This is a genomic window from Burkholderia sp. Ac-20353 (assembly GCF_017104785.1).
Classification (GTDB): Bacteria; Pseudomonadota; Gammaproteobacteria; order Burkholderiales; family Burkholderiaceae; genus Burkholderia.
This window is the reverse complement of the sequence record NZ_JAAGPL010000050.1, coordinates 1-50,771: the sequence shown is the minus strand read 5'-3', so window position 1 is coordinate 50,771 and position 50,771 is coordinate 1. Positions and strand designations below refer to the sequence as shown.

General features: G+C 60.8%; 47 protein-coding genes and 1 pseudogene. 26 read left to right on the top strand and 22 right to left on the bottom strand.

Going from position 1 to position 50,771, the window contains the following annotated elements; translation table 11 throughout:
- Positions 1-216 precede the first annotated feature (216 nt).
- The 4 genes and pseudogenes from G3N94_RS42990 to G3N94_RS16820 form a co-directional block, all read left to right on the top strand.
- Positions 217-270: pseudogene (locus G3N94_RS42990) on the top strand (AsnC family protein); the annotation flags it as partial.
- Between the two features lie 87 nt (positions 271-357).
- Complete coding sequence (locus G3N94_RS16830; protein ID WP_277398550.1) at positions 358-603, top strand: Lrp/AsnC ligand binding domain-containing protein; 246 nt, start codon at positions 358-360, stop codon at positions 601-603.
- A 150-nt stretch (positions 604-753) separates the two neighbouring features.
- A complete protein-coding gene (locus G3N94_RS16825; RefSeq protein WP_205793678.1) occupies positions 754-1,476 on the top strand; it encodes a response regulator transcription factor in 723 nt (240 codons plus the stop codon).
- Complete coding sequence (locus G3N94_RS16820; protein WP_205793676.1) at positions 1,473-2,996, top strand: HAMP domain-containing sensor histidine kinase; 1,524 nt, start codon at positions 1,473-1,475, stop codon at positions 2,994-2,996. The genes G3N94_RS16825 and G3N94_RS16820 overlap by 4 nt, the downstream gene beginning before the upstream one ends.
- Positions 2,997-3,013: 17 nt before the next feature.
- On the opposite strand, the gene G3N94_RS16815 is transcribed toward G3N94_RS16820, so the two are convergent.
- From G3N94_RS16815 to G3N94_RS16790, 6 genes are all read right to left on the bottom strand, one after another.
- Positions 3,014-4,132 carry an AraC family transcriptional regulator gene (locus G3N94_RS16815; RefSeq protein ID WP_205793674.1) on the bottom strand — a complete coding sequence of 373 codons (1,119 nt, stop codon included), beginning with the start codon at positions 4,130-4,132 and terminating at the stop codon, positions 3,014-3,016.
- A 196-nt stretch (positions 4,133-4,328) separates the two neighbouring features.
- Positions 4,329-5,171, bottom strand: coding sequence for an SDR family NAD(P)-dependent oxidoreductase (locus G3N94_RS16810; protein WP_205793672.1), 843 nt, complete (start codon positions 5,169-5,171; stop codon positions 4,329-4,331).
- A gap of 16 nt (positions 5,172-5,187) precedes the next feature.
- Complete coding sequence (locus tag G3N94_RS16805) at positions 5,188-5,472, bottom strand: cytochrome C oxidase subunit IV family protein (protein WP_205793670.1); 285 nt, start codon at positions 5,470-5,472, stop codon at positions 5,188-5,190.
- Position 5,473: 1 nt separating this feature from the next.
- Positions 5,474-6,091, bottom strand: coding sequence for a cytochrome c oxidase subunit 3 (locus G3N94_RS16800; protein WP_205793668.1), 618 nt, complete (start codon positions 6,089-6,091; stop codon positions 5,474-5,476).
- Entirely contained in the window at positions 6,084-6,809 is a 726-nt protein-coding gene (locus G3N94_RS16795) for a hypothetical protein (protein ID WP_205793666.1), read from the bottom strand. Before G3N94_RS16795 ends, G3N94_RS16800 begins: the two co-directional genes overlap by 8 nt.
- Positions 6,810-7,010: 201 nt before the next feature.
- The gene (locus tag G3N94_RS16790; RefSeq protein ID WP_205793659.1) at positions 7,011-7,667 is read right to left on the bottom strand and encodes a TetR/AcrR family transcriptional regulator; all 657 of its coding nucleotides are present in this window, start codon (positions 7,665-7,667) and stop codon (positions 7,011-7,013) included.
- Positions 7,668-8,093: 426 nt separating this feature from the next.
- Here G3N94_RS16790 and G3N94_RS16785 point away from each other — a divergent pair, with 426 nt between their 5' ends.
- Together G3N94_RS16785 and G3N94_RS16780 are read left to right on the top strand one after the other, a co-directional pair.
- On the top strand, positions 8,094-8,369 hold the full coding sequence (locus G3N94_RS16785; protein WP_205793657.1) for a hypothetical protein: 276 nt from the start codon (positions 8,094-8,096) through the stop codon (positions 8,367-8,369).
- Between the two features lie 77 nt (positions 8,370-8,446).
- Positions 8,447-8,692 (top strand): hypothetical protein, encoded by a 246-nt coding sequence (locus G3N94_RS16780; protein WP_205793655.1) that lies wholly within the window; start codon positions 8,447-8,449, stop codon positions 8,690-8,692.
- Positions 8,693-8,823: 131 nt separating this feature from the next.
- Here G3N94_RS16780 and G3N94_RS16775 read toward each other — a convergent pair whose 3' ends face one another.
- The 12 genes from G3N94_RS16775 to G3N94_RS16720 form a co-directional block, all read right to left on the bottom strand.
- Complete coding sequence (locus G3N94_RS16775) at positions 8,824-9,723, bottom strand: CoA ester lyase (protein ID WP_277398548.1); 900 nt, start codon at positions 9,721-9,723, stop codon at positions 8,824-8,826.
- Positions 9,724-9,804: 81 nt separating this feature from the next.
- Positions 9,805-10,965: an acyl-CoA dehydrogenase family protein gene (locus G3N94_RS16770; protein WP_205793651.1), complete on the bottom strand. Its 1,161-nt coding sequence runs from the start codon at positions 10,963-10,965 to the stop codon at positions 9,805-9,807.
- Between the two features lie 23 nt (positions 10,966-10,988).
- Positions 10,989-12,191, bottom strand: coding sequence for an acyl-CoA dehydrogenase family protein (locus G3N94_RS16765; protein ID WP_205793649.1), 1,203 nt, complete (start codon positions 12,189-12,191; stop codon positions 10,989-10,991).
- Positions 12,192-12,227: 36 nt separating this feature from the next.
- Positions 12,228-13,322 (bottom strand): acyl-CoA dehydrogenase family protein, encoded by a 1,095-nt coding sequence (locus G3N94_RS16760; RefSeq protein ID WP_205793639.1) that lies wholly within the window; start codon positions 13,320-13,322, stop codon positions 12,228-12,230.
- Between the two features lie 51 nt (positions 13,323-13,373).
- Complete coding sequence (locus tag G3N94_RS16755) at positions 13,374-13,835, bottom strand: MaoC family dehydratase (protein ID WP_205793638.1); 462 nt, start codon at positions 13,833-13,835, stop codon at positions 13,374-13,376.
- 558 nt (positions 13,836-14,393) lie between these two features.
- Complete coding sequence (locus tag G3N94_RS16750) at positions 14,394-15,293, bottom strand: SDR family NAD(P)-dependent oxidoreductase (RefSeq protein WP_205793637.1); 900 nt, start codon at positions 15,291-15,293, stop codon at positions 14,394-14,396.
- 41 nt (positions 15,294-15,334) lie between these two features.
- Complete coding sequence (locus G3N94_RS16745) at positions 15,335-16,351, bottom strand: NADP-dependent oxidoreductase (protein ID WP_205793636.1); 1,017 nt, start codon at positions 16,349-16,351, stop codon at positions 15,335-15,337.
- 60 nt (positions 16,352-16,411) lie between these two features.
- Positions 16,412-17,614, bottom strand: a complete 1,203-nt coding sequence (locus tag G3N94_RS16740) for an acetyl-CoA acetyltransferase (RefSeq protein WP_205793635.1) — start codon at positions 17,612-17,614, stop codon at positions 16,412-16,414.
- A 13-nt stretch (positions 17,615-17,627) separates the two neighbouring features.
- On the bottom strand, positions 17,628-19,181 hold the full coding sequence (locus G3N94_RS16735; RefSeq protein WP_241021894.1) for a 3-oxoacyl-[acyl-carrier-protein] synthase III C-terminal domain-containing protein: 1,554 nt from the start codon (positions 19,179-19,181) through the stop codon (positions 17,628-17,630).
- Positions 19,182-19,453: 272 nt separating this feature from the next.
- The gene (locus G3N94_RS16730; protein ID WP_241021893.1) at positions 19,454-20,026 is read right to left on the bottom strand and encodes a MarR family transcriptional regulator; all 573 of its coding nucleotides are present in this window, start codon (positions 20,024-20,026) and stop codon (positions 19,454-19,456) included.
- A 155-nt stretch (positions 20,027-20,181) separates the two neighbouring features.
- Positions 20,182-21,780 carry a long-chain-fatty-acid--CoA ligase gene (locus G3N94_RS16725; protein WP_205793634.1) on the bottom strand — a complete coding sequence of 533 codons (1,599 nt, stop codon included), beginning with the start codon at positions 21,778-21,780 and terminating at the stop codon, positions 20,182-20,184.
- Between the two features lie 331 nt (positions 21,781-22,111).
- Positions 22,112-23,260, bottom strand: a complete 1,149-nt coding sequence (locus G3N94_RS16720) for a phosphotransferase (protein WP_205793633.1) — start codon at positions 23,258-23,260, stop codon at positions 22,112-22,114.
- 412 nt (positions 23,261-23,672) lie between these two features.
- Between G3N94_RS16720 and G3N94_RS16715 the strand changes: the two genes are divergently transcribed.
- The 8 genes from G3N94_RS16715 (at position 23,673) to G3N94_RS16680 (ending at position 33,576) form a co-directional block, all read left to right on the top strand.
- A complete protein-coding gene (locus tag G3N94_RS16715; RefSeq protein WP_205793632.1) occupies positions 23,673-25,382 on the top strand; it encodes a DUF1302 family protein in 1,710 nt (569 codons plus the stop codon).
- Between the two features lie 21 nt (positions 25,383-25,403).
- Positions 25,404-26,780 (top strand): DUF1329 domain-containing protein, encoded by a 1,377-nt coding sequence (locus tag G3N94_RS16710; RefSeq protein WP_205793631.1) that lies wholly within the window; start codon positions 25,404-25,406, stop codon positions 26,778-26,780.
- A 304-nt stretch (positions 26,781-27,084) separates the two neighbouring features.
- The gene (locus G3N94_RS16705) at positions 27,085-28,086 is read left to right on the top strand and encodes a YCF48-related protein (protein ID WP_241021892.1); all 1,002 of its coding nucleotides are present in this window, start codon (positions 27,085-27,087) and stop codon (positions 28,084-28,086) included.
- 29 nt (positions 28,087-28,115) lie between these two features.
- A complete protein-coding gene (locus G3N94_RS16700; protein WP_205793629.1) occupies positions 28,116-30,569 on the top strand; it encodes an MMPL family transporter in 2,454 nt (817 codons plus the stop codon).
- Positions 30,569-31,558, top strand: coding sequence for a thiamine pyrophosphate-dependent dehydrogenase E1 component subunit alpha (locus G3N94_RS16695; protein WP_205793681.1), 990 nt, complete (start codon positions 30,569-30,571; stop codon positions 31,556-31,558). Before G3N94_RS16700 ends, G3N94_RS16695 begins: the two co-directional genes overlap by 1 nt.
- A gap of 17 nt (positions 31,559-31,575) precedes the next feature.
- Positions 31,576-32,547 carry an alpha-ketoacid dehydrogenase subunit beta gene (locus tag G3N94_RS16690; RefSeq protein WP_241021891.1) on the top strand — a complete coding sequence of 324 codons (972 nt, stop codon included), beginning with the start codon at positions 31,576-31,578 and terminating at the stop codon, positions 32,545-32,547.
- A gap of 26 nt (positions 32,548-32,573) precedes the next feature.
- Positions 32,574-32,804 carry a lipoyl domain-containing protein gene (locus tag G3N94_RS16685; RefSeq protein WP_205793627.1) on the top strand — a complete coding sequence of 77 codons (231 nt, stop codon included), beginning with the start codon at positions 32,574-32,576 and terminating at the stop codon, positions 32,802-32,804.
- Positions 32,805-32,826: 22 nt separating this feature from the next.
- Positions 32,827-33,576, top strand: a complete 750-nt coding sequence (locus tag G3N94_RS16680) for a 2-oxo acid dehydrogenase subunit E2 (RefSeq protein ID WP_205793626.1) — start codon at positions 32,827-32,829, stop codon at positions 33,574-33,576.
- A gap of 104 nt (positions 33,577-33,680) precedes the next feature.
- On the opposite strand, the gene G3N94_RS16675 is transcribed toward G3N94_RS16680, so the two are convergent.
- The 3 genes from G3N94_RS16675 to G3N94_RS16665 are packed head-to-tail and all read right to left on the bottom strand — an operon-like array spanning position 33,681 to position 36,241.
- A complete protein-coding gene (locus G3N94_RS16675) occupies positions 33,681-34,472 on the bottom strand; it encodes an enoyl-CoA hydratase/isomerase family protein (RefSeq protein ID WP_205793625.1) in 792 nt (263 codons plus the stop codon).
- 32 nt (positions 34,473-34,504) lie between these two features.
- On the bottom strand, positions 34,505-35,302 hold the full coding sequence (locus G3N94_RS16670) for an enoyl-CoA hydratase-related protein (protein ID WP_205793624.1): 798 nt from the start codon (positions 35,300-35,302) through the stop codon (positions 34,505-34,507).
- Between the two features lie 24 nt (positions 35,303-35,326).
- Positions 35,327-36,241 (bottom strand): MaoC/PaaZ C-terminal domain-containing protein, encoded by a 915-nt coding sequence (locus G3N94_RS16665; RefSeq protein ID WP_346778703.1) that lies wholly within the window; start codon positions 36,239-36,241, stop codon positions 35,327-35,329.
- A gap of 273 nt (positions 36,242-36,514) precedes the next feature.
- On the opposite strand from G3N94_RS16665, the gene G3N94_RS16660 reads away from it, so the two are divergent.
- The 3 genes from G3N94_RS16660 (at position 36,515) to G3N94_RS16650 (ending at position 39,572) form a co-directional block, all read left to right on the top strand.
- Positions 36,515-37,924 (top strand): aromatic ring-hydroxylating dioxygenase subunit alpha, encoded by a 1,410-nt coding sequence (locus tag G3N94_RS16660; RefSeq protein WP_205793623.1) that lies wholly within the window; start codon positions 36,515-36,517, stop codon positions 37,922-37,924.
- A gap of 27 nt (positions 37,925-37,951) precedes the next feature.
- Positions 37,952-38,326: a Rieske 2Fe-2S domain-containing protein gene (locus G3N94_RS16655; protein WP_205793622.1), complete on the top strand. Its 375-nt coding sequence runs from the start codon at positions 37,952-37,954 to the stop codon at positions 38,324-38,326.
- Between the two features lie 88 nt (positions 38,327-38,414).
- The gene (locus tag G3N94_RS16650) at positions 38,415-39,572 is read left to right on the top strand and encodes a hypothetical protein (RefSeq protein WP_205793621.1); all 1,158 of its coding nucleotides are present in this window, start codon (positions 38,415-38,417) and stop codon (positions 39,570-39,572) included.
- A gap of 202 nt (positions 39,573-39,774) precedes the next feature.
- Here the strand turns inward: G3N94_RS16650 and G3N94_RS16645 are convergent, their stop codons facing one another.
- Positions 39,775-40,710 carry a 3-keto-5-aminohexanoate cleavage protein gene (locus G3N94_RS16645; protein WP_205793620.1) on the bottom strand — a complete coding sequence of 312 codons (936 nt, stop codon included), beginning with the start codon at positions 40,708-40,710 and terminating at the stop codon, positions 39,775-39,777.
- Positions 40,711-41,009: 299 nt separating this feature from the next.
- Here G3N94_RS16645 and G3N94_RS16640 point away from each other — a divergent pair, with 299 nt between their 5' ends.
- The 9 genes from G3N94_RS16640 to G3N94_RS16600 all read left to right on the top strand — a co-directional run bounded on the left by G3N94_RS16640 (position 41,010) and on the right by G3N94_RS16600 (position 50,645).
- The gene (locus G3N94_RS16640; protein ID WP_205793619.1) at positions 41,010-42,176 is read left to right on the top strand and encodes an acyl-CoA dehydrogenase family protein; all 1,167 of its coding nucleotides are present in this window, start codon (positions 41,010-41,012) and stop codon (positions 42,174-42,176) included.
- Between the two features lie 90 nt (positions 42,177-42,266).
- On the top strand, positions 42,267-43,850 hold the full coding sequence (locus tag G3N94_RS16635) for an NAD(P)/FAD-dependent oxidoreductase (RefSeq protein WP_205793618.1): 1,584 nt from the start codon (positions 42,267-42,269) through the stop codon (positions 43,848-43,850).
- Positions 43,851-43,878: 28 nt separating this feature from the next.
- A complete protein-coding gene (locus G3N94_RS16630) occupies positions 43,879-44,115 on the top strand; it encodes a hypothetical protein (RefSeq protein WP_205793617.1) in 237 nt (78 codons plus the stop codon).
- Positions 44,116-44,238: 123 nt separating this feature from the next.
- Positions 44,239-45,402 (top strand): enoyl-CoA hydratase/isomerase family protein, encoded by a 1,164-nt coding sequence (locus G3N94_RS16625; protein WP_205793616.1) that lies wholly within the window; start codon positions 44,239-44,241, stop codon positions 45,400-45,402.
- A gap of 23 nt (positions 45,403-45,425) precedes the next feature.
- Positions 45,426-46,208: an electron transfer flavoprotein subunit beta/FixA family protein gene (locus G3N94_RS16620; protein ID WP_205793615.1), complete on the top strand. Its 783-nt coding sequence runs from the start codon at positions 45,426-45,428 to the stop codon at positions 46,206-46,208.
- Positions 46,209-46,224: 16 nt separating this feature from the next.
- Positions 46,225-47,175: an electron transfer flavoprotein subunit alpha/FixB family protein gene (locus G3N94_RS16615; protein ID WP_205793614.1), complete on the top strand. Its 951-nt coding sequence runs from the start codon at positions 46,225-46,227 to the stop codon at positions 47,173-47,175.
- A gap of 44 nt (positions 47,176-47,219) precedes the next feature.
- A complete protein-coding gene (locus tag G3N94_RS16610) occupies positions 47,220-47,480 on the top strand; it encodes a hypothetical protein (protein WP_241021890.1) in 261 nt (86 codons plus the stop codon).
- 93 nt (positions 47,481-47,573) lie between these two features.
- Positions 47,574-48,515: an NAD-dependent epimerase/dehydratase family protein gene (locus G3N94_RS16605; protein ID WP_205793612.1), complete on the top strand. Its 942-nt coding sequence runs from the start codon at positions 47,574-47,576 to the stop codon at positions 48,513-48,515.
- Positions 48,516-49,010: 495 nt separating this feature from the next.
- Positions 49,011-50,645 carry an AMP-binding protein gene (locus G3N94_RS16600; protein ID WP_205793611.1) on the top strand — a complete coding sequence of 545 codons (1,635 nt, stop codon included), beginning with the start codon at positions 49,011-49,013 and terminating at the stop codon, positions 50,643-50,645.
- The last annotated feature ends 126 nt before the right edge of the window (positions 50,646-50,771 follow it).

Genomic DNA, 50,771 nt, shown 5'->3' with positions numbered 1-50,771 from the left:
CGCCGATACGAGTAATCTTGTCCATGACTTTCCCCTTCTCAGATGGGTTGCCAGCACCAACCATCGTGGCATATCCGCATGCCACGGGATCGGGAAAGTCCTTTCTAATTCGACGCGACTACGTAGAACATCACGTAGCGCAGTAGGAATTCTCCCCCTTCCCGGCCTTGGGCCGGCGAGCGTCAGCGAGAGGGGGAGAAGGATGTCAACAACGCCGAAATTGCAGAGAAGATCGGCTTGTCAGCGCCCGCTTGCTGGAAGCGGCTCAAGCGGCTGGAAAAGCAGGTCATTCAGGGCTATCACGCGACCCTGAATCAGCAGGAGCTGGGGCTCGGACTGTTTGCCTTCATCAACATCATGCTCGACAGTCACTCCGAGAAAGCCATGCACGCGTTCGAGGCGGGCGTGATGGCACTGCCGAACGTGGTGGCATGCCACAACGTATCCGGCAAGTACGACTACTTGCTTCAGGTGGTCGTTCGGGACATGGAGTCGTTCCATCAGCTCGCGATGCACCGAATCCGAACGCTCGGCAACATCAAGGAGATGTACACGGGGTTCTCCCTGAAGGAGATCAAGCGTTCGACGAGCCTGCCGCTTTGAAGCCCGCAGGCTCCAGGCACGCTCGCCAGCCAAAGATAAAATAATTGTGATCACTCCCCGCTGCAAAATTTTGCACAATGGGGGCAGGGCGGCATGCCGCCGCTTTCCACCCTGACCCCGATGCGCCGCATGCGGCGCCGCCAATCCGCCATGGACCACCCGAAACGCATCCTGATCGTCGAGGACGACGCCGACATTGCCGACGTGCTGAGCCTGCACCTGCGCGACGAGCGCTACGAGGTCGTGCACAGCGCGGACGGCGCCGAGGGCCTGCGGCTGCTCGAGCAGGGCAACTGGGACGCGCTGATCCTCGACCTGATGCTGCCGGGCGTCGACGGCCTCGAGATCTGCCGGCGCGCGCGCGGGATGCAGCGCTATACGCCGATCATCATCACCAGCGCGCGATCGAGCGAGGTGCACCGGATCCTCGGCCTCGAACTGGGCGCCGACGACTATCTGGCAAAGCCGTTCTCGGTGCTCGAACTAGTCGCGCGGGTCAAGGCGCTGCTGCGCCGCGTCGACGCGCTCGCGCGGGATTCGCGGATCGATGCCGGCACGCTCGACGTCGCGGGGCTGTCGATCGACCCGATCGCGCGCGAGGCGAGCGTCGACGGCGTGCGCATCGACCTGACGCCGCGCGAGTTCGACCTGCTGTATTTCTTCGCGCGGCATCCGGGGAAGGTGTTCTCGCGGATGGACCTGCTGAACGCCGTATGGGGTTACCAGCACGAAGGCTACGAGCACACCGTCAACACGCACATCAACCGGCTGCGCGCGAAGATCGAGGCCGATCCGGCCGAGCCCGTGCGCATCCTGACCGTATGGGGCCGCGGCTACAAGCTGGCCGCGCCGGGACAGCGGGACGCACCATGAAGCTGACGCTCACCCAGCGGCTGTCGCTCGTGTTCTCGGTGCTGCTGCTCGCGTGCTCGGGCGCGTCGGCGTGGCTGCAGATCCGTGCGAACGACATGCGCGAAATGGAAGTCGTGCAGGGCCTGTCGCGCGATCTCGCCGCGCACATCGCGAACATCACGCCGCTGATGGACGCGAACGGCCTGCGCCCGGACGCCGTGCGCACGCTGTTCGGGCAGCTGATGGGCGTGAACCCGAGCGTCGAGGTGTACCTGCTCGACAACGCGGGGCGGATCAAGGGCGACGATGCGCCGCCCGGGCACGTGAAGCGCGACCGCGTCGATCTCGCGCCGGTGCAGCGCTTCCTCGCGGGCGAGCCGCTGCCGATTCTCGGCGACGACCCGCGCAGCCCGAACGCGCGCAAGATCTTCAGCGTGGCGCCGCTGCGCCGCGCGGGACAGGCGCCGGTGGGCTACATCTACGTGGTGCTGCTCGGCGAGGCGCACGACAAGCTCGCGGCGCGGTTCGACGCCGGCAATGTGCTGCGCACGACGCTGTGGTCGATGGCGCTCGTCGCGCTGCTCGGCCTGCTCGCAGGCCTGACCGCGTTCAGCTTCATCACGCGGCCGCTGCGCCGGCTGACCGATGCGATGCGTCGCTTCGACGCCGACGGCGAACCCGACACGCAGCCGCCCGTGCCGCGCTCGCCGCCCGGCCGGCGCGGCGACGATATCGTCGTGCTCGAATCGGCGTTCGCGCAGATGGCCGACCGGATCGGCGAGCAATGGCGCGCGCTGAGCCGGCAGGACCAGCAGCGGCGCGAGCTGATCACGAACATCTCGCACGACCTGCGCACGCCGCTGACGTCGCTGCACGGCTATCTGGAGACGCTGACGCTGAAGGCCGGCACGCTCGACGACATCGAGCGCCGGCGCTACCTGTCGATCGCGCTCGCGCAGAGCGCGAAGGTCGGCCGGCTCGCGCAGGCGCTGTTCGAACTCGCGCGGCTCGAATCGGGCGGCGTGCAGCCCGCGCCGGAAGACTTCTCGCTCGTCGATCTCGTGCAGGACGTGTTCCAGAAGTTCGAACTGGCCGCGAAGGCGCGCGATGTCGCGCTGCGCGCGCGGATCCCGGCGCGCGTACCGAACGTGTCGGCGGATCTCGGGATGATCGAGCGCGTGCTGACCAACCTGCTCGACAACGCGCTGCGTCACACGCCCGAACATGGCGAGATCGAGATCGCGCTCGAATCGCGCGACGGCAAGGTCGTGGTGACGGTCTCGGATAGCGGCGCGGGGATTCCGCCGGAGCGGCGCGAAGGGCTGTTCCAGCGGCCTCAGCGGCCGATCAGCGCGGGCGGCGCGGGTGGCGCGGCGTTGAGCGGCGGGCTCGGGCTGTTGATCGTGCACCGGATGCTGCTGCTGCACGGCAGCGCGATCCGGCTAATCGACCGCGCGGGGCGCGGGGCCGTGTTCGAGTTTGCGTTGCCGGTTGCGAATGGCGCGGGCGACGCGGCGAACCGTTCGGGGGCGGCGCACTGAGACGTCGGCCGCGCCGCTCACGCGCCCCCATTGCGTCGCACGTCGCTTGGCGTCTTGCCGGTCCAGCGTTTGAACGCATGCCGGAAACCGACCGCATCGCTGAACCCGAGCGTCGCCGCGATGTCCTCGGTGCTGAGCGAGGTCGTGCTCAGGTAATCGATCGCCAGCGCCTTGCGCACGCTCGTCAGCAGTTCGCTGTACGACGTGCCTTCGGCCTCGAGCTTGCGGCGCAGCGTGCGCGCGGTGATGCACAGGGTCTGCGCGATCGCGTCGATGTCCGGAAACTGTCCTGGCGTGCGCGTGAGCTCCTGATAGACGCGGCGTGTGATGCCCGACTGCGTGCGCAGTTCGTCGAGCAGGTTCGCGCAATGCGACGACACCTGCGCAGCGGTCATCGGGTTCGCGAGCTGCGGCGCGCGCGACATCCACGCGGCCGGGTAGCTGAGCAGGTTGCGCGGCTGATCGAACGCCAGCGGGCATTCGAGCGCGTCGGACAGCAGCGCCGCATGCGGCGGCTCCGGCTGCGTGAACTGCGCACGCGCCGGCACGCACCACGCGCCCATCACGTCCTTGATGATCGTCACGTGCAGCGCGAACTGCATGTCGATCAGGAAGCGGTACAACGGCTCGTCGAGACAGGGCAGCGGCGCCGTGTCCCGGTCGGGGAACAGCCACGACACCATGTCGCCCTGCGCGACCCAGCGGATCTCGAGCATGCGGTTCGCGATCTGGTGATACTTGACGGCCGACTCGAATGCGTGGGCCATCGACTCCGAGCACAGCATCGCGTAGCCATACATCCCGTAGCTCGACGCATGCAGCCGGTGCCCGACCCGCACCCCGAGATCGGAGCCGCCGTAGGCGCGGATCGCATTGTGCGCGGCCGTCAGGAACTGCTGCGACGACGTCAGCGTGAACGGATCGGCGACGGCGGCCGTATCGAGGCCGGTCCCTTCAAGTATCGCGTCGCGGTCGAGTCCGAGTTCAGACGCGACCTCGAGCAGGACCGCGAGCTTGGACGGTGAGAAGCGTTTCTCGCGCAGCATGGCGGGCAGTGCGGCGGGCTGTATGGCGCTCGCCAACCGATCGTCGGCTGCGCGTGTCTGCTTCGGTTTCAACAGCGCATTGCGCGGCATGACTGTATCCTGAGTCCGATTCGATACCGATTCCGGGTACGCGATTCTGCCCCCGAATGCGCCGCGGTGCATCAGGGTTCACCCTGAGTGCCGCCACGTGTGCCGGACGGATGGCCCGGCGCACATGGTGTAGCAACCACTCGATTGGATAGGGATACAAGCTCTGAGCCGGAGCCTTGGCGGCCAGTCGCCGTATTTAGCAGCGATTCAACATTTTTCGAAACACGGCATCAAGCGCTTTGTCCGGAAGCAACCGGGCAAGTGCCTTCACGAGGACGGCGTCCCGGCCGACCGAGTACCGTGTGCGCGGCGCTGCAGTGAAAGCGGCGCGTTCGATGAGGGCGGCGGCCTGGTCGACACTCAGCCCTCCAGTAGACTCCCGTTCGATCAGGCGCGCGTAACGCTCGTAGATCGAGCCGTACAGCGAACGGAAGGAGGCGGGCAATTGCTCGGATCCGGCGCGGGAGCCGCTTACCGAGCCCGATACCATATTCGTACGTACGACGCCAGGCTCGATCAGAACGATGTCGATATCCTGCCCTTCGATTTCGCGCCGGACGGAATCCGTGATCGCTTCGATTGCGTGCTTGGACGCGCAATAAGCCGAAAGCATCGGGCCGGCGACTTTGCCCCACAGTGACGAAAAGAGAAGAATTCGGCCGCGGTGCCCGCGCAGGCGTGGAAGAGCGTGGCGGAGAATACGGGCTACGCCGACAGCATTCACGTTCAGGGTCTGCTCGAGCAGCTCGACGCCTTCGACTTCGAGCGCACCTGACGGGGCGATCGCCGCGCAATGCATGATGAGATCGAGTGGCTTGCCGGCGAGTTCGCGGTCAACCTGGATGAATGCCGCTTCGACGGAGGAACTGGACCCGACGTTCATCTCGACGACAATCAGCTTGTCGTGATGTTCGCCCAGCTCGCTTGCGTCGCGATGGTTCCGGACGGTTGCGATTACGCGATCTCCGCGCGCGAGCGCGCGGCGGGCCAACTCCTGTCCCATGCCACTTCCCGCGCCCGTAATCATGATTGTACGCATGTGCGTTTCCTTCAGATTATTTTTCAAATGGCTCTTGGCTGCCGGAGAGCCAGAGCACGGCGACTGCGATGCCAACGCCCACGATCCAGGCGCCGAGGCCGATTTTCAATGGCCACGGAGCGGTGCGCGCGTCCATGTACTGCATCATCACCGCTGCGGCCTTGGCAAAGGCCAGTCCCACGATAATGATCGACGGGGCTGTCGAAAACATCGCCCCCGCATGCCCGGTCTCCCAGGACGCCAAAGTGGCCAAAACGAGCACGGCCCACCAGATCACCAACCGTCGTTCCGTCTTGTCCACGCTAGCCTCCCAGCAAATAGAACAGCGCGAAGAGCACGATCCAGAGCAGGTCGACCAGATGCCAGAACAGGCCGCCACTCTCGATCAGAAGCAGGCGTTGCGTCGAAGCGGGCGGTTGCGCCGCCATGCGCATGAGCAACAGGATTCCGAGCCCCAACAGCACGTGCACGAGATGGATGCCGGTGAATGCGAAGTAGTACATAAAAAAATCGTTTGTCACCGGTGTGATGCCGAGATGGATCTTCGTGCCGTACTCGACAAGCTTGCAAACGACAAATCCCGCGCCAAATGCAATCGCGATGCTGAATTGACGACGCGCACTCTTCTGATGGCGTAGCCGGTGGACGCCCAACGCCACGAACAGACTGCTGGTCAGGAGCAGCAAGCTGCCAAGCAAGCCGACCCGTCGGTCGAGGAGCGTATGGGCCGCTGCGAACTCGCCGGGCGCGTCGGATCGAGCCGACACGAAGTGCAGAAAGAAGACGGCGAATACGCACAGATCGCCGAAAATCAGCAGCCAGACACCGGGTTCGCCCGGAATTCGCGCTGCCTCGGCGCCGGGTGATTCCGGGATGTCAAATTGCCCGTTGCGTTCCGGGCCGGCGCTCGCATTAACCATGCTGGCGCTCCTGTCGCGTGATCGCCTGAAGGCACAATGCACACATGACAGATACCCAGAGACCGAAGCTGACCAACGGGAACCAGAAAACGAACAGACCGTTCCACGCGAAGGGGCCGACCTTCGGAATAAAAGCAAATGCGCCAGCTTCGAAGATGACGGCTATCCAGATGGTCAGAAATCCAAACCAACGCGGAAAGGTCACGCCAGGTTTCCCCCCCATCTTCAACGACAGATAGGCGATCGGGACCATCTGGAAAATGAAGTACTGATCCGTCGTGACCAGAGTCAGGTTGGCGAGATCGTGGATGAGCGCAGTCGCATCTGCCGCCCGATCCGGATGAAACGCGGCCGCACCCCAAAGGATCGGCGGAAAAACGAGAAACATCGACATGAGGGCGCCGCCGACTAGCTGAAGGACGGACCAGAGCGGCCAGCCCGTTTCCCACTTTGACATCTGGACACACACCACCATCGAGATGGGTACCATGAACGCACCGGTCCATGCACAGATCGTGGCACCGATTCGAATGGAAACCGCGTGGGTCTGATAGAAGTTCGCGACTTGCGTGGGTGTCCATGTCGCCGTCGGTAGAGGCAATAGCCGGATCAAGACGCCCCACGCGAGCGCAAAGATCACCGCAAACGTGATGCCCCACCAAATCAGCAGTCGTTGCGCACGCGCGCTTGTTGGCAGCCGTACACCCAATTCAGCCATTGTCCCCTCCGTCTATTGGTAATTTAACGTTGCTTGCATATGATATGCAAGCATACGTATTAAAGCATACATCATCCGGGAGTGCGGCATCAAGCGTGCGTCGTCAGAACGAAACTCGAATCCCGCGAGGCATTGCGCAATGGCGCGGAGACAGAGTTCCCCACTCCAGCAGGATGGATGAGCCGGGTTCGGTGGCTGCGGCTATTGAGGCGCTTTGCCGAGCGCTTTCCATACGAGCTTCGTCACTTGCCGGAACGCGACCAGATCCGGGCAATTGTCTCCAGCCCGACGGATAAAGGCGACGAGGCCGTACAGCTGCGAAACCAGTTGCGCGCCACGTAGCGTGCATTCGACAACCGTCAATGTCGGACTGATCTTCGCCACGAGTTCGACGAACATCTCCTGAAGCTCGCCTGTCACTTTCGCCATGAGATCGCGCGCGAACGTTTCATGCTCTGCCAAGCTCCAGCATTCGAATGCGAAGGCGCTGACATTCGTTCCGGGGGCGGTGAGTACTTCGAACGTTTCATCGACGAGCGCGTCGAGACTGGCCTCGGGGGAACGACGCTTGTCCCTGGCGATCGCCACATACCGTTCGACGTAGCGCCGTGTCATTTCTTCCATGGTGGCGCGCAGCAGCTCTTCGCGCGTACTGAAGTAGTGTTGCAACGTCCTGAGTTGAATCCCGGCCTCGCTCGCGATGCGGCGCTGCGTAAAACCCGTGTTTCCTAGCGTCGCGAACACGTTGATTGCCACTTCGAGAATGGCCGGCACGCGGGTGGTTCGGTTGCCGCGGCGTGCCGGCGCTCTTTCCGTCGAGGCCAGGACTTCCCCAGTCCTGATGGTCATTTCTTTCATTGGTTGCAATTCTCCCGTTGCAGGGCGGTCGCGCGGCAAGTCGCGCTCGAAGGGGCTCAATGGCGCGAACAGGGCACAAGCCCGGACTCTGACCCCGCAGCTGACGCCTTCCGGCTCCGAGGTCCTGTCGAGCTTGGGAGCAGGCGCCTGACGAACAAACAATAGGTCAGCAGACGAATTAAATATAGTCGGCAAACACCCTAGATACCAGCTCTGGAAGGAAAAACGGCTTAAATCGCACAATTATACGGGTGCTTGGCAGTGTTTTCCCTATCGTCGCGGTGCTTGAAAATGTGTCACGTGACTACTAGTATTTCGTCAACGGACACATTGTTGAATCGGATTGACTGGCAGGTGAGCGATCTCAGGCGCACGACAGCCATAACCCCTTCGGCGCGAATGTGATCCGTGGCAGGGGAGCGTGAAATGGAACCGGACGAAGGATCTTTGCGTTGGCAGATCGACAAGTGGCTGACGCTTGTGTTTGCCGCATCTGCTCACGTAACGCGATACGGTCGTGCTACGTCGAACACATTGCAGCGATACGTCGTTGTCCAGTCGTCAGGAGGGGCAAGGCCTATGGAGATCATCTTCTTTCGCCACGCCGATGGTTCATGGCGCGTGTTCCCGCCAACATCACGAGGGCCGATGATGTGTCCTTTCCTTGAATCGAAGTCGACGGATTTCGCTTTGCGGGTGTGAGTCCCGAATGTCGTGACGGTTGATGTCGCAGTGCCGGAACGTGAAAAAGTCAATTAATCGAAGGGAAATGGAGAGACATGGACATCCTGAAAATTGCAGTCGACTCCGGGATGCAGGTCATCGCCGATGATGTCGCGGGCTGCGGAGAGACGCGTAGCGTGGTGGGATCGTTACAGGCTCTGCAGAAGTTCGCCGACGCGTTGAGCATGTCGGTTGCTCGAGAGTCCGGAAGTTCGAATGGTCGTTCAGGCATGCATGATCCGGTGATCGATTGTCCGGCCATATGGCGGCTCGTCGAGTCGGATCCACTCATGCTCGTCTGAGCGCGTCGTCCGGAATCCTGATGCCAGGGACGTCACCCGATAGCCGTGGTCCGATGCCGGTAAACGGGACATCGATGGGACATCGACGGGACATCGTGCCGATGTCCCGTTGCAGGTTCGATCAGCGTGGGTCAGGGACGGTCATGCAGGTCCGGCTCCATCGTTCGTCCTCTCAAACTATCGACGATCGACAGAATGTGCTGAGCTCGCTTCAGATGCGGCATGTCGAGCATCTTGCCATCGAGGCCGACCGTGCCGAGCCCGGGATTGCTGCTGAATACGTCGACCACACGCTGAGACCAGTCGATTTCCTCATCGCTCGGCGAGAATGCTTCGTTGATGATCTCGACCTGATTCGGATGGATGGCGATCTTGCCGGTGAATCCGGCTTGCCTGGCGGCGCGCGCATCCGCCTGCAGCCCGGCTTCGTCGGAATAGTCGGCGAACATCGTGTCGATCGGCTGTACATTTGCCGCGGCCGCGCCTGACAGGCACAACGCACGCGCCAGCTGGTACACGGTGTCGTATTCGCCGTTCGGACGCCGATTGGTACTCGCCCCGATCGCGGCCGCGATATCTTCAGCACCCCAGGTCATGCCAAAAAGACGCGGGCTGCAATCCGCGTATCGCCCGAGTGTGAACAACGACTGTGGCGTTTCGGTCGCGACGGGAATGATCCCGATGGTGCGTTCGCAGACCCCCTCGCGGACTTCGAGCGCATCGAGACAGTGGGAGAGATGCACGATATCCGACGGCGAATGGACCTTCGGAAGCACGATGCCGTTCGGTGCGCCGGCAACGACCATGAGATCCCGCATCGCGGCCGGGGTGCCGAGCGGGTTGATTCTTACCCAGACCTGTTGCTGATCGCGCTGCGAGGGCGTGCGCGACCTGAGATACTCGAGCACCATGTCGCGCGCAATATGCGTGCGGGAAGGCGCAACCGCATCTTCGAGGTCGAGAATGAGCGCGTCGGCCGGAGACGAAATTGCCTTCATCAGCTTCCGTTCGCTGTCTCCCGGCACGAACATGAGTGAGCGCAAAGGCAGGACTTTTTTGTCACCGTGTTTCGTATGAGCGTGTTTCATGGCCGTTTTTGCCTCGTGTGATGATCAGGGGCGATGCTTGCGGGCCGCGAAGAGACTGCGCCCGATAATGTGCTTCATCACCTCGATGGAGCCGCCGGCGATTCGGGTGACGCGCGCGTCGGCGTATGCGCGGGCAATCGGGTATTCCCACATGTAGCCCCAGCCGCCGAAGAATTGCAGGCAATCGTCGACGACGCGACCGTGCAGGTTCGAGAGCCACAATTTGGCCATCGCGGCATCATTGCTGTCGAGCTTCCCGGCCATGAACAGGTCGAGGCAGCGATCGACAAAAACGCGGCCGATCGTCGCTTCGGTCTTGATGTCCGCCAGCTTGAACTGCGTATTCTGGAAATCGCCGAGCGTCTGATCGAACATGTCCCGCTCGGCGACATAGTCGATAGTCCACTCGAGGACTGCCTCGATGACTGCCGCGGAGCGTACGGCCTGCGTCAACCGTTCCTGCGCGAGGTTCTTCATCAGCAGCTTGAAACCGCCATTTTCCGGACCAAGCAGATTGGCAGCCGGCACCCGGACGTCCTCGAAAAACAGCTCCGACGTGTCCTGAGCCTTCAGGCCGATCTTTTCGAGGCGGCGTCCGCGCTTGAAGCCTTCACGGGAAGATTCGACGATGAACAGTGAAATGCCGTTGCTCTTTGCGGTGGGATCGGTCTTGGTGGCCAGCACGATCACGTCGCAAAGCTGGCCGTTCGAGATGAAGACTTTCTGGCCGGATATCACATAGTCGTCGCCATCACGCACGGCCCGGGTCCGGATGTTCTTCAGGTCGCTGCCCGCATGAGGCTCGGTGAGACCCAGCGCGCCGATGACTTCGCCTTTCACCATCCTGGGCAGCCATTGGCGTTTTTGTTCTTCGGTGCCGAATGCGAGGATGTACGGCATGACCATCTCGTTGTGCACGGCAAAGCCGGGGCCGGTAATGCCCGCACGCGCGAGTTCCTCGACCAGGATGAAGTCGAAGAGATGATCGGCGCCGGCGCCACCATACTCCTCCGGAATCGAGCAGCCGAGCAAACCGGCGGCGCCGGCTTTCTCCCAGATGCTGCGCGGCACGATGCCATCATGCTCCCACTGCAAGTGAAAGGGCGTGATTTCGGTGTCGATGAATCGCCGCACGGAATCGCGAAACATCTCGTGTTCTTCGGAGAACAAGGTTCGTTCGATCATGTTGTATCCAGTGTCGCAAAGGGTCACGCTCGCAGCAGCGAAGCCGCGATGATGTTTCGTTGAATCTCGTTGGAACCGCCGAAGATGCTCCAGCAGCGTGCATAGAGGTAGCTGTAGTTGACCGATGCGGCCTGAATCCACGGCTGTGCTGCGCTGAGGCCTGCGCCGGCTTTTCTGTTCGACGCGTGGTAGCACGCGGCATAGGGGCCCAGCGCGTCGTGCCAGAATTCAGTCATCGCCTGCAGCAGCTCGGTTCCGCGAATCTTCAGGATCGACGCGCCGATGCCGTCGTCGCGTCCGGCCATCCATTCGTCGACGTAGTACTTTTCGAGTGTTATGAGCGCGATCAGGTCGGCTTCGAGTTTCCACAGCCGGTCGTACATGACCGCGCGTTCCCCGAGCGATAGCGTTGGCGCGAATTTGTCGACCGTTGCACTGATCTGCCGGATCATGCGCTGCTTGTTTCCGGTATCGGCGATGAACGTCCTCTCTCTCGACAGCAGAAATTTCGCGAGCTTCCAGCCGTCTCCTTCGTTGCCGACGACGTTTTCCACGGGAACGCGCACGTTGTCGAAAAACACCTGGTTCGTGTGATGCACGCCATCCAGCGTCACGATCGGCTCGACCGTAATCCCCGGCGTTTTCATGTCGATCAGCAGGAACGTGATGCCCTGTTGTTTTCGCTCGGTTCTCTCGGTGCGAACGAGGCAGTGCATCATGTCCGCCCAGTGCGCTTCGGTCGTCCACATCTTCGTGCCGTTGACGACGTAATCGTCGCCGTCGCGTACCGCCGAGGTTCTGAGCGATGCCAGGTCCGATCCCGCATTCGGTTCGGAATATCCCTGACACCACCAGGTACTGCTGTCGAGAATGCCGGGCAGGTACTGGCGTTTCTGAGCTTCAGTACCGTAGGTGTAGATGACCGGTCCGACCATGTTGACCCCGTACGGGATGATCGGCGGGGCGGCTTGAATCGCGCACTCTTGCAGGAACAGGTGTTCCTTGCGTACCGACCATGCCTGGCCGCCATGTTCCTTTGGCCATGTCGCGCCGAACCAGCCTCGGCGATGCAGCGCTTTCTGCCAGTCGACATAGTCGGCCTTGTCCAGATAAAGACCGTTCTCGACTTTATGTCGTGTGTCTGGCGACAGGTTGTCGTGTATGAACGCAGCCACTTCCTGACGAAACAGCGTTGCGTCAAAGCTATTTTCGATCTGCTTATCCAATGCAGCTCCTCCCGTCTGATCCGGTGAGTTGTCGGCTCACTCCGTCAGTTCGATCGCCCGCGGGGCCCAGTTTTGCAACGTGCTCGCCAGTACGGCGAGCCGCGCGTTGTAGTGACTCACGACGAGCTCGTCGGTCACGCCGATTGCTCCGTGCAACTGGATCGCCTCATGACCGATTGAACGGGCCGCCCGACTGATGACGTGTACGGTTGCCGCGCCGAGCGATGCAAGTTCGACGTCGTCCACGAGATCGAGCGCAGTGGCAAGCCTGCGCGAGATGGCGAGCGACTCCATGTACGCCATGTGCATGTCCACGAAGCGATGCTGCAGTGCCTGGAACTTCGCAAGCGGCGTACCGAATTGAATTCTTGTGCACAAGTACTCGCCCGTAACGGCGACTGACCGCTCCATGACACCCACCGCGTCGGCACAGTACGCATTGATGCTTTCGAACGATGCTCGCTGGAGTGCCTGTCCAGCCGGTACGCCAACGAGCAGGACGCAATCGCGCGGAACGACGACATCGTCAAGAATGACGTCGGCGGCTGGTCGACCGTCCATGAGTCGATAAGTGCTGAACGTGGCAGTCAGGTCCGAAGCGCGCAGCCGGCAGATGACGGGGGTTCCGTCATCGAATTCGGCGGCGATCAGCCAATGATCTGCTTCGGCCGCGTACGGTACCGCGCGTAGCCGCCCGGAAAGCCGCAAACCGGAATCCGTGTTTTCGCATTTCAGTTCGTCGATGTTTCTGCCACCCAGAAGAACCGTCACTGCGCTGCCGTCGATCAGGCTGGCAACGGATTCGTCCGCGTTCGCCGAGGTGCCTGGCGCGGCCAGGATGCCGCCCGCAATGACCGCCGCTTCGATGAGCGGCTCGAGAATCAAGCCGCCTGCGAGAACTCGAATTGCGTCGGCGACATCCGCCGACGACCCACCGAGTCCTCCCGACGCTTCGTCGAACGGAAGTGCGAGAACACCGAGATCCGCCAGTGTCGACCAGTGAAGCCGATAATCGACGACATCGTCTGCGAGCCGCGCACGGCGTGCCGACGGATCGCAGTAGTCCATCAGGAATCGGCGCAGAGTCTGCTCGATGAGGTTTTTCGATTCTGAATCGAGTGAGGTACGCATGACAGGGAGCCTGTAGGTCAGAGGGGCGGGTGGAGTCCCGGTCTCGCTTGGCTACGCGCTTGCGGCACCCAGGCAATACATCAATGCCGAGCGCTTGCAGGTTGCGACAGTCTCGTCACGCTGATTGATCGCCGTATGCTGAAAGACGACGATTCCGTTATCCGGACGCGACTTGCTCTGACGTTTCTCCAGTACCACGGTCTCTACCCGGATCGTGTCGCCTTCGAATACCGGCTTGGGAAAGCGAACCTCGTCCCATCCGAGATTTCCGACGGTCGTCCCGAGCGTCGTGTCGGCGACGGAAATGCCGACCATCAACCCCAGTGTGAACGCGCTGTTCATGAGTGTCCGGCCGAACTCCGTACCGCTCGCGTATTGCTTGTCGATGTGAATGGCCGCCGGATTGTGCGTCATTGCGCTGAAGAGCACATTGTCGGTCTCGGTTACGGTTCGGCGGATGTCGTGCCGGAACAGTTGACCGATCTCGAATTGCTCGAAATAGAGTCCTGCCATTTACGAAGTTCCTTTGTATCGTCTCGAAGCGGAATCAGCAGACGATATTTATAAGGTATACATATCGTCTGCATGCATACTATATCGTTGACGGGCGCTTGGCAAGTCGGCGAGACAGTCGATCGATGTGCTTTCGCAAGTGCGCGCCGCGACGTGGGCTGTTCGTATGCAAACGCCCCCGCGCGACAGTAGCTGACGTTCAAGCGCTGTCGGTACAAACCGTTATCGATAGGCGGATGCGCTCACGCGCTTCAGGTATGAAGGCGGCGATATGGGATGCCGGATCGATCTGGTTGCCTGCCGTCGCGATTGTGTAATTGGTATGCAGGAGGCTTTTCGTGGAGGATGCGACATCTCGAATGAGCGCTTCGATGTCGAAGAAGGAAACGGCACGCTTCCTCCGATGAGGGCGGGATGATGCGGGCGTCTCCCGCCCGGACTTTCGTGGGGCTTGGTCGAATCGTCGCTCGAACCGCATAAGCGGCGCCGACTGCAAGCCCGCATCAGGTCAGCGCAAATCTACCGCCTTATGCGCGTTCATTTTCAAGTCTCCGAAGCTCACGGCTCGAGCCACGTGTCGCGGTCGATGCCCGCATTCTTTCGGGAATACTTGATGATATCGGCAATGGCGTTATCGAGCTCTTCCGGGTTCTTCGTCGCAGGCGTGATCGGGCCATGCTGCCAGCTTTCCGCGACCGAATAGCCGTAACCCCATGCTTCGAAGATCCTGCCGCTGATCGCACGCGAAGCGGGGCTGGCAAGCCACGTGACGAAAGCGGAAATCCACTCGGGGTCGCGCCGCTCGAGCTGCTCAGGCGTCCATTGCTTGAGACCTTGTGTCATGCGCGTTTCCGCGCGGGGCGCGAGGCCATTGACGGTAACGCCATAGCGTGCAAGCTCGCGCGCCGCGACGATCGTCATGGTTGCCACACCGGCCTTGGCGGCTGCGTAGTTCGTTTGACCGACGTTCGCGTAGAGGGCGGAATGCGAGGTGGTATTGATGACGCGTGCGTCCACCGGTTTGCCGGCCTTCGATTGTTCGCGCCAGTAATTGGCGGCGTGGTGAATCGGTGCGAACGTTCCCTTCAGATTGACGCGGATGACCGCATCCCAATCCTCTTCCGTCGTATTGATGAGCATGCTGTCACGCAGAATGCCGGCGTTGTTGACAAGAATATCGAGCCTGCCGAACGCTTCGATCGTGTTCCGGACCATTTGCGACGCAGCGCTCCAGTCCGCGACGTCCGAGTGATCGACGATGGCTTCGCCGCCGATCGACTTGATCAGGTTGACGACCTCCTGCGCCGGGGTATCGTCGCTGCCGACACCATTCGCCGCGGAACCCAGATCATTCACGACGACCTTGGCGCCGTGTTTGGCGAGCATCAACGCGTGAGCGCGGCCCAGGCCCCGACCGGCGCCTGTCACGATGGCAACACGACCTTCACAGATTTTCATGAGTCTTCTCCGATATTGAGTGGCTACTTCATTGGCTTATGTCAAGAATGGTGCAAGCGGATCAATCGTTTTCCGCTGTTTTCGCCGCGATAGAGACTGTCGATGGAACCTGGCGCGTTCTCGATTCCGTCGACGATGTCTTCGCGGAAATGCAAGCGCTTTTCCCGCACCCAGCTCGCGAGTTGCGCAACGGCTTCCTCGTATCGATGTTCGTAGTCCCAGACAAGAAAGCCCTGCATGATTGCCGCCTTGTTGAGCAGGTGACGTTCGACTCGCGGGCCGCTTGGCCACGGATCCCAGCTCGGAATCGAGGCCGTGCCGCAAACGACGACACGTGCGCCCTTGTTGATCCGGCGCAGCACGGCATCGGTGATCGGCCCTGACGTGTTGTCGTAGTACACATCGATTCCACCAGGACTCGCATCGATCAGGGCCTGCTCGAACTGCGGGGATTTGTAGTCGACGGCAGCGTCATAGCCGAAATCCTCGATGCACATCCGGGCTTTTGCTTCGCCGCCTGCGATGCCGATCGTGCGGCAACCGAGGTGTTTCGCGATTTGTCCCACCGCGGATCCGACGGCGCCGGCGGCTGTCGAAACGGCAACCACGTCGCCGGCCCGCGGTCGGCCTACCTCGGTCAACGCAAAGTAGGCCGTCACGCCGTTGATGCCCAGAATGCCCAGCGAAAGCGATAGCGGAAGATCGGTCTCCCTGACCTTCCGTCGGATGCCGCGACCATCCGATACTGCGTACTCCTGCCAACCGAGCATCCCCATGACGAGATCGCCTTCCCGATAGTCCGGATGCCGTGATGCAATGATCTCTCCGGCCGAGAAAGCGCGCATCACCGCACCGACGGGAACGGGATCGGCGTAGTTGGCGGCGGCGTTGACCCACCCCCGCATCGCTGGCTCGACGGAGAGATAGTCGTTGCGGACCAGAAGATCGCCCGGTTGCAAATCCGGGATGGCCGACGTGACGACTTCAAAATGTTCTGCCTTCGGAATGCCGATGGGGCGTGACTTGAGCAAGACCTGACGATTGGTTTGAGGCAGCATGTCGGCGAATCGATGGTGAGTGGCGGCCTGCGGGCATCTTTCGGCAGGCCGGGATGGGTGTCAGCCACGCAATCCCAGAATGGAGATCGCCGCGATGCCCAGGTAAGGAACGCCGCCGAGGTTGTGGGTGAGGCCGACGCTCGGGCTGGACAATTGGCGTTCGCCTGCGCGACCCTGCAACTGGTTGTACACCTCGTATGCCATTCGAAGGCCCGATGCGCCAATCGGGTGGCCGAAGCACTTGAGGCCGCCATCGACCTGACACGGCACGCCGCCGCCGGCTCGATCGAAGAAGCCGTCCAGGACGTCGTGCACCGCGCGCCCGTCGCCGGACACGAAGAGATCCTCCATCGTGACGAGTTCGGTAATCGAAAAGCAGTCGTGCACTTCCATCAATCCGAGCTGCGTGCGCGGATCGGTAATGCCGGCTTCGGCGTACGCGCGTTTCGCGGCTTCACGCGTCGTACGCACGTAGCTGCCGTCCCACTGCGACGTTGCCGTCTCGACGCCCGAACCGATCGCGAGCTGAATGGCCTTGACGGTCACCATATCCTTGCGACCGAGGGAGCGGGCGATCTCGGGCGTGGTGACGATCGCGGCGGCTGCGCCGTCGCTGACGCCGCAGCAGTCGAACAGCCCGAGAGGATCGGCGATCATCGGCGCGTTCAGGATTTGATCGATCGTGACTTTTTTGCGGATGTGCGCTTTCGGGCTCAGTACGCCGTTCTCATGGCTCTTCCAGGAGACATGCGCGATCGCGCGCTTGAGATCTTCCTTCGAAATGCCGTGGCGCGTTCGATAACCGGCCGCGAGTTGCGCGAAGCCTGCCGGCGCGGAGCCGAGCGGCATCCACATGTCGTTGAACGTACCCTTGAAAGGCGGCGGCAGGCCGCCGTAGCCCGTGTCCTTGAGCTTCTCTGCGCCGACCGCAAGCGCGATGTCGGCGGCGCCGGACGCCACCGCATAGACGGCGCCACGCAGCGCTTCCGTGCCGGTTGCGCACATGTTCTCGACGCGGCTGAACGGGATCCCGTCAAGACGTAGCGCCATCGATGCGGGAATCGCCGAGTTGCCGATATTCACCGCGTCCATGCACGAGCCGAACCAGGCGGCGTCGATCTGCTTTCGTTCGATGCCAGCGTCGGTCAGCGCTTCGTCGAATGCTTCGGCCAGCAGCGCCGACGTGCCCGCATCCCAGCGCTCACCAAAACGTGAGCAGCCCATGCCGATGATTGCAACCTTGTCCTTGATGCCTGTTGCCATGATCTGTCCTCTGTTATGCCTGCACCGGCGTTGCTTTCCAGAAATAGCGCGGATAGCCTCGGGTCTTGTCCATTTCCTTCACGCGGAACACCATGCGGAGCGGTGTGCCGACATCGAGGCCTTGCTTGCCGACATCGACCACTTCCATCAGGAGTCGGGCTCCGTTCTCGAACTGCACGAAGCCGACATAGAGAGGCGGCGCGGGATGGTAGGACAGCCAGTCGGCGGTGTGAGTGAGTACGCGGGCCGGTTCGTCGACGAGCGAAACCGGATCGAGGTTGCGTTGCGGCGCGTTACAACCAGGGGTGACGCAGTAGGGCAATTGCGGGAACTGGACCGTGTTGCAACTACGGCACTTACCGGCGACGAAATGCGAGAGCTGATCGCTCGAGCGGTATTGTTCGGTCAGCGCGGTCTTGACGTTTTTTTCGGCGCGCATGCCCCATTCCGGAGCGATACCGCCTTCGTAGGAGAGCATCCGCAGATAGGCATCATGGTGCTGGGCATCGGCGAGCGCACCGCCTACCCCGCGGCGTGGACGGAATGCGCGAATGGCATCGTCGACGCGCAGCACGATTGCATCGCACCCCTGACCGAATCCGATCAGCAACACGATGTCGCCGGGGGCGGCCTTTTCAAGCACGTGAGCGAGCATAAGCAGGCCGTGAGCGGCGCCGGTAAACCCGCAACTCTCGTCGAGACCGGTTGCCTCGGCTTCGGCCGGAATCCCGAGTTTCTTCGCTACCGCACCGGCAATGCCCTTGTACGGCGATGGCATCACGAGGTGCCTGACGTCGCCCGGCGTGACCTTTGCTTGTGCCAACGCGGCCCTGGCCGTCTCCGGAACCAGCTTCATGTAGCCTTCGTCCCGAATCCAGCGTTCTTCCCAGACGTAATCGTATTCCGCGCCGTTTGCGCGGAAATGATCGACAAACAAGGTTGTCCTGGTCGCTGAACCCAGCAGCGTGGCGATGACATCTTCGCTGCCGAGGGTGAAGGCCGCTGCGCCGGCGCCGTAGTTGATTTCCTGCGTGCTGGCCGGCTTGCCCTTCGGACGTTCACTGGCAATCAGCAACGCATCACCGTCGGCCGCGCGAAGTGCGCTCAGCAAGGCCGAGGTGCCTGACCGCTGCGAGCTGCCGGCATCGAGCGTACGCAGATCGGGCGCAAGGTTCAATGCGCCGGCCACGATTGCACTGTTCTGCAGATCGGCGAAGGGCATCGTGCTCGAACTCAGGTAGAGCGCCGAAAGCTTCTGAGGGGGGCGTCCCGCCAATACGTCGCGTGCCGCTTCTACCGCCATCGTTACGCTGTCTTCGTCCCAGCTGCAGAATGCCCGCTGACCTTTGCCCAGTGACCGCAGTGACGGTGCCATCCAGTTATGTGCTGCGGCAATGGCCGCACGCTCCATCCGGAGTCTCGGAATGTAGCCGCCGAATCCGGTAATTCCATACGTCGAGGTGGATGTCATTGACGTTGCCTTGATGAAGTATGACAAGATAAGGTATGCATGGATACGATACATGACGTTGATAAAATTCGTCAAGGCGCGCGGCAGGGGTGACATGGGGCGTGCGACATCCCCGCGTAGGCGGAGGCGCTGTCGAATCGCTTGATTGGCGTGGGTGACCGGGGATACGTGATCGCGGAAACCGATCACGTACGGGTGGTCAGGTCGGAAGCGCCAGCGCTGTTGGCAAGCCGCTGGCGATCAGTGGATGTGGCTTGGAGGAGGGGGCCGGTGGAATCACACCGGGAAGAGCACAGGTTTTCGCGCCGGTACCGTGGCTCATGGGTGTGTGTGAGCCGACCGGGTACCTGCAGTCTATATCGCGAAAATCAATCGTCCGCGCCGTCGTGATCCTCGAGGCCGCCAGCCTCGCTATCGCGCTTGAGCGACGCCAGATTCCTTTTGACGTGCATCAGCATGTCGGCGAGGTTCTGTCTTTGCTCGTACTCGAGACCGGCAAGTATGCGTTCATTCATCTCATGATTCTTGAGACGCATTTGCTTCACGATATGGGCGCCCGCGGGAGTCAGATAGACACGCTTGACGCGCCTGTCCGTGTCGTCCGGGCGCCGCTCGATGGAGCCCGACGCTTCGAGTCGGTCGATCAGCCCGCCGAGCGCGGCCTTGCCGAGTTCGAGCACGTTCGCCAGATCGCTCTGGATCATGCCGTCGTGACGTGAAAGATACGCAAGCACCCACCATTGCGATCGGGTCACGCCGAGCGGTCGCATGAACTCGTCGAAAACGATGCGTCGCAAGCGCGATACATCGTGCATCAGAAAGCCGAGACGCTGGTCCCAGTTTTCCTCGTCGTGAGTTTTTGCCGACGCCTTTGTACTCGGGGTGCCCACGACGGACAAACTGGATGAGGCGGTTTTCTTCCGGGCCACAGTGCTCTTCATATGTTCTTCCGGTCTTGCGGTGTCGTCGGTGTCCGGCGCGCACGCCAAACACCGACACATCATGGACCGGTTACCGAGGTAACAGATATCGTAGTCTACTATACATTACAGGTCGATCCCGTTCCACGCGCGCCTGCGGTGTCGCACCGACACACTCATTTGTCGTTGCTGTTGTCGGCAAAGCCATCCGTGACGCACGCGCGTACTTTTACGCGCTGAATTTTTCCGGTGGCCGTGCGCGGCAGGTTCGACACGCTTTCGAGGATCTTGGGGAGCTTGTAAGACGCGATGTACTTGCTCGCGAAGGTCCGCAATTCAGCAAGACTGGCAGACTCGCCCACATGCCATTCGACCACGGCGGCCACGACTTCTCCCCAGGTCGGATCGGGAATGCCGACGACCGCAACATCGCTGACTGCCGGATGCAGGCGCAGCGCCTGTTCGACTTCCGCCGGGTAGACATTTTCGCCACCGGAAATGATCATATCCTTGATCCGGTCGGTCAGATACAAATAGCCTTCTTCGTCGACGTAGCCGCCGTCACCAGTTCGGTACCAGTCGTCGACAAGCACGGCTTCAGTGGCCTCGGGCCTGTTCCAGTACCCGCTTGTCAGCGTGGGCGACTGAATCCAGATTTCACCCGGAGTGTGGGGCGGCAGCGGGCTGCCGGTCGTATCGCGAATCTCGATGGTCATTCCGGGTAGCGCTTTGCCGACGGACCGAAGTTTTTCCGGCCGGTGAACGTCGTGGTCGCGCGGCGGCAGGAAGGTGACCGTCCCGCAATTTTCCGTCATCCCGAAGTATTGCGCGAAGCCGCAACCGAGCGTGTCGATGCATTGCGAAAGCAGCGCGACGTCCATCGTAGACGCGCCGTAGTAAATGGTTCTGATCGGCGGCGGAGGGGACGCATCCGTAGTGACTTGCTCGAGGACCATGCGCACGACGGTGGGGACCATGAAGGTCCGCGTAACGGCGTGCCGGCGCATCAGTCGCAACAGGGTGGCCGGAGATGCGTCTGCGGTCAGCACGCAAGTGACGGAGCGCATTAATCCGATCAACATCCACGACAATCCGCCCACGTGAAAATTCGGCATCGCGGAAAGGATGATGTCGTCATCGTTCCAGTCTGCCCAATCAGGCGAGTCCACTTCGACGTGGCGCGCGATGGAAAGCGCCTTGTGCGAGAGCATGACGCCCTTCGGGCTGCCGGTGGTGCCGCTCGTATACATCAGCAGTGCGCACGCGTCCGTGGTTCCCTCGCGCGACGCGTCTCTCGAGGTTGGATGACTCAGCAGTATCTGGCGCAACGAATCGCCATCTTCCGACGTCGTGATCAGGAGCCGGGGCGGGTTGGGAATCTCCGGCAGCGCCTGCGCGACTTTTTCCGCGAACTCGGCGTCGTAGATCAATAACTGGCTGCCGGAGTCCCGAAGAATGAATGCGATTTCTCCGGGCGCACAGCGCCAGTTGATCGGGACCAGAATCACGCCGCTGCGCAGACAGCCGAAGAAGACAGGGAAAAACAATTCGCTGTTCTTGCCCAGATAGGCGATGCGGCTTCCCGGCGCTATCTGGCGCTCATGCAGGAAATCGACAAACGTCTCGCTCTTGCGCTCGAGTTCGGCATACGTGACCGTATCGTTGTCGCCGATGATGGCCGGACGGTTCGGAAACTTGCGAGCTCCATGTAACGGATAGTCGGCTACCCAGAGCATATGCTCCAGATTCTGGGTCGGATGGGCTTCTTTGGTCATATCGGTCTGCAGGCGCGACGAAACTGGGAATCGGGCTCTGAAACGTCACCGCATGCATCGGTTCGGTGCCGATGCGCGGTGGCCGGGTCAGGTGGAGTTTTTATCCATATTGTATGCTGGCATACAAAGTATGCGGATATCGCCGAGATCGTGTCAAGGCCATCGCGCTTCTTCGGGCGCGCGACATTCCATGTTCTGCGATCGTGCGATCGTTCGATCGCCGGCCCCTCCACTCGTCGCATGGTGAGCGGCCTCGCGTCATCGCTTTCGATATCCACGCGGGCCGCAATTTGCCGCATTGGCGGAGCGATCCTGGTCGGGGGCCCGGAGATCACGCGTCGAGCGAGTCGACATCGTCCATTGCCGTGGAGATACGGCGGATGAATTCGAGCGTGAGGTCCTTGGGCTGCATGTCCGGCAGGTCGGATGGCGGCGTCAGTGTGACGGTCCACCACGTCAGCGCAGTGACGAGTTGCTGCCTGTAAGCATTCCACGCTTCATCGAACGATACGGCGGGGCCGCCGGCGGCGCGGAATTCCTCGATGTAGTACTGGATCAGGTCGCGCTCCCACGTGCGGCGATGCTCGACCGTCAGCGCGCACGAGATCGTATAGGCGAGATCACGCGACCAGTGGCCCCTTGTCGCGCATTGCCAGTCGCTCAGCCCCATTTCGCCATTGCCCGCGACATACCAGTTTTTAAGGTGCACGTCGCCATGCGACAGGCACGGGGACCCGTTCGCATGCAGTTCCATGCTTCGGAGGGTCGCGGGCCAGACATCGTCACCGCGGGCAAACAGACGGGATGGAACGACCTCCTCCGCTGCCAGAAAGCCTTGGGTCGAGCCGGCGCGTAAGCCGAAGGCTTCGGTGTTGCGGAAGAACTCGGGCCAGGTCGATAGTTTTTCCAGCTCAGCCCGGATGATCGGATGGGAATACGTGGTGCCGTGCAGCCTGGCAAGCAGCCGCATCTGGCTTCGGGCGCGTTCGTGCGTGACGACCGTCTTGTGATTGCAGAACTCCGACGCCGTGTTGCTCAGGTCGTCCAGCATGACCATCGAATTGAACGATTCGGGATCGTAACGCGCATAGAAGCTCTGGGGTGCCTCGATGTCGAGCTCGGGGCGTATCCGGTTATAGAAGTGCGCTTCCGTGAAAGCAGCGCCCGATACGCCGAGGACGATGCGGTTGGCGAGCTCATGACTCGCCTTGCAAAAGAGCATACGCGGAAGTTGTGCATCGTCTCCGGCTTCGTTGTAGCGGATTTCGATTCGGCGCCGATTGGATGATCCCGTATCGACGGGGCCCAGTGTGTGTCCGACGACCTGAGCGCCGGGCACATTGCGACAAAGAACGTCGGTGAGCCATCGAGCGGAGATCGACTCGAAGGACTGGGGCAGGTGGTCGGCGGTTACCGCTTCGCGCTGCCCGCGTTGGTCTCGTTCATAAGCGGCTTGAATTTCGGCAATCAGGTGGGTCATGACTTTCCTTTTTTGATCTCTGAAATATTCGACCCGGCGACTCACCGGGAACGACGCGAAACCTGGCGGCCCGATCGACCGGAATCCAACTTGCATATAAGATGGTTGCGTAACGTATTCTGCAATACGAATGCAGGTGCCAGTATCGGTGTCACCCCGGAGTTCGCCGGACGATGGTCATCGCAATCGCTCCGGCTGGTGTCTTCGACGGGGGCCGGACGCAACGCGAGATCCGGCGACCGCATACGTCGGCAAGCCGGTATCCCTAAGGCAAACCCTATTGACTGCATGATTACCGTATGCCAGCATACGTATCAATGGAGGTGTGTGTTGGGCAGTTAACTTAAAACAAAGGCTGGAGCGTTTGCTGTCACAGCGACGCGGAGCGACGGCCGGACTCAAGGAGACGTTGATGGCGAAGGCGAAGAGGGGGAGATTCCGCAAGACATGGCGTGCGATGCAGGTGCTCGGCGTGGGTTCGATCTGCGCGTTGCCGGGCGTCAGCAATGCATACCAGTTCGAGACCGGAATTCCGGATCTGTCTGTGGAATGGACCAACACGATACGTTACTCATTGGGCATCCGCGCGGAGGATTGCGATCCGGATATCTGCGGTAACGGGAAAGGGGCCGGGGACGTGTCGGCGCATCAGTCCGACGGGAAGTTTAGAAAGGCCGGCGACCTTGTTCAGAATCGTCTGGACCTCGTATCCGAGTTGAACGTCGTCTACAAGAACGATACGGGTATCCGCCTGAGCGGCTCGGGTTGGTATGACGCTGCGTACACGGGCTCGCCGAAGGGCGATTCGCTTTTTCTGTCGCAGGGGCTCAACGCGTTCCCCACGGGCAAGTACACCGACTACATCACGCGCTGGAACAGGGGACCTTCCGGGCAGCTGCTCGATGCGTTCGCGTTCACGAAATTCAATATCGGGGATGTCCCGGTCAATGTGAAGCTCGGGCAGCACGAAATCTATTGGGGCGAGTCGATTTTCTGCTTCGTCTGCGGCGTGGCCTACAACCAGGGGCCGGTCGATCTTCGGAAAGCGTTGACGGATCCGAGCGCCCAGGCCCAGGAACTGTTCCTGCCGCGCCCGCAGTTTTCCTTCTCGGCAGCCGTCACGCCCGAAGTTACGGTCGCCGGGCAGTACTTCTTCGATTGGTCCCCGTCCCGGTTGCCCGATGGTGGAACGTATTTCGGGCCGGCGGATTTCTTTTCGCTTGGCGGGGGAACTGTCGTTCCGTTTCTGGGTGTCCCGGCGAACTTCATCGGCGCACAGAAGCCGCACCACCAAACCGGCGACTTCGGGCTAGCCGTGAAATGGCGCCCCTCGTGGCTCGACGGCACGGCCGGATTTTATTTCCGCCAGTACACAACGACTTTCCCGCAGATGGTCATTGGGGGAATGTCCGGTGGCGCGCTGAATGTGGGTCTCGATTATCGGGCGCCGCGCGAAAGGATGTACGCGTTTAGTCTTTCGAAGCAGATTTCAGGGATTTCGTTCGGGATGGATCTGACCTATCGAACAAATGCCGAATTGAGCGTGGCACCATTTTCCAACGTCATCGCCCAAAACATCAGTAGTGCAGACTGGATTCCCCGAGGCGACGTGGTTACGGCTGTGGCGAACATGATCAGCTACGTTGGCAAGACACCGCTGTTCGACTCGGCAACGTTCACCGCGGAAGTCAACTATGCAGGGCTGAAGTCGATAACGCATGACCCGTTCAACCTCTATTACGGATTGTCGCAAAACTGTGGGGCCGATGGCGTTGCGACACATCACGGTTGCCCAACCCGCAATGCGGTGGGTATTGCGGCCCAATTCGAACCTATCTGGTACGAAGTGTGGTCCGGTGTCAATGTGAGCATGCCGTTGTTTGTGAGTGTCGGTTTAAAGGGGAACTCGCCCGTGATGTTCGGGAATAACGAGGGGCAGGGCAGCTACAGCGCCGGACTGACATTCGATGTGCAGAAGAAATACAAGATTTCTTTGAAATATATCGGAAATCTTGCCCTCCACAGTAACGACAGTGCGGGAGTCGCATCGTATAGCAATGCGACGCTGGGTAAGTATTGGGATAGAAACTGGGTGTCGTTGACATTCGAAACGGCGTTTTAAGTACGGTTAGGAGACTGGAAGATGATCAGCAAGATCAGGGTTTTGCCCGCGCTTTTGATGGTTGCGGTTGCCGGGTCCGCTTTCGCTGCAGTCAATGCGGAGGATGCGAAGCAGTTGGGCAGCTCGGCGCTGACGCTGTTCGGCGCGGAGAAGGGCGCGAGCAAGGATGGAACGATTCCGGCATACGATGGTAACGGCATCAAGCCTGCGAAAGATTGGGATCCGAATCAACCGGGCCGGCGCCCCGATCCATTCAATGAAAAGCCGTTGTTCTCGATTAATGCGCAGAACTGGAAAAACTATGCTGACAAGCTGACTGAAATTCAGAAGGAGATGTTCAAGAAATACCCGGATTACCGGATGGATGTCTATCCGACGCACCGGACGATGGTATATCCGAAGTACGTACTCGACAACACATTGAAGAATGCGACGTCGTGCAAGACGGTTGACGACGAGTTGCGGCTGGACGGCTGCTACGCTGGCGTACCGTTCCCGCTTCCGAAGACGGGTAAGGAAGTTATGTGGAACCACTTGCTCTTCTATGGCACTCCGTCCATCGAGCAGAACATCCGCACATGGCATGTACCGCCGTCCGGCAGTGCTTTCTTGTCCAGCGCATCGCGCGGGGTCGAAGCGTTCCCGATCTATGATCCCAAACGGACGACGCCGATCGAGAGCAAGGATATTTATTGGCGTGTTCGCCTGGATGACTATGCGCCCGCGCGTTCGAATGGTCAGAAGCTGATGCTGATCGACGCAATTGATCAAGTGGGGATTGGGCGGCGAGCATACCAGTACCTGCCAGGTCAACGTCGCGTCAAGCTTGCACCGGATCTGGCTTACGACACGCCGCAGCCGACCAACGGCGGCGTCGGAACCGTCGATGATGCCAAGTTGTTCCTGGGAGCGATGGATCGCTTCGACTTCAAGCTGGTCGGAAAGGCGGAAAAGTTCGTGGCCTATAACACGTTTGGCGCGACGGATTACAAGACCTGCCCGGAAGAAAAGCTGACGTCGACGAAACACTTCCCGAACCCGGACTGCATCCGTTGGGAACTGCATCGGGTATGGGTCGTCGATTCGACGGTCAAGCCGAAGTTCAGACACATCTACCATCGTCGAACGTTCTATTTCGATGAGGATAGCTATGGCGCCGGCGTGCAGGAGGCCTATGACGCATCAGGAAAGCTTTATCGCGGAGCATATAACACGTTCTATACGTACTGGGAAAAGGACGGCGGGAACGATGGCTCGGTGGTCAATATCGACCTCGTGACCGGGGACTACGTCATGCAGGGTACGGCAGCGGCGCCTGGAGCCGGATTCTGGCCGGGCAAATCGAAGCCCGACGTCTATTTCAGTCCGGAGGCCCTTGCCGGAGAGGGCATCAAGTAAGTCTGGCGAATGCCTGCCTCCGACTTGACGTTGGGGGCAGGGTATCCGTCGAACGATCGATTCGCTTGCGAAACGTTTCACCGTCACTCCGTGATCAGTGACATCGCATACGACGGGCAAAGTCCAATTGTCGTAGCGCATTAAAGTAAAGAGGTGGTCAGTGTCCGTCTCCAATGGTCGTTCCTATGCAGTCCGAAGCGGGAAATCCCGATTTGTCATTCGGTCATGTGCGATTTTTTTTGCGTCGTTGTCGTTTATTGCACATGGAGCGTTAGCCTTCGAAAACCCGGTGTCGACACCGGCGATGAAGAGCGCATTGGCCGCGCGTTCGCCGCTCCTCGCTGCGGCACATGCGGGTACGCGAATCGTGGCGGTCGGGTTGCGCGGAGACATCGTTTATTCGGATGACGACGGGAAGTCGTGGAAGCAGGCCAGCGTGCCTGTCAGCACCGATCTTGTCGCGTTGTCCTTTTCCAGTGACAAGCAGGGCTGGGCGGTCGGGCACGGTGGCGTCGTCGTGCATACGTCGGACGCTGGCGCCACCTGGGTCAAACAGATGGACGGCGCGCGCTTCTCCGCGCTGACGCTCGACTACTACCAGAAGATGGCCGACCGCGATCCGTCTCCTGAGGTCAGGCATGCGTACGAGCAGGCAAAGGCGCTTGGCACGGATGGCAGCACCCAGGCGTTGCTCGATGTCCATTTCGACAGCGACACGACCGGGTTTGTTGTGGGGACGTTCAATCGGATCTTCCGAACCGAAGACGGTGGAAAGACCTGGACACCGTGGATGGAGCGTACTGAAAATCCGCGCGAATTCCATTTCTATTCGATTCGAAGCGATGGCACACGCACGTTGCTGACGGGCGAGCAGGGAATGGTATGGCTGATCGATCCGGCGAAAGAACGGCTCGTGCCCATGCAGACGCCGTACAAGGGAACCCTGTTCGGTTCTGTTCTCGCAGGCTCGAATATTTTCGTGTTTGGCATGCGCGGCACGATCTTTCGCAGCAGCGATGGCGGAACAAGCTGGGACAGGGTTTCCGCACCAGGCGAGGCCGGGATAACCGGGGGCGTCGCATTGGACGCCAGCGGATCCAGGCTGCTTCTCGTCAACCAGGCCGGTTTTGCGCTCTACAGCCGCGACGGCGGCAAATCCTTTGAAGCGGTGAAGTTCAGTCACCCGATGCCGTACTTCGGCGTTGGCGCAGGACTCCAGGGAGAGCTCGTGCTGGTGGGGCCCGTTGGGGTACGGGTGGAATCGTTGTCGGTGCTCGGCGTCGCCGGCGGCAAACCCGCTCAATAATCGAATTTCGCAAGATAGGCTTGAATATCATGGCGACAAAGCACAGTACCGACTCGATGGCAGTCGTCAAAGATCCAAAAGATTTTGACGGGAAATCCGGAAATATTCTTGAGCGACTCATATTTAATAACAGAATATGGGTCGTGATCGGCTGCATCGTGGCGACTGCATTTTTTGCATTTCAATTGCGAGGACTGACTGTCAGCGCAAGTTACGAGAGCATGCTTCCTCGCGCTCACCCGTACATCAGGAATTTTCTTGAAAATCGCGGCGAATTGCGCGGATTGGGTGACACCATTCGTGTTGCCGTCGAGAATCCGCGCGGCGATATCTTCGATCCGGCGTATCTCGATACGCTGGCAAAAGTCAACGATGAAGTCTTTTTGCTGCCGGGCGTGAACCGTGCGTGGATGAAGTCGATTTTCACGCCGGTCGTACGATGGACCGAGGTGACGGAGGACGGGTTCGTAGGCGGGCCGGTCTTGCCGAATACATTTAATGGCTCGCAGCAATCCATTGAACAACTCAGAATCAATATTGCCCGTGCGGGTGTGGTGGGAAGCCTGGTCGCGAACGATTATCGTTCGAGCATGATCGTCGTACCGCTGCTGGCCAAAGATTCGGAAGGCAAGCCGATCGACTACCATGCGCTGTCGGTCAGTCTGGACAAGATCCGCGCGAAATACAGCGTACCAGGGCCGGATGGCAAGCCGCAGGTCCGCATTCATGTTGTCGGCTTCGCAAAGCTGGTCGGCGATCTGATCGACGGACTCGGCAAGGTCATGTACTTTTTCGTGGCCGCGGCGGCTGTCGTCACCTGCGTGATCTTTCTCTTTACGCATTGCATGCGGAGCACGATCCTTGTCGTCGCATGTTCGCTGATCGCAGTCATTTGGCAGCTCGGCATTGTCGTACTCCTTGGGCGAGGGCTGGATCCATTCTCCATTCTTGTGCCGTTCCTGGTATTCGCCATTGGCGTTTCGCATGGCGCACAGAAAATGAACGGGATCATGCTCGACATCGGCCGCGGAACGCACAAGTGGGTGGCCGCTCGCTATACGTACCGTCGTCTGTTCTTCGCCGGCATGACCGCGTTGCTCGCAGACGCGGTCGGCTTCGCAGTGCTGACGGTAATCGATATTCCGGTCATTCGAGGACTGGCGTTGACGGCCAGCCTCGGCGTGGGCGTGCTGATTTTCACGAACCTGATTTTGTTGCCGGTGCTGCTGTCGTACGTTGGCGTCAGCAACAGGGCGGCCAAACGTGCGCTCAGGGAGAATCAGCAGGAATCGAGCGGTGGCGGATTCGGCCATATCTGGAGTCTTCTCGATCGCTTTACCGAGCGAGGCTGGGCAGTTTCGGCCGTGCTTGTCGCAATCGTCCTCGCAGTCGTCGGATACATCGGCGGGCAAAAATTGCAGGTGGGCGATCTCGACGCGGGCGCACCGGAACTCCGGCCGAAATCGCAATACAACGTCGACAACGCATTCGTCACCGGACACTACGGTATCTCGAGCGACGAGTTCGCTGTCATCGTCAAGACGCCCAATGGTAAATGCGGCACATACGAAAACCTGGTGGAGGCCGATCGCCTCGCGTGGACGCTCGCCCAGCTGCCCGGCGTGCAGCAAACCTCGTCGCTCGGGGATACGGTCCGGTCGTACACGATGGGTTCGTTCGACGGTAATCCGAAATGGATGACGATCAGCGAGAGCCAGGGATTGATCGACCCTCAGATCAACAACGCGGTGTCGTGGAACTCCGAGTACCTGAATGGCGATTGCTCCGTGCTGCCGGTGATTGCTTATCTGTCGGATCACAAGGCCGCTACGCTCGACAGGGTAACGCAGGCCGTGAGCGCCTTTGCCGCCGCACACGATACGAGTGATCGCAAGTTCCTGCTTGCGGCGGGCAACTCAGGTGTTGACGCGGCAACGAACATCGTCGTCAAGCAGGCAAATCAGACGATGTTGCTCTATGTCTATGGTGCGGTCGTACTCCTGTGCGCGCTGACTTTCCGCAATTGGCGCGCGGTGGTGGTCGCCGTGCTGCCGTTGGTACTCACGTCCTTGCTCGCGGAAGCGATCATGGCCCAGCTCGGAATTGGCGTGAAGGTCGCGACTTTGCCCGTCGTTGCACTAGGTGTCGGCATTGGCGTCGACTACGCACTCTATCTGCTGAGTGTGCAACTTGCTCATCAGCGGCAGGGAGAAAGCCTGTCGGAGGCCTACAAGAAGGCCGTCGGCTTTACCGGAAAGGTGGTCGGTCTGGTCGGCGTTACGTTGGCGGCGGGGGTCGTCACGTGGGCGTGGTCTCCGATCAAGTTCCAGGCCGACATGGGAATCATGCTGACCTTCATGTTCCTCTGGAACATGGTGGGCGCTCTCGTCCTGATTCCGGCCTTGTCCTATTTCTTTCTCAGGAATGTCCGTTGCGTAAAACCATCTCCAGTCATTCAGCTGGATCAATTGAGAGGTCAATGATGAGTCGACAGCAAGTTGTACCTGACCGGAAAACGTTGGTCGACATGTACCGGAAGATGACGCTGATCAAGCAGAACGATGAGCGATTCCGGTCCGTGATCAAGTCAGGCAAGCTGGTGATGCCTTACTACTCGCCCCGTGGCCAGGAAGTGATTCCGTCGGCAATTTCGGTGCATCTGTCCCACGAGGATTACATCTGCACGATCTATCGAGGCGTGCACGACATGCTTGCCAAAGGGGTTCCCGCGAAGCTTTTGTGGGCCGAACTCGCGGGCAAGGCGACCGGCACATGCAAGGGAAAAGGCGGGCCGATGCACGTCACGCATCCGGAAAGCGGCGTGATGGTGACCACCGGCATCGTCGGCAGCAGCATGCCGATTGCGAACGGCCTGGCGCTTGCCGCGCAAATTCGCGGCGACAAGCGTGTGACGGTCGCCTATTTCGGCGACGGAGCAAGCAATATCGGTGCGTTTCACGAGGCACTCAATCTCGCGTCGGTCTGGAAGCTGCCGGTCATCTTCGTGTGCCAAAACAACGGATACGCGGAGCACACGAAATATGCAGCAGGGACTTCGGTCGCTCGCATCGCGGACAGGGCGAGCGGTTATTCGATGCCCGGCCTCCATGTCGACGGAAATGATCCGTTGGCCATGTGGAGTGCGGCATCCGAAGCCGTGAACCGTGCGCGAGCGGGAGACGGTCCGACTCTGATCGAGGCGATGACTTTCCGTTTCCACGGCCACGTGTTCGGCGACGCCGACGGTTATATGGACAACGGAGAAAAGGAAGCGGCGATGGAGCGCGACCCGGTGCCGAACTATCGGGCGTGGCTCATCGAGAACGGCTACGCGACCGATGATGAATTGTCGCTGATGGAGTCCGCTATCGATCAGGAAATCGACGAAGCACTGGAGTTTGCGATGTCCAGTCCGTATCCGGATGTCGCGGAACTGCGACGCGATGTCTATGCCCAGGAGATGTCAGCATGAGCGGTGGAAAAGACAACATGAATACGATTCAGGCCATCAACCTGGCGCTGGACGATGCGCTCGCCAACGATCCGAACGTCATCCTGTTCGGCGAGGATGTCGCGGACCGCGAGGAAGGCGGCGTGGTCGGTGTGACGAAGGGCTTGTCGACGAAGCATGGCGACACTCGGGTACGTTCGACGCCGATCTCGGAGCAAGCGATCATCGGCGCGGCGATCGGCGCGTCTCTTGCCGGCATGCGCCCCGTCGCCGAAATCATGCTGATGAATTTCACGACCGTCGCGATGGACATGATCGTGAACCATGCGGCGAAGCTTCGCTTCATGTCGGGCGGCCAGACGCACGTGCCGATCACGATTCGCACGATGACAGGGGCCGGGTTCAGCACGGGCGGTCAGCATTCTGATTTTCTGGAAGCCTGGTTTGCGCATACGGCCGGCATGAAGGTCGTCGCGCCGTCCAGTCCGGCCGATGCATACGGCCTGCTGCTTTCATGTATCGACGACGACGATCCCTGCATTTTTGTCGAGAACATGGTCAGCTACTGGACGCCTGGCGCCCCACCGGAACGCGGCATGCGAATTCCGCTCGGTAAGGCGAACATCGTGCGTCAGGGCAATGACGTGACCGTGATCGCGTACAGCCGTCAGGTGGGGGAGAGTGTGGCCGTTGCGGACAGGCTGGCGAAGGAAGGGATCAGTGTCGAAGTCGTGGACCTGCGCACCATTTCGCCGCTGGACGCGGAGACGATCCTCAAGTCCGTCGCGAAAACCAAACGCGCGGTCATCGTCCATGAAGCGGTCAGGAATTTCGGTGTCGGTGCGGAAGTGGCGGCGCGCATCCAGGAGGAACTGTTCGGGGAGCTCAAGGCCCCCGTACGTCGCGTCGCGTCGCACTTCTGTCCGGTGCCGTTCTCGAAGCCGCTGGAGACCGCTTTCGTGCCGAGTCAGGATCAGATTGAAGCTGCCGTGCGATCGACGCTCGGCTGATCATATTCTCATAAGCTGGAGTCAACGTGACCACACAAGTTCTGTTTCCCAAGATCGGTTTCTCGATGGAAGAGGGTACGCTCGCCGAATGGCTGGTCGATGACGGGGCGAGCGTCAGCGAGGGGCAGCCCCTGTACAGCCTCGAAAGCGACAAGTCCATTCAGGAGATCGCTTCGCCCGCATCGGGCAAGGTGCGGATTCTCTCGACGGTGGGCGAGGTCTACAAGGTCGGCGACGTATTGGCGGAAATCGCGTGAACGCTATCGCGAGGGACATACGATGAGTACCGGACTCGAACTGGATCTTCCTGCGTGGCCCAATGTCGATTTTGCGGCATTCGGGGACACCGAGACTGTGCCGCTGTCGCGCATTCAGAAACTGGGCGCGGGATATCTCGCGCGCAACTGGGTGGCGATTCCGCATGTCACGCATCACGATGACGTCGACATCACGGAGCTCGAGGCGTTGCGCAAGAAACTGTGCGACGAATCGGGCGTCAAGGTGACGCTGCTTGCCTTTCTCATCAAGGCCGTGGCTTCGGGGCTCAGGGCGTTTCCGAGCTTCAACGCATCGCTCGATGCGAGCCGTCAGAATCTCGTGCTCAAGAAGTATTTCCACGTCGGGTTCGCCGTGGATTCGCCGAAGGGCCTGGTCGTGGCGGTGATACGGGATTGCGACCGGAAGAGCGTCGTGCAACTGGCACAGGAGATCTCCAGCCTGTCCCTGGCGGCACGCGAGAAAGGGCTTCCGTTGACCGACATGAGTGGCGGCTGCATGACCGTCAGTTCGCTCGGGCACATCGGCGGAACAGGCTTCACGCCGATCCTGAATGCGCCGGAAGTTGCCATTCTGGGGGTGATGAAGGCGCAGTGGAAGCCGGTGCGCGAGTCCGGCGGTACGGGGTGGCGCCTGATGCTTCCGGTATCGCTAAGCTACGATCATCGGGTGCTCAATGGCGCGGACGTCGCGCGTTACGTCGTGCATCTCGGCGAAGTGCTCGGATCTGCCGGCGAGCTCGAGTTGCAATGAGCGTGCGGTCTGGTATGTTTCGACACGTACCAGACCGCAACGAGCCACTTCGGAACCCCCTTGACATTGCATGGGCGCGTAATCGCGCCGACATGCTGCTACGTTTAATCGAACGCCGGTTTTGTTCTCGCCAGCGTCGCCCTCACGCCCTCACAGAAGTCAGCAGTCGCCGCGCACTGTGCGATGGCCTTCGACTCCTCGGCAATCTGCTCGACCACGCCTGGGTACGCGGCGCGATTCAGGAGCCGCTTCGTATTGGCGGCTGCCACGGCCGGCCCTGCTGCGACGCGGCTCGTCAGACTGCGAATCGCTTCATCGAGGTCGGCATCCGGAATCACTTGACTGACGATGCCGAGATCGAGCGCCTCGCTGGCGCTGACGCGGTCGCCAAGTAGCGCGAGCCGTTTGGCTGCCTTGATGCCCATCGCGCCGACGAGCAGGCTGCTCAGTCCGCAATCCAGCGTGATGCCGAGGAAGATATGCGGCGCGAGAAAATAGCTGCTGTCCGCACAGACGACGAAATCCGCCGCAAGACAGATCGCGAGGCCCGCCCCGGCGACTGCGCCACGGGTCGCCGCAACGATCGGCTTGCTGCAGTCGAGCAGTACCTGGGGCAAGCGATTTCCGACGAGAAGGCGTCGTTCGAACATGTCGTAGCGCTCATCGGGTGTCAGCGATAAGGTCTCGCCGAAGCTCTTCACGTCTCCCCCGCCGGAGAAATGCTCGCCTTCGCCGCGAATCAGCACGCATTTGACGTTGGGGTCACGGTCGGCCTTCCGCACGAGCGTGATCAGCGCGGCAGTGACATCGGGACTCAGCGCATTCCGGGCCTCCGGACGATTCAGTGTAATGCAGGCGACACGATCCGAGACGGCGTATTTGATCTGTTCTGACATGTGCAAATGCATTGAAGATGGGGGGGAGTGGATTAACGCGTGACGTACCGCGGCTTGCGGCCTTCGAGAAATGCGGAGACGCCTTCTCTCAGTTCCGCGTTCTGGATGATCGACAACCCTTCGCATGCGAGAGAATTGTCGAGAACGGAAGCCACCATCTGGCGCAGTGGAATGTTGGTGCACATCTTCGTATAGCGGATCGCGGACTGCGCGCCGCGGGCCAGTTGCGACGCAAAGCGCCCGACGGTTGCGTCAAGATCGGCAGCCGATACCGCGTAGTTGATGAGACCGATACGTGCAGCTTCCGTCGCGTCGAGACTGTTGCCGGTGAGGAGGAATTCCTTTGCCTTCGCATAGCCGACGAGCTGAGGCCAGATCAGCGCGCCGCCGTCTCCGGCGACCAGACCGATCCGGACATGCGGATCGGCAATGCGTGCGGTGTCGACGGCAATGATGATGTCGGAAAGCAGTGCAATCGTCGCACCCAGCCCGATCGCATCGCCGTTGATGCGACAGATGATCGGCTTCGGACAATCGAGAATTCCCATGACGATCTTTCGACCTTCACGCAGCGACGTCAAGAATGGCGGGTGTTCGTCGAGCTGACTGTTGACCCATTGCAAGTCGCCGCCTGCGCAGAATGCGCGACCTTCTCCGGTCAGCACGATGACCGACACATCCGGGTCGTCGGCGAGTTCGTGGAAAATCGTCGACAGCTCGTGATGCAGGCCGGCATTGATCGCGTTCAGTGCGTCGGGACGATTGATGGAAACGGTGGCGATCCCGGCGTCGCGCTTGACTGCGAGGTTCGTGTAGTTCGAATAGGGCATCGATGGGCTCATTTTGCTGATGTCTCACTGTGCGATTTCGGCGCGACCGTTGTTCAGCACGACGACGTCGCGCTCGGCGACCCTCGCGCTGAAACTGACGATCGAACCATCGAGCCACATCTCGGTGACGATGGTCTCGCCCGGATAGACAGGGGAAGAAAAGCGGAGGCCCAGTGAGCGCAGGCGAAGTGGATCGTTGTCGCAAAAGGTTTGCAGCACGGCTCGCGTTGCGACGCCCAGCGTGCACAGGCCGTGCAGAATCGGGCGGTCGAAACCCGCCTTGCGTGCCAGTGCCGGATCCGCGTGAATCGGGTTGTAGTCGCCGGACAGCCGATAGAGAAGCGCTGCCTGCGGAAGGGTCGGCAGGCTGCAACGGGCGTCGGCCGGACGGTCCGGGATTGCATGGGGCGAGGGCGCTTCCGTGGTTGTGCCGCCGCATCCGCCATCGCCCCGCAGCACGTAGGTCGACGTGACCGTGCTGACGAGGTTCATCGACTCCTTTTCTCGAAGCTGTTTCTCCTGATAGAGCAATGCGCCCTTGCCGGGCCCCTTGTCGATCACCTTCGATACACGGAAGCTGCCGATGTAAGTCTTGCCGACTTCGAGCGGCTGATGCATTTCAAAGCTTTGTTCGCCATGCAGCAGCTTCACCCAGTCGATTTCGAGCGCGGGCTCCTTCACCCAGCCGCCGGGATGCGAGATGACGTTGACCATCGACGGAAAGGCCTTGAGGCCGTCCTCGTACGCAAACTGCAGTTGTCCCGGGTCGTCGGGCTGACTTCCCGCACCGATTCCGAGTGCATACAACATGCAGTCGCGCGCAGCGAGCGGATGTTCGAGTTCTGGAAATTGCTTCGCGAGTACCTTGTCGAGATTCATGGTTCCTGGCTGGGTAGGTAAGCAAATGATCAGGCTTTTCCCTAGGGTGGCAAGCCGCACACACACATCGTTCTTTGGAATACTATAGGCAAGCATACTAAATATGTCTACTGGTGTATCCCTGATGCGGCGCTGACCTCTATCGAGGACGCGTACGGCTCGGTCGAGCGCTACCTGGTGACACCCGGTGTCTTGCAATAGCGATATGCTTGCATATCGTATCCGTTGATATATATCATGGGCTTTCCGCAGGGGAGCGCGCAAGCTTCACCACGGGTGCCGCGACGATCAAGGCATTCCAATACCTACACATGATGCAAAGGAGATGGCAGGATGAGTCACAACAATGCCGGCGACCGCAAGCGCGGCCACTCGTCAAGCGTGAGTCCGTTGGTTTGCGATCTGCTCGAGAAAGACAGCCGTCCCCTTCCGGCAGCGCTGCGCGCGAGCGGAAATACCGAACCCGGCGCCCGCGCCATCCCGTTCGCTCACTACTGGGATCCTGAAATCGCGTCTCTCGAGACGGAGCGAATCTGGAAGAAAACGTGGCAGTTCGCGTGCCGGGAAGAGGACATCCCGGCAGTTGGCGATCGCATCAATTACGACGTCGGCAACCTTTCTTTCATGATTGTGCGAAGCGCGCCGAACGAAATCCGTGCGTTCCATAATGCATGTCTGCATCGCGGCACGCGTCTGTGTGGCGGCCGTGGTTCCGGCGAGCACGTTCGCTGTCCGTTCCATGGCTGGGAATGGAAGCTCGATGGCAGCCTGAAGCATATTCCGAGTCGATGGGATTTCCCGCAAATCTCGGACGACGAGTACCGTCTGCCGGAAGCCAAGGTCGGGACATGGGGCGGCTTCGTCTTCATCAACCCGGATCCGAATGCCGCGCCGCTGTCGGAAGCGCTGGGTGTGTTGCCCGCACATTTCGAGAGCTGGAAGCCCGAGGATCGCTTCACGTTCGTCCATGTGCGAAAGCTGGTTCGAGCCAACTGGAAGGTGACGCTGGAGGCTTTTCTCGAGGCTTACCACGTGATCGAAACGCACGCCGATGCACTGCCGTTTACCGGTGATGCATCGACGCAGTACGACATCTGGGATGACGGAAAGAGTCATGTCAGCCGGCTGATCACGCCGCTTGGCATTCCGAGCCCGCATCTCGGCGACGACGCGTCGGAGCAAATCGCGCTCGACGCGGTCACGCAGGTCTTTGCGATGGCAATGGGCCCCGATGCCGTCATGCCGACATTCGATGCATCGGACGGCCGGGGGCGAGCCGAACTCGCAGCGTGGCGCCGGCAGGCAATGGGCGCGGCATTGGGGCGCGACTTCACCGCTTTGTCCGATGCGGAACTGGTCGACACGATTCAGTACTTCATGTTCCCGAATTTCTGTCCCTGGTATGGGGAAGGGCTGCCGTTGACGTATCAATTCCTGCCGTACAAGGACAATCCGAACGAATCGGTCATGGTCATCCGCCTGCTGCTTCCGCTTCCCGGCAATGACGTGCCGCGTCCGCCGTCCGCACCGGTCGTGGAACTGGGTTTTGACGATACGTTCGATAGCGTGCCGCAGCTTGGTCTGATCAGCCACATCTTCGAGCAGGACATGTGCAATCTGCCGAACATCCAGACTGGCCTGAAGTCGGCGAGCGAAAAGCATGCGTTCGTGACGCCGGGGCAGTATCAGGAAAGCCGGATCAGTCATTTCCATGAGACGCTCGACCGCTACCTCGGCATTTGAAGGCAGTCGAATCCGGGAGGGGGAGCTGTGTGCGACGACGACTTTGTCGATGTGATGGCGGCAGCAGACTTGCCGGTCCGTGGACAACATGTGGCATGCGTGCGTGGCCGTAGCGTCCTGGTTTGTCGAACAGACACGGGGGTTTATGCATTCGCGAATCTTTGTCCGCATGCACGACAACCCCTCGAAGGTGGAATCGTCGATGCGCGTACGATTCATTGTCCGCGGCACGGTGCCCGTTTCGACGTCGAAAGCGGGCAGGCCGTGAATGCGGTGACTCGCCTGCCGCTGACGACTTATGCCGCTCGTGAGCGCCACGGACGCATTGAAGTCAAGGTGCCGCCGCTGAAACAGCAGGGCTATCTCCCGGATTTTTCAAAGCCTGGTCTGGTAGCAAAATAAATATGGATTCCTGATTTCTGCGAAGCAGGTATCAGATTGCAAGTCCGTTACTAAATCGTGGGCCCATTTCCTTCAAGGAGACAATCGCATGTTTCTCAATGAAAGATCGCGCTGCGCTGCCAATGTCGATCGCGAAAAGACGAAAGCCAAGCGGAGAAAGCTTGCCATCCGCTTGACGGGATGGCTGATGGCCACCGGTTTCCTGTGTGCCGGAACCACTTCGATGGCGCAGTTGTTCGGCTCGTCGCCACAGGTCACTGAGTATGCATTGCCGAATCTTGCGGCCGGACCCTGCGAACTCAAGTTCGACAGCCGCGGCATTCTGTGGATTGAAGACATCCTCGGAAATGCGATATCGCGATTTGATCCGGGCTCCGGCGGGTTCAGCACGTTCCCGCTGAGCCAGCCGGTATCCGTCCCGGGTGGGATGGAGATCGGCCCGGACGGGGCACTATGGTTTCCTCAGGTGGCCACGAATGTCATCACGCGACTTGATACGACGGACGGGTCGATGCAGAACTACCCGATCCCGGTCGGTCAGGTTCTGAAAACGCCGATCAGCGTCGGGACGGCCTTGGCGAGTGCGATCGCAACGGGTAAGGACGGTGCAATGTGGTTCAGCCTGTCTGGCGTCAACGCCGTCGGAAGAATCGATGTATCGACCAAGAATATCGAAATCATCCCGTTGCCTACACCGCTCTCGACAGCAAGCGTGTTGACCCAGATTATCCAGCCTGGGCCAGGAAACACGATGGTGATCTCTCTTGCCGCAGCCAACAAAATCGCGACGATCGACGTCTTTACCCGACAAATCAACCAATACGACGTGCCCACACCGGCGGCGTTGCCGCAGGGCGTCACCACCGACCACAACGGAATAATCTGGTTTACGGAAACCGCCGCTCAGAAATTCGGACGCCTGGACGTCAATACCGGAAATATCATCGAATATGACATGTTGTCCCTGCAGGGTCTGACGAAGAACCTGCTGACGTCGCTTGGCATGCCGTTGCCGTTCCCGGGCCCGATCCGGGAGGGCTCGGACGGGAACATCTATATTGCGGAAGGGGGATTCCAGGGAGGCAACAAGATTGCGCAATTCAATCCTGCCACCAACACGCTCAAGGAATTTGCCGTGCCTACACCGTTGGCGGGAATTTGCGACCTCAATAGCACCCGGGCAGGACAAATCTGGTTCGGGGAGGTAACCGGGAACAAGATCGGCAAGCTGATGTTCGGCAGTTAAAGCACAAAGCGCGATCGACGCGAGGCGCTGGTTGGGTGAGCACCTGCCGGCGCCTGTCAAGACAGGTCAAAGATGCGCGGACGTCGCGCGTGACTCGCAATCAGGAGAGGCCGATCTCGATGCGTCGCCCGCCACGCACCTCGATCGAGGCGCGCGGATCGGGATGACACCTCGATGGAGAACGTGGGCTCGCGGTGCAGACTCAGAATCCGACTTGATCCTGACCTTTGAGGCCGAGCATTTCACGCGCGTCATCTGGCGTCGCGATATCGAGGGAAAGCTCCTGCAGGATGCGGCGAATTTTCGCAACCTGCTCTGCGTTGGACTCTGCAAGGCGGCCACGGCCGATATACAGGCTATCTTCCAGGCCGACGCGTACGTGACCGCCAAAGAGCGCGCTCTGCGTCACAAATCGCATCTGATGACGGCCTGCGGCGAGTACCGACAGATAGTAGTCGTCGCCAAACAGGCGGTCGGCTACTGCCTTCATGTGCGCGAGATTCTCCAGATCGGCACCGGCACCGCCGAGGATGCCGAAAATGCACTGGATCAGGAACGGCGGCTTCAGCAGCCCGCGACGAACAAAGTGATCGAGCGTGTACAGGTGTCCGACGTCGTAGCACTCGAACTCGAATTTGACGCCGTGCCGATGCCCGAGCTCGACGATGATCGTTTCGATATCCTGAAACGTGTTCTTCAGGACGAAGTCCTTCGTGCTCTCCAGATAAGGACGCTCCCAGTCGTGCTTGAACTGGTCGATTTTTTCCGCGGCGCCGGAAATGTTGAAGTTGATCGACCCCATGTTGAGTGACGCGACTTCGGGGCGGGCGGCACGTGCCGCTTCGACGCGTTGGTCCATCGACATGCCAAGCCCTGCGCCGGTGCTGACGTTCAGAATCGCGTCGCATCGCCGCTTGATCGCAGGCAGGAATTGCATGAAGAGATCCGCACGCGGAGAGGGGCGCCCGGTCTCGGGATCGCGCGCGTGCAGATGAATGATGGAAGCGCCTGCGTCAGCCGCCCCGACGGCTGCTTCCGCGATTTCCGCAGGGGTAATCGGAAGCGCAGTCGACATGGTGGGGGTGTGGATCGAACCCGTGACTGCACACGTGATGATGACTTTGTCTGCCTTGCGCATGACGTCTCCAAATGGTGGGTGAAGGTCGTCCGTCAAGCGAGGGCTCCGGACGGTGCGGGCCGCTGTCAGCCTCGTTCGACGTTTTTGTGTAGCATATCATGTGCACGCATACTATATGCGCTATTGTTTAAACGTCAGGTGGTGCCGACGAAGGGGCTTCCGTGCTGACGACCACGGCATCCCGCGGCATTGCAGCAAGAGTATCCTCTTGCATATCGTATGCATACGTACTAATATCGCTTCCGTCGGGCTGGCGATTCGATCGGCTGGTCCTCCTTACCGACTTGAGCTGGGTCTCTATGAATTTCGAGCTGACTGAACTGCATCGGGAAATCGATGCCAACGTGCGCAAAGTGTGTGCCGAATTCGGCGACGACTACTGGAGCGATTGTGACGAGGCGGGTCGCTTCCCGCAGGAGTTCTATGCGGCGATGGCCGCCGCCGGCTGGCTTGGCATCACGATGCCTGAGGAGCTTGGTGGTTCGGGGCTTGGGGTGACGGAAGCTGCCGTGATGATGCACGCGGTGACGTCCAGCGGTGGCGGCTATTCCGCTGCGTCGGCGATTCACATCAATCTTTTCGGGCCGCATGCCGTGGTGGTGCATGGTACGCCCGAACAGAAGCAGCGTTGGCTCGTTCCGCTGATCAAGGGTGAACAGAAGGCTTGCTTCGGTGTGACGGAGCCCGACGCCGGGCTCGACACCACGAGCATCTCGACGTTCGCGACAGCGGCCCCCGGCGGCTATCGGGTCAGCGGCCGAAAGATGTGGACGTCGACAGGGCAGGTTGCCGACAAGATTCTGCTTCTGACACGGACGACGCCGAAAGCCGAATGCAAACGCCCGACCGATGGGATGACGCTGTTTTACACGGATCTCGACCGCAACAAGGTCGAGGTGCGGCGAATCAAGAAGATGGGGCGCAACGCCGTGGATTCCAATGCGGTCTTCATCGACGACCTGTTCGTGCCGGAAGAGGATCGTGTCGGTGAGCAAGGGCGCGGCTTTCATTACCTGCTGGATAGTCTCAACCCCGAGCGGATTCTGGTCGGGATCGAATCCGTCGGCCTGGCGCGCGATGCGATCCGGCGCGCATCCGCCTATGCGCGCGACCGCGTGGTGTTCGGCCAGCCCATCGGACGCAATCAAGGTATTCAACATCCGCTCGCGGAATGCTGGACCCAGACGGAAGCCGCCTACTGGATGTGCCTGCGCGCTGCCTGGATGTACGACCAGGGAATTCCGTGCGGCGCGGAAGCGAATGCGGCCAAATTCCTGTCCGCGCGCGCCGCATTCGATTCTGCAACGCGAGCGGTCTTGACGCACGGCGGCATGGGCTATGCGCGTGAGTTCCAGGTCGAGCGGCTGTTCAGGGAATCGATTCTTCCGCGCATCGCGCCAGTCACCGAGCAGATGATTCTGTCCTTCATCGCCGAGCGCGTACTCGATCTGCCGAAATCTTATTGAAGAGAATTTTGCCGCGACGCTTCTTTTCGATAAAGACCGTCGTACCCATCGCGTGAGAACGCGTGTTCATCAAATATTGGAGACAGTCAGGTGCGGGATTCATACGACATCGTTGTAGTTGGAGGCGGTAGCAACTCGCTGACCGCTGCCGCGTATTTGGCGAAAATCGGCAAGAGCGTCGTCGTCCTCGAGAAAAATGATCACTGTGGCGGCGGCGTCGTGTCGGTGGCGCCCGCGCCCGGATTCACCGGCGATCCGCACGCTACCGGCATGGTCATCTGCCTTGCCAACCCGGCACTGACGCACGACGAGCTCGGGCTGGAGAGCCGCTTCGGGCTGGAGTGGGCCTATACGGAGGCGACGTTCGCCACCGTATTCGACGATAACACCGGGCTGATTACGTGGAACGATCTCGACCGGACGTGCGAATCGATCGCGAAATTCTCGGAGCGTGACGCGCAAACCTACCGGAATTTCGTGCTGGAAAGTCAGGCACTGCTGCCGCTGTTTCTGAAAAGCTATTTCGCGCCGCCCCTCCCGGTCGGCGGATTTATCGGGATGCTCGAGCAGACGGCGAAGGGCCGGCGCATGGTCACCAACCTGCTGGACAGTGCTTATGACGTGCTCGAGCGGACGTTCGAGTCGCCCGAGCTGAAAATGCACATCATGAAGTGGTGTGCGGAGCTCATGATGGCTCCGGAGGTCAAGGGCACGGGGATCGTTCCCACGATGCTTCTGGGTATCGCGCATTCGAGGGGCGCGGGCGCCGTGGTCGGCGGCAGCGCAAACCTGACGAAGGCGATCATTCGATGTATCGAGCATTACGGCGGCGAAATTCGCACGAATTCGCAAGTCGTCAAGGTCAGGGTGAGCGGCGGGCGCGCTGTCGGCGTGGAACTTGCGGACGGGTCGTATATTGCCGCGAAGGACGCGGTCGTCGGCTCGATTCATCCGTGGGATCTGGGCAAGCTCGTCGAGGGCGTCGATCCCGAAGTTGCTGCCGCCGCGGAGCAGGTGACGCTCAGCTCGTTCGGCGCGATCAACCAGCAGATTGCGCTGAGCGAGGCGCCGAAATGGAAGGCGGGCGACGAATACTCGAAATCGATGCTTGTCGAATGCGTGCAGCGCGACTATCTGGCCCTGCGCAAGAGTTTCGACGCCTATCGCTATGGCGAGATGCCGGCGGGGCACCTCAGCCCGCTGATTGCCGTGCAGAGCCTGCATGATCCGTCTCGCGCGCCGGCCGGCAAGGCTGCCATGTATCTCTACCATTTCGCGCCGCTGGAGCTTGCGAATGGCGGTCTCGCGGCATGGGACGACGTCAAGGAACATTGGTGTGACGCGATCTACGACGAGATGTGCAAGTACACGACCAATCTCGACCGCAGCTCGATCATCGGCACGTATCGCGAAACGCCGCTCGATCACCACCGGCATTCGGCATCCATGAAGCACGGCGATATTTTCGGATGCGGAACGACGGTTTCGCAGTTCATGGGGCGGCGTCCCATTCCGGAGCTCGCGCAATATACGGTGCCGGGCCTCAAGGGCTTCTATCTTGCGGGGCCGTTCCTTCATCCGGGCGGCGCCGTGACGCTGGGCGGGCGAGCGACCGCAATGAAGATGCTGATGGATTGGAAAATGGATCTGAAGAAGGCTTTCGTGAGCCTGTGATCGCAACACTGGAAAGAAGGATACGGATATGAAGCTCTACACATCCGACAACGGAGACTTGATGGAGGTGGACGCGCTGAAGCCGAGCGGCGATCACCTGGTCATTACCGGAACCATCATGGGTGCGATGCCCATCGAAGCGCATCTGACACCCGCCGAACTGCGCAGCGCGTTGAAGCTGCTGAGTTTTCGCGTGGTGTTCCTGCTTCTGAAGATGTTGTTTACGACGGAAAGCGTGAAGAGTGAGCCGAGCGCGACGCTTTGAGTAGTCGATCACGGGTTTTCGCATTGGCAATCGAAATCGGCTGTTCGCTAACCGGCACGCGGCGTATCGCGCGGTAGCTTCACGTATCCGCGGAGGGTGCGGCGAACAGCGCTCAGGTTGGAGATGGATGAAGTGGATATCAGTCGCGCAGTGCCATTTCAGCTCGACTTCGACCCGCTGGATCGCTGCGACGCGGACCGGACAATCAAGTTCGAGCAGATTGACCGCGTGGCAGTCGTCACACTGAACCGGGCGGAGACGATGAACGCGTTGTCGCATGACATGGTGCGTCGGATGGTCGAGTGGGTAGCGCATTGCCACGTGGACCGCAATATCGTTGCGCTCGTGATGCGGGGCGGACACGACGGGAATTTTTGCGCGGGGAGCGATATGAATGATTTGTATCGCCTCGTCATGAAGAGCGATGCCGGATGGCGTCAGATGCTTGTCGATCTGTATCGGCTCCAGTTCGCGCTTCGCAGCCTGAAAAAACCTGTCGTAGCGTTGATGGATGGCGTGACGGCGGGCTCCGGGACGGGGCTCGCGCAATCCTCGTCATTGCGTGTCGTCACCGAGCGAACCAACGTATCGCTGCCTGAAACAAGATTGGGCTTCCTGTCGGGAATTGGTGCGATCAGGTCTTTGTCCGATATGCCGATCGAAGTGGCGCTCTACTTGGGCCTCACGGGGAAAACGCTGACCGGACCGGACACCATGCGCCTGGGGCTTGCGGATGCTTATGCGCCCAGTGCGTCGTTGAGTAACTTCGAGAGACGACTCAAGATGCTCGACCTGAGTGATGTTCGGCAGAGTATTCGGGACGTTTTTATCTCGCCGGCGGATCCGATACCCGATTCCGGGTTTGGCCAGTGTCTCCCGTTGATTCGGGCGCATTTCGGCCTTCATTTGACGGTGGAGGAGATCGTCGAATCGATGGACCGCGCGCTCGACAGTGACGTATCGGAGCAAGAGCGTGGCTGGCTTCGCGCTTCAATAGACGCGCTGCTTGCGCGTTCTCCGTTGATGCTCGACGTGACCCGGGAAATGCTGTTGCGGGCGCGATCGATGTCTCCGGAAGACTGCTTGCGAATGGAGTTCGATATCGCCGTCCGGGCCATCGAAGTTGGCGATTTTTGCGAAGGAGTCCGATCAATATTGATCGACAAGGACGATTCTCCTGTCTGGATGTTTCGTTCACTCCGGGATGTGAATCATGCGATCGTACGAAAATTCTTTTCGCCACGCAGTCGCGCGGGGATGCATCCGCTCGCGAACGTCTGTGTCTGATCACACAGGGAGCGGTAAGTGTGATGGTTGTCGATTTCCTGGAGCTATCTGAAGTGACGAAAATTCTTGTTGCTGTGAAAAGAGTGGTAGATGCGAATGTCAAGGTCGGTGTGAAGTCGGACAACACGGGTGTCGACATCGCAAACGTGAAGATGTCGATGAACCCGTTCGACGAAATCGCGGTGGAAGAAGCCGTGCGCCTGAAGGAAGTGGGCGTGGCGACCGAAGTGGTCGCGGTGTCGGTCGGCGTCGCGCAAGCGCAGGAAACGCTGCGTACGGCGCTGGCGATCGGCGCGGACCGCGCGATCCTCGTCGAGTCGAACGACGGCGTCGAGCCGCTCGCAGTCGCGAAGATCCTGAAGGCGCTGGTCGACAAGGAACAGCCGCAGCTGGTGATCCTCGGCAAGCAGGCGATCGACGACGATTCGAACCAGACGGGCCAGATGCTGGCTGCGCTGGCAGGTCTCCCGCAAGCGACGTTCGCGTCGAAGGTGACGATCGCCGACGGCCATGCCACGGTCGCGCGTGAAATCGACGGCGGCGCGGAAACGCTGTCGCTGACGCTGCCGGCGGTCGTGACCACCGACCTGCGCCTGAACGAGCCGCGCTACGTGACGCTGCCGAACATCATGAAGGCGAAGAAGAAGCCGCTCGAGACCGTGAAGCCGGAAGACCTCGGCGTGGACGTCACGCCGCGTCTGAAGACGCTGAAGGTGGCGGAGCCGCCGAAGCGCGCAGCCGGCGTGAAGGTGCCGGACGTGAAGACGCTGGTCGAGAAGCTGAAGACCGAAGCCAAGGTGCTGTAAGGGGGAGCGGATAGAAATGACGATTCTGGTGATTGCGGAACACGACAACGCGTCGATCAAGGCGGCGACGCTGAACACGGTGGCGGCTGCCACCGAGGTTGGCAAATTCGTCGGCGGCGACATCCACGTACTGGTCGCGGGTCACAACGCGCAGGCGGCTGCCGATGCAGCAGCGAAGATTGCTGGCGTTTCGAAGGTGCTGCTGGCCGACGCGCCGCAACTCGAAGCGGGCCTCGCGGAAAACGTCGAAGCGACCGCACTGAACATCGCGAAGGACTATTCGCACATCCTCGCGCCGGCAACGGCCTACGGCAAGAACATCGCGCCGCGCATAGCCGCGAAGCTGGACGTCGCGCAGATTTCGGACATCACGGCGGTCGATTCGGCCGACACGTTCGAGCGCCCGATCTACGCCGGCAACGCGATCGCGACGGTGCAGTCGAGCGACGCGATCAAGGTGATCACGGTGCGTTCGACGGGCTTCGACCCGGTGGCGGCTGAAGGCGGCAGCGCTGCGGTCGAGAAGATCGAAGCGGCGGCCGATGCAGGCAAGTCGCAGTTCGTCAGCCGTGAAGTGACGAAGCTGGACCGTCCGGAGCTCACGTCGGCAAGCATCATCGTATCGGGCGGCCGCGGTCTGGGCAGCGGCGAGAACTACACAAAGGTGCTCGAACCGCTGGCCGACAAGCTGCAGGCTGCACTCGGCGCATCGCGCGCGGCAGTCGACGCCGGCTACGTGCCGAACGACTACCAGGTCGGCCAGACCGGCAAGATCGTCGCACCGCAGCTGTACGTCGCGGTCGGCATCTCGGGTGCGATCCAGCACCTGGCCGGCATGAAGGATTCGAAGGTGATCGTCGCGATCAACAAGGATCCCGAAGCACCGATCTTCGGCGTGGCCGACTACGGCCTCGTCGGCGATCTGTTCACGCTCGTGCCGGAACTCGTGACTCAGTTCGCGTCGTGATCGACGCGAGGTTGGGAACCGGAATCTGGTAACGGTTGGCAGAAATGGAAGTCATGCAACGCGCTCGTCTCGATGCGGCGGCAGCAGTCAACGCAGAAGATGCATCGATCTGGCGTTGGTTTTCCTTGCTGCTCGAGGAGCGTCGCATTCGTTGGCGCCATGCGTTCGATAGCTGGATCGTGAACGTAGATCGAAAACACGTTGCGACCGAGCAGAGTTTTGACGACGCAATACGGGCGGCCAAGACGGTATCGGAACAACTCGGAATCGGATCGCCGAATGAACGAGCGCGTGTCGGAAGATGAATGCCGCTTTGCGGTGAGAGCAGGACGAGATCGACCTGACGTCGATCACGTCAGAGTGCTGATTTCGATTACCTTTTAGAGGGGATCCAGAAAGTGAAAATCCTGCTGTTCGGAGCCACGGGCTATATCGGCAAGCACGTCGCCGCCCGACTCGTTGCGACTGGCCACTGCGTGACGGGTTTCATCCGGAACACCCAAAGCGCTGGTCCGCTCGAAGCGGCCGGCATCACGACCTTGCATGGCGATCTGAATGACGACGCCGAACTTGCGTCGCTCGGACGCGACCACGATGGGATCGTTTGGGCCGCGCAGTTGATGCTTGAAGACGAGCGGCGCGTGGTCTCGACCTTGTTGCGTAATCTCGAGGGCAGCGACAAGCTCTTCATCTTCACGAGCGGTACGAGTCTGCTGTCAGAGCGGACCAACGGCGACTGGAGCGAAAACACCTATACCGAGGACGACACATTCCCGCCGCGGCGTCAGATAGCCCCGCGCCTCGAAATCGAAAACATGGTCCGCGCGAGCGCAGCGCGTCGTATTCGTGCGCTCTGCATTCGTCCGCCGCTGGTTTGGGGGCACGGCGGAAGCAAGGTCATCGCCGATTTGTATCATTCGGCGGCAAAGACCGGCGCAGTCTGCTACGTTGGCCGCGGGCTTAACGTCTATTCCAACATTCACGTCGACGACCTGGCCGAGGTGTACCGACTCGCACTGGAAAAGGGCGTCGCAGGGGCGCTCTATCACGCCGTATCCGGCGAGACGAGCTACCGGTCGATCGCGGAGAAGATCGGTCAGTATTTGAACGTGCCTACCCGTAGCGTCACCGTCAGCGAAGCAGCGGAGATCTGGGACAAATTCATGGGACCGATCGTGTTCTCGTCGTGCAGCCGCACGCGCGCGCCGCGTACGCGGCGAGAACTCGGCTGGGCACCGAGCGCTGTGCATCTCGACATTTTCAACGACTGTGTCGATCCTGCCTATACGCAATCAATGGCCGACCGGCCACTCCCGGCTTGGGTTCGCGTACCGACGTAGCGTGTTCACTCGCCGGTGACCTGTGCGATCTTCTTGACGGGGCCTGGATCGACGGCCGGGCAGAATCGTCATTTTGCAGACTATGCCCCGGAATCTGCTTCGGTTAACAGACAGCGCATTGCGCGGCATGACCGTGTCCTGAGTCCGATTCGATACCGATTCCGGGTGCGTGTTTCTGCTCCCGAACACGTCGCGTCGCATCAGGGTTCACCCTAGGTTGTGCCGCTGCACGCCGGCCGGATCGCCCGGTGCGCGCGGCGCAGCGGGGCGCCACGCGGGCCACGCCGACGCCCGCGACCGCGCGCATTGTCCGTTTCGATCATCTTTGCGGCCGCGTCGATCATTTGCAATACGCGGCCGGTGGGCGATAGTCGGCGTTCGTGAGACGGCCTGCGCCCGGGCGGGACGGGCGTCGATCGAGCGGCGCCAGCATCGATCCGGGAGCGGTTCCCGCGATGCGCGAAACCGGCGCGCCGGCCGCCCAAGGATACCTACATGATCAAGAGACACTGGATCCAGTCGTATGGCTCGATCCCCGCCGAGATCGAAGCCGATCGCCACGCCTCCCTACCTGCACTGCTCGACGATGCGATGCGCCGCTTTGCCGACCAGCCGGCGTTTCGCGCGGGCAGCCGGACGCTGACCTATGCAGACGTCGATCGTCTGTCGACCGCGCTGGCCGCCTATCTGCAGCAGGTCGTCGGGATCCGCAAGGGCGATCGCGTGGCCGTGATGCTGCCCAACGTGCCGGCGTTTCCGGTCGTCTTCATCGCCGTCGCGAAAATCGGCGCGATTCAGGTCAACGTCAATCCGCATTACACCGCGCGCGAGCTCGAGCATCAGCTGAACGACGCGGGCGTCGAGACGATCGTCGTGTGCGGCGGCTCGACGCGCACGTTCGCGGACGTGATCGCCAACACGCGCATCCGGACCGTGCTCACCGTGGGCCGCGACGATCTCGGCGCGGTCGACGTTCCCGGCGACGTGCGCGAAGCGTTGCCGCGCGACGCGATCGCGCTGGCGGACGCACTCGCCGAAGGGGAGCGGCTCGCTTACGAACCGGTCGCGCTCGGCGGCGACGACCTGCTGCTGCTCCAGTACACGGGCGGCACCACGGGGCTGTCGAAAGGCGCCGCGCTGTCGCACCGCAACCTGATCGCGAACATCGCGCAGTTCAGCGCGTTCGTGTCCGATGCGCAGCGGCCGGGCGAGGAAGTCATCGTCACCGCGATCCCGCTGTATCACATCTTCGCGCTGACGGTGAACTTCCTGTCGTACTTCGCGATCGGCGCGGAAAACTGGCTCGTCGCCAACCCGCGCGACATCGACGCGTTCATCGACTTGCTGAAGGCCGCGCGGCCGACGGTGTTCGTCGGCGTGAACACGCTGTACGCGGGGCTCGCGAACCACCCGCGCCTGACGGAGGTCGACTGGTCGCGCCTGACGCTGTCCGCGGGCGGCGGCACGGCGGTGATCGACGTGATCTCGTCGCGCTGGAAGGCCGTGACGGGCTGTTACATCCGCGAAGGCTACGGGCTGTCGGAAACGTCGCCCGTGGTTACGTTCAATCCGCAGTTCATCACCGAATTCACGGGCACGACGGGCCTGCCGCTGCCGTCCACCGACGTGAAGCTGCTCGACGACAACGACCGCGAGGCCGACATCGGCGCGCCCGGCGAAGTCTGCGTGAAGGGCCCGCAGGTGATGCGCGGCTACTGGCAACAGCCGGAAGCGAACGCGAAGGCATTCACGGCGGACGGCTACTTCCGCACCGGCGACATTGGCGTGTTCGACGACAAGGGCTTCCTGAAGATCGTCGACCGCAAGAAGGACATGGTCATCGTGTCCGGCTTCAACGTGTACCCGAACGAGGTGGAAGCGGTCGCGACCGCGTTCGCGGGCGTTGCCGAATGCGCGTGCATCGGCGTGCCGGACGAGAAGACGGGCGAGGCGGTCAGGCTGTTCGTCGTCGTGGCGGAGGACGCCGTCATCACCGAAGCGGACCTGGTCGCGCATTGCCGCGCGAACCTCGCCGCATACAAGGTGCCGAAGGTGGTGCGCTTCGTCGAGCGTCTTCCGAAATCGACCGTCGGCAAGATTCTGCGGCGGGAACTCTCCAACGTCGAGTGAAGCGGGGAAGGCGGGGGAGGTGGCGCGGCGTCGGGACGGCCGCATGAGCGCGCCGCCGCGTTCCCGTCGTGCGGGGCCATTCCCGGACGGCGCGCCGCAGGCGGGCGCACGCGCGCGCACTGCGCC

Coding starts and splice junctions, on each gene's coding strand:
- G3N94_RS16830 (WP_277398550.1), top strand. CDS start 358: ATGCTCGACAGTCACTCCGAGAAAGCCATGCACGCGTTCGAGGCGGGC.
- G3N94_RS16825 (WP_205793678.1), top strand. CDS start 754: ATGGACCACCCGAAACGCATCCTGATCGTCGAGGACGACGCCGACATT.
- G3N94_RS16820 (WP_205793676.1), top strand. CDS start 1,473: ATGAAGCTGACGCTCACCCAGCGGCTGTCGCTCGTGTTCTCGGTGCTG.
- G3N94_RS16815 (WP_205793674.1), bottom strand. CDS start 4,132: ATGCCGCGCAATGCGCTGTTGAAACCGAAGCAGACACGCGCAGCCGAC.
- G3N94_RS16810 (WP_205793672.1), bottom strand. CDS start 5,171: ATGCGTACAATCATGATTACGGGCGCGGGAAGTGGCATGGGACAGGAG.
- G3N94_RS16800 (WP_205793668.1), bottom strand. CDS start 6,091: ATGGTTAATGCGAGCGCCGGCCCGGAACGCAACGGGCAATTTGACATC.
- G3N94_RS16795 (WP_205793666.1), bottom strand. CDS start 6,809: ATGGCTGAATTGGGTGTACGGCTGCCAACAAGCGCGCGTGCGCAACGA.
- G3N94_RS16790 (WP_205793659.1), bottom strand. CDS start 7,667: ATGAAAGAAATGACCATCAGGACTGGGGAAGTCCTGGCCTCGACGGAA.
- G3N94_RS16785 (WP_205793657.1), top strand. CDS start 8,094: ATGGAACCGGACGAAGGATCTTTGCGTTGGCAGATCGACAAGTGGCTG.
- G3N94_RS16780 (WP_205793655.1), top strand. CDS start 8,447: ATGGACATCCTGAAAATTGCAGTCGACTCCGGGATGCAGGTCATCGCC.
- G3N94_RS16775 (WP_277398548.1), bottom strand. CDS start 9,723: ATGTTCGTGCCGGGAGACAGCGAACGGAAGCTGATGAAGGCAATTTCG.
- G3N94_RS16770 (WP_205793651.1), bottom strand. CDS start 10,965: ATGATCGAACGAACCTTGTTCTCCGAAGAACACGAGATGTTTCGCGAT.
- G3N94_RS16760 (WP_205793639.1), bottom strand. CDS start 13,322: ATGCGTACCTCACTCGATTCAGAATCGAAAAACCTCATCGAGCAGACT.
- G3N94_RS16755 (WP_205793638.1), bottom strand. CDS start 13,835: ATGGCAGGACTCTATTTCGAGCAATTCGAGATCGGTCAACTGTTCCGG.
- G3N94_RS16750 (WP_205793637.1), bottom strand. CDS start 15,293: ATGAAAATCTGTGAAGGTCGTGTTGCCATCGTGACAGGCGCCGGTCGG.
- G3N94_RS16745 (WP_205793636.1), bottom strand. CDS start 16,351: ATGCTGCCTCAAACCAATCGTCAGGTCTTGCTCAAGTCACGCCCCATC.
- G3N94_RS16740 (WP_205793635.1), bottom strand. CDS start 17,614: ATGGCAACAGGCATCAAGGACAAGGTTGCAATCATCGGCATGGGCTGC.
- G3N94_RS16735 (WP_241021894.1), bottom strand. CDS start 19,181: ATGTCACCCCTGCCGCGCGCCTTGACGAATTTTATCAACGTCATGTAT.
- G3N94_RS16730 (WP_241021893.1), bottom strand. CDS start 20,026: ATGAAGAGCACTGTGGCCCGGAAGAAAACCGCCTCATCCAGTTTGTCC.
- G3N94_RS16725 (WP_205793634.1), bottom strand. CDS start 21,780: ATGACCAAAGAAGCCCATCCGACCCAGAATCTGGAGCATATGCTCTGG.
- G3N94_RS16720 (WP_205793633.1), bottom strand. CDS start 23,260: ATGACCCACCTGATTGCCGAAATTCAAGCCGCTTATGAACGAGACCAA.
- G3N94_RS16715 (WP_205793632.1), top strand. CDS start 23,673: ATGGCGAAGGCGAAGAGGGGGAGATTCCGCAAGACATGGCGTGCGATG.
- G3N94_RS16710 (WP_205793631.1), top strand. CDS start 25,404: ATGATCAGCAAGATCAGGGTTTTGCCCGCGCTTTTGATGGTTGCGGTT.
- G3N94_RS16705 (WP_241021892.1), top strand. CDS start 27,085: ATGAAGAGCGCATTGGCCGCGCGTTCGCCGCTCCTCGCTGCGGCACAT.
- G3N94_RS16700 (WP_205793629.1), top strand. CDS start 28,116: ATGGCGACAAAGCACAGTACCGACTCGATGGCAGTCGTCAAAGATCCA.
- G3N94_RS16695 (WP_205793681.1), top strand. CDS start 30,569: ATGAGTCGACAGCAAGTTGTACCTGACCGGAAAACGTTGGTCGACATG.
- G3N94_RS16690 (WP_241021891.1), top strand. CDS start 31,576: ATGAATACGATTCAGGCCATCAACCTGGCGCTGGACGATGCGCTCGCC.
- G3N94_RS16680 (WP_205793626.1), top strand. CDS start 32,827: ATGAGTACCGGACTCGAACTGGATCTTCCTGCGTGGCCCAATGTCGAT.
- G3N94_RS16675 (WP_205793625.1), bottom strand. CDS start 34,472: ATGTCAGAACAGATCAAATACGCCGTCTCGGATCGTGTCGCCTGCATT.
- G3N94_RS16670 (WP_205793624.1), bottom strand. CDS start 35,302: ATGCCCTATTCGAACTACACGAACCTCGCAGTCAAGCGCGACGCCGGG.
- G3N94_RS16660 (WP_205793623.1), top strand. CDS start 36,515: ATGAGTCACAACAATGCCGGCGACCGCAAGCGCGGCCACTCGTCAAGC.
- G3N94_RS16650 (WP_205793621.1), top strand. CDS start 38,415: ATGTTTCTCAATGAAAGATCGCGCTGCGCTGCCAATGTCGATCGCGAA.
- G3N94_RS16645 (WP_205793620.1), bottom strand. CDS start 40,710: ATGCGCAAGGCAGACAAAGTCATCATCACGTGTGCAGTCACGGGTTCG.
- G3N94_RS16640 (WP_205793619.1), top strand. CDS start 41,010: ATGAATTTCGAGCTGACTGAACTGCATCGGGAAATCGATGCCAACGTG.
- G3N94_RS16630 (WP_205793617.1), top strand. CDS start 43,879: ATGAAGCTCTACACATCCGACAACGGAGACTTGATGGAGGTGGACGCG.
- G3N94_RS16625 (WP_205793616.1), top strand. CDS start 44,239: ATGGATGAAGTGGATATCAGTCGCGCAGTGCCATTTCAGCTCGACTTC.
- G3N94_RS16620 (WP_205793615.1), top strand. CDS start 45,426: ATGGTTGTCGATTTCCTGGAGCTATCTGAAGTGACGAAAATTCTTGTT.
- G3N94_RS16615 (WP_205793614.1), top strand. CDS start 46,225: ATGACGATTCTGGTGATTGCGGAACACGACAACGCGTCGATCAAGGCG.
- G3N94_RS16610 (WP_241021890.1), top strand. CDS start 47,220: ATGGAAGTCATGCAACGCGCTCGTCTCGATGCGGCGGCAGCAGTCAAC.
- G3N94_RS16600 (WP_205793611.1), top strand. CDS start 49,011: ATGATCAAGAGACACTGGATCCAGTCGTATGGCTCGATCCCCGCCGAG.